Genomic DNA, 57,671 nt, shown 5'->3' with positions numbered 1-57,671 from the left:
GAATTACCATTATTAGCAATAATGGATTCGTTTACAATTACGGTTATTCTCTTAATATGAATTTTACAAAAGATAACTTTAATAAGCTTTCATGGTTAAAAGAGATTAAGAAAAATAACCTGAATCCGCTCATTACAAATCTCCATACAAGGGAGTATTCAAACATGGATAAAGGTCAAAAGGTCTATTCCTATGTTCAAAAGGTTTGGGATAAAAAACTTAGGAGCTACGGATATATTGTTATCGATTTTAAACCCGAATTACTCCAAAACATATTAAATAATGAACTTGATTCCGCCCACTCTTCTGGAACATTTATTTATAACGCTCATAGTTTTGTATTATCACCAGACAGGTCATCGCATATTTCGTTTGATTCTGTTCAAAATCAAAAGACCGGCACGACAATTTATACAAATGCTAATATGAAATACCTGCTATTTAAACAATATAATGCAAAGACCAAGTGGTATGTAGCAGAATATTTTGAAGTGGATGAGTTTTATAAGCCCGTTAATGAGATAAAATTAATTGCATGGTTAATTACCATTACTAGTGTAATAGTTTGTATATTAGCAGCAATGGTTATTTCACACAGAATATCCCGTCCGATAAAGAAATTGCAGCAAGTAATGATAAATGTAAAGAATGGTAACCTCGACCAAAAATTCAATTTTAAATCCAAGGATGAAATTGGCGAACTTGGACGAGGTTTTAATGAAATGATAGTGCAGATAAATAAATTAATTAAATCTGTATCCAAAGAGGAGAAGTTAAAAAAAGCGGCGGAAATTACGGCACTACAGCTCCAAATTAATCCACATTTCCTATACAATACACTTGAATCAATTAACTCATTGGCACGTATAAAAAAGGAATATGAAATCAGCAATTTAATCGTATTATTAGGCCGATTATTACGATTAAGCATCAGCTCTTTTGAGGAAAAAATCCCAATTAATCAAGAGGTTATGTACATAGAAAGTTATTTAGAAATCCAAAAAGTCAGAATGAGAGATCCACTTGAATATTCAATTTTACTTGATGATGGAGTTAAGGATTGCCTAACAGTAAAGTTAATCCTCCAACCAATTGTCGAGAATGCTATAATACATGGAATTGACCCTCTAAGGACTGCTGGACAGGTAAATATTGAAGGGAAACTTGTAGATGAATTCATAGTCTTTACCGTTGAGGATAATGGGAAAGGAATAAATCCGGAGGAACTCGAACAAATTCGGGATCGTTTGAAAAATAAATCGGAGGATTTATCTAAGTATAGGAAAAAAGTTGGGTTATACAATGTTCAAACTAGGATTCTATCACATTACGGAGAAACATTTGGTATTAGTATAGACAGCAAAATAAACAAAGGCACAACTGTCACCATTAAAATCCCAAAAGAGGTGTGTGATGACAATGAAAAAAATGCTAATTGTTGATGATGATTGGTTAATTTCCAGTAGTTTAATGTCAATGGATGAATGGAATGAACGAAATATTGATGTTATCGGAACTGCGGAGAACGGTAATGAAGCATTGTATTGGATGGAAAACGAAAAAATAGACATTATCCTTACTGATATTCGAATGCCGCATATGGACGGAATAGAATTAACTAAACATATCTACGAACAATCACCCCAGATTCAGGTAATAATTATGAGTGGGTATGAAGAATTCGCTTATGCCCATAATGCTCTAAAATATAATGCAAAAGGTTACATCTTAAAACCTTTAGATACAAATGAGCTTTTTGGCGTTATCGATAAAATTCTGAAAGAATCAGAAATGTCGCTACCTGTTTTATCGCAAACTGATGAAAAGTCGGCTACCTACCATGAAAGATTAGTGCTAAGTGGCAAATCCTTCATAAATGCCAATTATATGAACCCAATAACATTAAAAGATGTATCTAAGCGTGTCCATCTTACTGAGCATTACTTTGGGCAGATCTTTAAATCGACCACTGGTGAATCATTTTTAAATTTTCTTACTCGTATAAGAATGGAAAAAGCATGTCAATTACTAAAAAAACCTAACTTAAAATTCTACGAAATTAGTCAGAAAGTTGGCTATAATGACCCCAAATACTTCACTAAAATGTTTCAGAAAAATTATGGATTAACCCCAAAGGAATTTAGAAAGCAATTTTTTAATTAATAACTTAAACCGACATAGTTACAAGGTTATCCCTAAGGCTATTCCAAACTAACCTTAAGGTCTTGTTTAGTTAATAGTTTGTTACACGAGCTTTGATGATCCTAATTAAACAGAGTGATCCCCTTGAGGTTTTTTTAAAAAAATAAGACTTTCTACCAACTGATAGAAAGCCAATATTACTATCCATTATTATTTGTAAACCAACCTGTTTTATATTTTGTTGCACGACTCCCTTTCGCTGTAAATTGAAAAGTAATCCCCTTTTGTCTAAGTTCATTAATTAGTGGTCTTAGTTCTGCCCCGCCTACTAACCAAAGACTCCCGCCCTTAGGTCGATTGTCAATAACTTCATAGTTATTTGAGGTTAGATAACTATATAGACTGTCAGGGGTTTCTTCAATCAAGTCAATTAAATCCATTTGTTCATGAAACCCTTTTATTTCTTGAGAGATAAGCGCAATTTGTTCTGAACTAGTTTTTTTCCTATTAGTATCAAAGTTGATCACACTATTTCCCTTTGAAGTTGGGTTGATTGCTGACGATTTCTCTTGTAATGGCACTCTTTTTGCCTTCTTCAGATTGATTTCCTTTTTTCCAACTCGTGATGGAATTTCTTCGGGTGCTGCCTTTTGTTGATTAATTGGGCTGATTCCCATTGCTTCTAGCTTAATCCAGAGCTGTTCCATTGTTTTTTCAGGGTTGGAATAATATACACTGCCACGGATACGAAAGAATGTCCAGCCAACCCTTTCAAGTACACGCTGCCGCTCAATTTCCTCTCGCCAATTTTCATGGCCTTGCCATTCGACGTCACCTTCACATTCGATGGCTAATCGTGTCCGCTCTCCTTCCACCACTAAATCAATGGCTTTACCTAAAGAGCCAACCTTTACTTGCGGAACAACACGATATCCCTTTGCAGTAATATGATAGTAAATGTCCCTTTCTAGATCAGACACAAATTTTTTTTCATTCTCAATTATTTCTTCATGTGCCTTACCAAGGGAAAGACAATGCTGTAATAGCTGATATCGAACATCATTTGGATTTAAATCGCTTGCCTCAACGGAGTGGAACAAGATCATTTGATCTCTGGCACGGCTTGCTGCAACATTAAATCTTTGCAGTGCATCCCTCTTCCCAAGTGATGTGAATCCCCTATTATTCGCAATAACTAAGGAGAGGAAAAGCACATCGCGCTCGTCGCCTTGAAATGCGTACGCATCGCCAACAACTAACCTTCTGTTTATGATTTCTTCCTCATCGAGTTTTCCGTGGATTAGGCCCTCGATTACCTTTTGTTGATCACTCCCTAGTAATGAAATCACGCCAAATGACTTGTCATGATATTTAGGATCCTTAGTACATTGCAAAATATAATCCACAAGGGCTTCCGCCTCCGGTATGTTAATTACTTTCGTGGTATTTTCCAATCGATAACCATTCTCCACTTTTATTGCCTTCACAGGTGGAGAAAACAAATCCTTTGCCAACGGTAGACGTAACGGGTCAATCATTCCTCCATACATGAGCTCATTGCTAAATTTAATAATCTCCGGAACGCATCGAAAATGCTCTTTTAAGACAATTTTAGAATCAAATACCCGATTGGCAGTGTCGTATAAACTGGTTCTGATATCAAATTGCATTTTATTCGGGATATCATAAAGATATCGATTAATTAATTCATGGATATTGCTTATTTCTGTAAAAGCATTCTCAGGACTAATTTGATTTTCATCTCCGACAATAACTGCTTTTTTTCCGCGTAACAAAGCACTTAGCGCAAACAAATTGCTTTGGCTGCTTTCATCAATAATAACCACATCAAACAAATCTTCCGTTAAATCGAAATTCTCAATCACTCGCTGAATCGGCATAATCCAAACAGGAATAGCGCCTCTTGCCACCTTCATTTCTTTACTGGCCTCTTTACGGAAGGTGCTAGTATATTTTCCAGTAGCTTTCCCAATTCGCTGAACAGCCTTCATCCATGCGAATAGACTCATTTTTTGTGAACGTGTTGTCCGAGTTAATTGTTCTTTCCAGGTAGATTCTGCAATTAATTCCTTAATGACTTGCTGTTCTTTAAGTTTGGCCATTTTTCTTTGTTCTTCCAAGGTTTCAATTTGTGGTTTCAACTGTAATTCCTTGATCCACGCATCGACTTGACGCCATAACCAGGCATTATTTAGGTCTGTGGGTGGAATCAATGGCTTCCCATCCCCACCGGTTTCTTGTAACTCTAACGTCCAGTTTGGAGCAGCATCATTTAGAAGGGCTTTTAATTCTAAAAATTGTTGATAATCACCTTCCAAATCTTCCAATCTGGCGACTTCAGCTAAGCAGCTATCCCAGGATGTCTTCTGGCGTTTCCGTAGTGAGGCTAATAGTTTATTCCATAATAGATGTGAAAGTTGTTGATTCGTTCCTGCAATCAAAGCGGCTTGCATTTTTTCAAAAAATTCATGGGCTTCCTGCCAAACTTTTTTATACTGTAAGGTTTGCAGACCATCATTAAGTTCCTTCAGCCACTGCTCATCATGAAATCGGGGTTCTCCAGGCATTCCAATAACAGCCAATAAGTCTTTAAACTTCTTTTCAGAATGGTTCATCCAGTTCACTGCATTAAGGATTTGCTTGCAATTTTCCGTTAAGATGAAAACAAATCTTTTTTGAGTTTCTTCCATTTTGACGCCGTTAATTTCATCCAAGACACGGTTCCATTTAATTGAAAGTTTTTGCTTCATGGTCAGTAATTCCATGTGTTTTAAAACAAGAATGACATCCTCCAATTTTCGAATCGGATAGTTATCTACCTTTATTTCTTCAAGCAGATATTTCAGCTTTCTTCCTGTAATGTTTTTATACATCCAACCTATCTTGGGATTAGCAGCTAACTTTTCTTTCAAAACAAGTAGATCATCCTTTATCTCAGGAAGAATCTTATTCGTTGTCAGGACAATCTTATGTTCAATGATTTCCTTCTCCAGAGTTTGAATCTCATGTAATCGATCCTCAATTTCTTTAATAAATTGATTCCAAAAAGATACTTGGCTTGGATCTCTTACGCAATCATTGATAATGGTAAAGAGCCACTTGGGATTGTGCATTTGCTTCAGCTTCTCAATGGCTGCCGCCGTTCGGGAGTTCCACTTTTCAAAATCAAGGCTGATAAAACTTGTTATTTCCCACAATATATTCCAGATGGGCCTCAGAGAGGGAATATTTCACATTTCCTCAGGAAATAGTTTCCAACATCCTTTCTTCAAGTGCCTTAAGACGACAATTTCCCATTCCAATCCTACTAAATCCAATATTAAAGGCATCATCCATGCAGGCTAGATGGTGCCCCACTAATTACATTAAATATTCTTATTCACTTCTTCAACAACTGGAGTATTTTTATTTTGAACTAAAGTACCAATTCCCATCACTATAGCGCAGGCAACTACGCCCCAGATAATGGCGTTTAGGGATGAGACTCCTTCTATTATTAAATCGGCAATGACTACGATTGCACTAATAACCATTGATGAAAGGGCAACCTTAGCTGAAACCCTTTTCCAAAACAAGGCAGCAATTACCGGGATAAATATACTGCCAGAAAGGATGGCATAAGCAACATCTAGTGCCACAATAATATCTTGAAGAACAAGGGAAATTAAAATGGCAATACATCCAACAATCAATGTAACAATCCGGGTTAATTTTATTTTCTCTTTTTCTGTTCGATTTTTTGTACTTTTAAATAGGATAAAGTCATTTACGATAATAGTTGACGAAGCCATGATGGTACCAGATGCTGTGGACATAACAGCAGAAGATACAGCGGCAACTAAAATTCCAATTAAGCCTGTTGGAAGGATTTTTATGACCAGTTGTGGAAGGGCTTGTTGCGGATCAGCAAGACCAGGAACGACTACACTCGCTACCATTCCAATTACTGCGCCAGCAATTCCATAAATAATACAAAGAACTCCTGCATAAATGGTTCCTTTTCTAAGAATTTTTTCATCTTTGGCAGTAAACGCCCGCTGCCATATATCTTGGCCAATCATCATACCAAAGAAAAATAAGAGGAAATATGCAAAAATAGCTTTGCCACCGATATTCGTCAGACTTAGAAATTCTGGGCTAACTTGATTCACAAGTCCTGATGTCCCGCCAGCATGATAGATTCCCACTGGAATTAAGATACCTATTAAACCAATAAACATAATCCAAAACTGAATCACGTCAGTTAACGTTACAGCCCACATTCCTCCTAACATAGTATAAAAAACTACGATAAGACCGCCCACTAAGATTGCTGTTGCACTACTCCAGCCAAATAAGGCAGAAAACATAACACCTATTGCGACAACAGCGGTAACAGCTACCATGATGTCATAAACAGCCATGACCAATCCACTTATATAACGGCTGCTATTTCCAAATCTGTTTCCAAGTAGTTCGCTCACGCTGAAGATGGAAAGTTTACTAAGCTTTTTAGTGAAAAATATCCCCATGCCTAAAATACCTAAGCCAATCATTCCAACTAGCCATAAGCCGGATATACCATATTGATATCCTAATTTGGTGCTTCCAAACGTTGATGCCCCTCCTAAAACAACAGCGGTCATTGCAGGCACATACAAACCATACCCAAGCCTTCTCCCCGCCACTAAATAATCGCTTTCATTTCCGATCTTTTTTGAACTATAAACCCCGACCCCTATTAGCATAGCAAAATAGAAAAGGACAATAATTAAATCGAGAGATGTCAATCTACATTCCCCTTCCTTTTATTCAAAATTCCCCAATACTTTTAAAAAAGAAATTGTAAGCGATTTCATTCATTACCGCGGTTCTCCATTTTTAGCAGTTTCCGAATAAACTGATTTTAGGTCCTCTCTTTTATTCCAAGCGACAATGGAAATAAATTCATAACAAATATTGGCGGCAGCCAGGCTGGTGACTCTTGCTGGATCGCGATCTGGAAGAACCTCGACAACATCAAATCCTTTGATATTTACTCCCTTTAACTGCCTGACAAATTGCTGGGCCTCAAATGTACTAAAACCGCCAATCTCAGGTGTCCCTGTTCCTGGGGCAAATACAGGATCAAGGAAATCTACATCAAATGTAACAAAAGTTGGATTGTTCCCAACTCGCCGCCTAACAATTTCACCTAATTCACTAGCTGTCATCGTTTTCAAGGTTTGAGTGGTTATGACCTGATATCCAAGTTCTTCAGCATCCTTGATATCATCTGGGGCGTATAAGCTTCCTCTCATTCCAATTTGAATGGATTGAGATGGATCAACGATATTCTCTTCAACCGCCCGGCGGAACATAGTGCCATGAGAATATTTTTTCCCGAAGTAAGAATCCCATGTATCCCCATGGGAATCAAAATGGACAAGACTCACTTTTCCATAGCGGTTGGCCATCGCCCGTAAATGAGGAAGTGACACAGAATGATCACCGCCAATTAAGATTGGCACCACATCTTTACTGAGCAATGGTTCTAATTGGGACTCAATCATTTGGTAAGAATCTTCAATGTAACCGGGGTTAACAGCAAGGTCACCATAATCAACCCCTGAACAAAATTTGAAAATATCAATCTCTAAATCAGGATTATAGGGTCTAAGAAGTGAGGACATGGAGCGAACTGATTCCGGACCAAATCTGGTTCCGACTGCAAAACTGCCACCCGTATCAAAAGGCACACCAAGGATGGCAAAATCAATATCATCTTCTGTTACAACATGCGGTAACCTCATAAATGTTTTCACACCACAAAATCGGGGTGAATCTTGTGAATTAATCGGTTCATATTTCTTAGCCATAAATACCTCCTAAAAGTTTGTCTACACTTTTCTGATGCAAGTACTATGCCAAACTGAAAAAAGGATTAGAATCAGTCTTTATAAAGATAAATTTAGTCAAAAGTGACTAACAAGGTTTTTAATATATTTTTGAATTTTTCTGTTTGCTGATGATTGACTAATTTGTAATGCTTTTGCTAGAGCAATGCTGTTTGGATACTTTTTATACTTGCGCTTGATGTATTCCTTTTCGATTGATTCCATATAAGCCGTTAAGGAAGGTTCTTCATTCATTCCTCGAGGAACTTGATGGGGAGGAGTGAAGTGTATGATATCCTCATTTGAGGTTACCATGGTTTTCTCGATGTAATTTTGCAATTCCCTTACGTTCCCGGGCCATTCCTTATGACAGAGCCAATCAATCATTTCTGGGGAAAATTCCTTGGTTAAATGATATTTTTTATTAAATACTTCCACGAAATCGTGAATCAGAGTAGGAATCTCATCTATTCTTTCCCTAAGTGTTGGAATCACCAGTTTAACCACATCAATTCTGTAATAAAGATCCTCCCGAAACTTTCTATCCTCAACGAGCCTTCTAAGACTTTGATTGGTAGCACAAACAATCCGGCAATTGATATCAATCACATTGCTCCCGCCGATTCTGGTTATCCTTCGGTTTTGAAGAACGGATAAAAGCTTTACTTGTAAGTTAAGAGGAATTTCACCAATTTCATCTAGAAAAATTGTTCCCGAGCCGGCTAATTCAAAATACCCCTTTTTCCCTCCTCGTTTTGCACCCGTAAATGCGCCCTCTTCATATCCAAAAAGTTCAGACTCAAATAATGTTTCAGGAATTGCACCACAATTCACCTCAATAAAAGGTTCAATAGCTCTTACAGATTGCTTATGAAGTAAATGGGCAATTCTGCTTTTACCCACCCCGGATTTACCTTCGATTAGAACTGTCACATTGAGATTGGCAACCTTTGACACTACACTTATGATTTCTGTCATTTTAGGATTTTCGTAGAGGAAGGATTCTAACCTTTTAATGTTTTCTATTTCCTTTTTATAGATTGCAAGTGTATCAGCAACTTGTTCATTTCTTTCCTTTAGTTTTTCAAATTCTGTAATATCCCTAGAAAAACTTAATGTTCGAACCAATTTTCCATTTTCAAAAATGGGATAGGCAGAAACCAAAACCTTCTTTCTAGCCTTCGTCTCTTGGATTATGGTAATAGGCTGCTGTGATTTAAGAACAAGGGCTGTCACAGATGGATTCAAAAAGCCTTTCTTTTCAAGAACCACCACATTTCCCCCAATTAATTGATCGGGGTCCACTCCATATAATTCATAGCAGGAGGGGCTTACCTCTAACACATTTCCCTCACAATCTGTAATAAAAATCTCATCAAAGGAGTGCGTGATAATTTCTTTTAATAAAATATCATCGATACGTTCCGTTGCCAAATTTGTCACTCCAGTCCGCTAGTTATTATTGGGTACCTATTTAGTCACAAATGACTATCAAAGGGAAAAAAATAGTCATTAATAACATTAGATGATAGTACAGATACAAATTTCTCTACACAGTGCTCAATTTCCTTTTTTGTTATTGGTAATCGGCAAAGGATATTAAATTCAGAGGAATTTGGATAATTTTCTCTTGTCTGTACGTTAAAGATTAATCAGAACTCATTTAATTTTCATTCCCGACAATAACTGCTTTTTTTCCTCGAAGTAAAGCACTTACAGCGAACAAATTGCTTTGGCTGACCAGACCACATCAAACAATTCCTCAAAAAATGAGGTCATTCCCCCTGCACGTTTAAGCTTTAGTTCATCGGTTGAATGACTCCAAAGCTTGAAAATGACAAAGATCCCAATCAATGGAATCTATGTTCATTCCAGTTCCATATTTTTTCTTACTTATTTTTCACGAGTACATCACATCACGATAAAGTACATGTTTAACGGCACCAACATATTCGGCTAGTGCACGCTGACTAATGGCTGCGGTTGGCACTTCGCCTTCAAATACATGATAACAGCACGGAAGCTTGGTGCCTGACCCCCTGTACATTAAGGCATTACCGCATCGGGGGGTCAGGCACAGCATAAAGTTGCAAAAAACGCATGACATTTTTTCGTGTCAAGCGTTTTTTGATCAGGCGTAATGTTTTATTTCCTCCAAAAATTGGTATATTCTGCGTTATCATGAATATTAAATTCAATCTTTTTCTCAAGCAATTCGTAATTTACCGGCTTATTCCACGGAATTCGAAACAAGCCTTTGGTAGCCAGCTTGTGCAATTTTATCGACAAAGTGCGCAATGCCTACTTCTTAGGGTGACGCTCAAATGATGCTTCGTAGTGGAAAAGCCGATGATATATGTGCCTTGATTGGAAAATTTTGTCATATTCCGTTTAATTTGCGGTTCCAAGTTTGGGAATTTATTAGCAACCCAAGCCAAAATTTCCTCTGTTCGGTCGCGGTGGTCGGGGTTATCGATATCTGCTAAGGATAAAAACTGCGGAAGATGAGGACTTCCGATTTCTTCTTCTCCTTCGATGCAAAATTTTACGTTAACCGGCAACTTTCCATCGGATGCCAACAAGGTTTCCACTGCCTTGATATGTAAGAACGTCTGCCCTTTGTCATCTGTTGCCCCTCTGGCAAAAATCTTTTCATCTCGGATGTCTGGTTCAAACGGAGGGGTTTCCCATAAATCAATCGGGTCAACGGGCTGTACGTCATAATGACCGTATACTAAGACAGTCGGCGCGTTTTCCTGATGAAGCCAGTCCGCATAAATGATGACCTATTGTCTGTACGATTTCAACATGTTCCATTCCGATGGTTTTTAACTTATTGGCGATCCAGGAAGCTGCTTTTTGAATGTCCTATTTATGCTCAGATAAGGAGCTTATGCTGGGAATGCGGAGTAATTCTTTTAATTCCTCAATATTTTGATGATGATGCTTGGATACAAATTCGGATATTTGACTCATGTTCTCACCTATTCTGTTTAATTTTCTATTCTTTTTTATACATAAAATAAGGAGAAAATATACCACCAGCTCTGAAAAAGGTCAGTTTTCAGCATTGGTGATTCAAATTTTATCTTTTTCTTGGTTTCCCTATCCAAAACCTTCTTCTATCCTTTCCCACATGCGTTCACGATGATAAAGCATGCTTGGCTTGTAATTGGTGTTCATTTTTTCATTGTTGCAGTGAATGACCTCGGGTCCGCTAAGTTCTCCACTTTTTTAAAATCAATTGTATACCACTTGGTGTGGTTCCTTTTAAACGTATATGATTCGCCGAGATTTCTTCCTGTGATTTTTGATGGAACTGTTTTGGGGTTTATTGGGGAAATAAAACCAAAACTTGATTTTGATCTCATCCAAGAAGTAGCACAAAAAAACAGGAGTGGCTGTTTCTATTTGTCGGACCAGATGGGACAAATGATCATCCTAAATTTAAAAGTTTATTAAATGAATGGAATGTCCTATGGACTGGAAGTGTTGCTCCTTCCGAGGTCCCGAAATAGGTGTAGATTCTGATTGACTGAAGAAAAAAATGGATAAAATCGGAGAAGAAACAGATGAATAATGCGTGTTTAGTGATAATTATGTCTTCTCGCTTTTGATCTGAAGAATGAGCAAAAAAAATTCTGATAATGGAAGCCGTGATTAATGCTAAAAACATAAAATTCAAAAAATTGTTCATAGAATTACCCCCAAATCGACAAATTGTAAATGAAAAGAATTGCTACAGTTTTATTTTATGCTAAAAACACTAAAAAAACGCCCTTGCCTACAGTAGTAGATAAGGGCGTTCTATTAATACTATTGATCTTGAAGCCATTTCCAGGAATCAGCTAAATTCCGTTCTGCTTTCCAGCCCAATTAGGAAAAATAGTGCCTGGCACCTTGTACTCCGTATATTTTCCAACTCAATAGAAGGTAAATGTTTGATTATAGGACTTTACTTAAGAACTCCTTGGTTCGTTTATGCTGAGGGTTACTGAACATCTCATTTGGTTCATTTTCTTCCACAATATAGCCGCCGTCCATGAATATGACCCGGTCCCCCACTTCACGTGCAAAGCCCATTTCATGGGTAACCACCACCATTGTCATCCCTTCTTTAGCAAGCTGTTTCATTACTTCTAATACATCTCCGACCATTTCAGGGTCAAGTGCAGATGTCGGCTCGTCAAAAAGCATGATTTTAGGATTCATTGCCAGCGCCCTTGCGATGGCAACACGTTGTTTTTGCCCTCCGGAAAGTTCGCCCGGAAAACTATTAGCTTTTTCTCTTAACCCTACTTTATCAAGCAGCTCAAATGCTAATTTATCCGCAGCTGATTTGTCGGTAGTGCGAATTTTAATGGGTCCCATCGTGATGTTTTCTAAGACGGTTTTATGAGGGAATAGATTGAATTGCTGAAAAACCATTCCCACTTCTTGTCTAACTTTGTTGATATTGATCTTATTGTCTGTGATATCTTGTCCGTTAATGACTACTTCGCCACCTGAAATTTCCTCTAGGCGATTTAAGCAGCGAAGGAACGTACTCTTTCCTGAACCAGATGGACCAATTACACAAACTACCTCTTGTTCTTGTACCTCTGCATTGATATCCTTTAAAACCTCTATCTTACCAAACGATTTTCTTAGATTTTTAACTTTGATCATGCTCATCGAAGCTGAATCCTCCTTTCGATGAAATTCGCTAAGATGGTTAATAAATAAATAATGATAAAGTAAATAACACCTACAGCCAGCCAAATTTTGAAAGCCTCGAAGGTTGCCGAAGCTTGGATTTGCCCTTGCTGTGTTAAGTCGGCTATCCCAATAACGGATAATAGAGAAGTATCTTTTAAACTAATAATGGACTGGTTGGTAATGGTAGGAAGCATTCTTCTAAATGCCTGTGGGAGCACCACATATCGCATCGTTTGTGCACCCGTAAAACCAATCGATCTTGCCGCTTCTGTTTGTCCCTTATCAATCGATTGAATTCCCGCTCTGATAATCTCAGCAAAATATGCCCCCGCATTAATAGCAACAGTGACAATCCCAGCTGTTGTGTTGTTTAAGGACACCAAGTGTAAAGAATTCACGCCGAAATAGATAAAAAACAATTGTACAATAAATGGCGTACCTCGAATCGCATCCACATAAACCTTTGCAATCCAGTTTAAAATCTTACTCGGAGCCAATCTTAATAATGCGATTACTAAACCAATTAAAAAACCAAGAATAATAGCTATTACAAAAATATATAGAGTAACTTGAAGTCCTTTTAATAACATTGGAATAGCTGCAGAAATAATATCCATCTTATCATCCCCTTTCAAAAAGAAAGCGCGCTATAAGCGCGCCTATTGCTCACAAATCTATTATTCACCTAGATAAGTTTTTATAATTTGATCATAAGTTCCGCCTTTTTTAAGCTCTTCAAGTCCTTTGTTAATTTTTTTCAAAAGATCTTGGTTTTGTCCTTTTAATACTGCAATTCCATATTGATCTCCGTTCAATCGATCACCCACGATTGTTAAGCCAAGGTCTTTTTGAGCAATTGCATAGGAGATAACCGGATAATCTTCAATAAGTGCTTCTGCATTTCCGTTCGACACTTCCTGGAACATGGCAGGACTGTCATTAAATTGAACAACAGTAATTCCTAGTTTGGCAGCATTGTCTTGTGCATATTTCGCACCTGTAGTTCCTTTTTTAACTGCTACCTTTTTTCCTTTAAGATCATTTACAGATTTAATGCTTGAATCATCTTTTTTAACAACTACTGTTAATCCTGCATCAAAATATGGTGTTGAGAAATCTACTATTTTTTTTCTATCTTCTGTAATACTCATTCCTGCAATCGCCACATCCAGCTGATTAGCTTGCATTGCTGGGATGATTCCACCAAAATCCATTGGAGAAAGTTCAATTTTGAATCCTTGATTCTTTGCTATTGCATTGATTAAATCAATATCGATACCCTTATAGTCGTTACCTTCTTTAAATTCAAATGGAGGATAAGTAGTATCCACACCAACTTTATACACCTTACTCTTTTGTTCTTTCCCGCTTGTTGCGTCACTACTACCACAAGCTGCGATAAAAATTGTTAGAATTAAAAATAAACTAAATAAACCAAACTTCTTCATTTCAATCTCCCCTTAGTTATCAGATTATTCCTATTTACAGAATAGAATGAATTTACTTTTTATAATATAGCATAATTGATAAGCAGAAAAAAAGCAAAGTTATTGGAATATAAATTATTTCTATAAAATTAATATAATAAGATAATTTAAACAGTGGAGTATAACGAGATAATTAGCAATAAAATGCAAATAAAAAGAGCACATTTTTGTGCTCTTTTTAGCATTTCAATTAGAAACTAATAGTAGATCCTGAAGAAGTTAAAGAAAAAAACGCTATGTACCCCAGTACCGCAAAAAGTTGCAAAATGATCCCGACAATACTACAAATTAAACCTGCGGTTGCTAAGCCCCTGCCATTTTCATTTGTTTTATTAATTTCTTTTACGGCTTTTCTTGAAAATACTATTCCGATAATGCCTAATATTAAACCAATAATAGGTATTAACAATGACAGAATTCCAACGGTTAAAGAAATTACTGAACTATTGTTTGTTTGACTATTTTCAGACATTCGATATCCTCTCCCTTTTGATAATTTTACCATTATTTATTTATCTTAGATATAAAATATCCCCTATTTTAAACCTTTTGTCTGTAATCGCCATTCGTTATCTTCAAAGGGCTTTATATAAATAAAAAATCGACCCCTCCGATTATGCGGATAGGTCTGCGATTTTATCTGTTATTTTACTACTTTGTCCCCCTAAAGAGAACCCGTTAATAGAATAGAATTAAACTTTCCATTATACTGATGATTAGGATACAAATGATCCAGTATGAAAGTAGGACTATATATGCTATTTTATGTGTTTGCAATTCTTGTTATGGTGATGGACCAGCTTTCTAAATATCTAATTCGGACCTATATTGACATCAATGAAACATTTACATTGTGGGGAATTCAACTCACGCATATCGAAAATAGCGGGATGGCAGGAGGTTTATTTCAAGGCAATGCTCGGCTCTTCGGAGTTGTGGCTGTGCTGTTCGTGATAGGTGTTTATTATTTTCGCAGAACCGGAGAAATGAAGGGTGCTCTCATTAATAGTAGTTTAGGATTCCTTGTCGGAGGAGCAATTGGAAATGGCATTGATCGACTTTTGTTTGGGCAGGTGACAGATTTTATCATTCGCTCTGGCGGAATACTTAACTTGGCCGATCATGCTATTGAGATGGGGGTGTTACTGCTTCTTATTTACGGATTCGTTAGCTGGTTGAAAAGTAAGAGCTAGATTCTCTAGAAATGCATATGGGAAAATGCTCGTTACCGCATGCGCCAGATAACTTTACGGAATACTTCAAGCTGGTTTATGTTTATCGTTAGTTTCTTGCTGACCGTGTGATCATCTTAGTGATTTCTTTTATGTGATGTTTGGTCAATTCATCTGATACCTTTTGAATCCCTTCATAAATCCCGAAAACATATATGGAGTATGATTACCATTTTTCCTAAATTTTTCTATTTATTTTCTTGTGCTGAGCACTAACGGACAGTCTTCAATGTTGATGGTCCACACTGTATATAAAGGCAAAAACTCCGCTACTGAACTGTTCAGCTGTTTAGGAATTATCTCATTGATTTCACATCGGGAGTCAGTCTCTCAATGAATTAACGCTAAACCCATTGCGAGACTGAACCCACTTCCGCTTTTACAAATTTACGTCTATCTGCTTTGCTATATAGATTTCCCCTCTTTGTTTGTACTTTAGAATAAATCCTCCTGGTACGCAGTTGGAAGTTATGGTCAGGCCCACATCCGCTACCAAATTATTGCCCTCCACCTTCCAATTCACGGATTGAGAAAGAGGGAATCGGTTACGAAAATACGTGCTGCCGCAAGGATTGGCGGCTTTCCATAAATGTTTCCGCCCCTTTACCTGTATCGTTTTGGCAGTAGCGCTAATTTTGAAATCTCGCTCAATTGTGTGAACTGGATTGTCGATGTCCATTTCCTCGTAGGCTTTCCCATCGGATGTTTCTACTTGCTGGAGGATATGTGCTTCTTTCTGTACTACCCATGTACCAGTACCTAGTGTTAAGATGACCACAATTTCCTTCTTACCATCATTATTGAGATCTATCACGTGTAATTCGGGTTGCCGCTCTTCTCTCATTTGAACTTCCCAGCCATACGTATCCACTACTTTTTTCCCAATCTTGACACGAAAATTAGTATACAAATCAGCTTTTGGATTCGGAGTCGCGTAAAGGTAGACCCCTTCTTTCTCATTCCCTACCACAAGTGTTTGTTTCGGCAGGTTTGGTATCTCAGCAGATACAACAATGGATGTACAGAAAAAGATCAAACAAAAGATAGCCAGTATATCCTTCATCCCTTTCCCTTCTTTCAATTCGTGTTATTTTAGTATGTGGCATACTCAAATAATTGATGCTGACCCTTCGTAGGAAGCATTAAAGCCACAAGAGGCACAACGAAAAAAGGGGAAGTAGTTTGACGGGCGTTCGCATACGGCTTCTATTGAGCTGTTGACGCCTTAATTGAGTTTCAAAAACGCATGACACTTTTTCGTGTCATGCGCTTTTTGATAAGGAGTGATGTATTATTTCCGCCAAAAATTCATATATTCTGCTTTATCCTGAATATTAAATTCAATCATTTTCTCAAGCAATTCGTAATTTACCGGCATATTCCAGGGAATTCGAATCAAGCCTTTGGTAGCGCTGTAGCCAGCTTGTGCAATGTCATCGGCAAAGTGCGCAATGCCTACTTCTTCGGGTGAAACGCTCAAATGATGCTTCGCTGTGGAAAAGCCGATGATAAATGTGCCGTGATCGGAAAACATTGGCGTATTCCACTTGAATTGCGGCTCCAAATTTGGGAATTTATTAGCAATCCAATCCAAAATTTCCTCTGTTCGGTCGCGGTGGTCAGGATTATCGATACCAACTAAATATTTCGCAAAAACTTCCATGTCTTCCTCCTTCGATATTATGCTAATGCCGCCAAAAATTCGTCGGCCTTATCCTTGATATTAATTCAATTATCTTCTCTTGCAATTCGTAATTAACTGGTTCCGTCCATTAGAACATAGGTCTGTGCTTATGCATCATGATTGATTCTCATTTGTTAGTGGTACTATATTGCCATTAGAAAATTCTTTAACCAATTTGCCGTTCTTTTCGTACTCGATATATGTATTATTAACTTTTACATTAATTCTTGCAAATTCACCAGTCATCTTCATCCATCTATCGGCCCAAGCAAATTTTCTTTTTTATCCATTGCATTGTTCCTCTAACATAGGATAAACACTACCTTTTTAGAAATAATAGCAGATAATAGCTGCAACTTACCTCAGGGGAAAAAATATTCCTGTAACAAGTTAATATAGCATATGTTATAAGGTTGATTTCACCAAAATGTATTCATTCAAACAACTCCTTTGTTGGATCATAAAAAAATCACCTCGATATTTTTAAATCGAAGTGACCAATACGGAAAATTTTTTTAGATTTTGTTATAGAATTCCTTTAATTTTAACTAAAAAAAATATCTCACCACTCCCTCTCAAAACGCCCCGCTATAGCTGGAAAACTCATGAATTCCTTCCTCATGTCCCGAAACGAAATCCCACCATTTCCTCTACAAAGCTCGAAATCTAACGGATATTCGTGACAGTTTAATGGGGTTTGATGAAATGTGCTGCGATAAAATTTAATTGCCTCTTGCTCGCTGGCTGCAAAGATAAAGATAAAATCCTTTTGGTTCATTTTCAACGAGTAGATGCAAATCTTATGAAACCCTAATACATTGTTATGAATCATTTCCGCTACTTTCTGGTGATCTGCTTGATCAAAGTCCAATTTGGAAATGTCGTCATCTAATGAAATTTTCTGCTCCGCCAGTAAATGGTGGATGCAATGAGCCAATGAGGACTCTTCAAAACGGATAGAATCCATGTAAAGATCTTTCACAAACATGTGATAACACCTCTATATATAAGATTTTTAAATCATCCGTAGGCTTCGTTCACAATGTGCGAATCGAAGTTATCCAACGGTAAGACTCTGTTCCCTTTGGTCCTCTAGTCTTCCTGTATGCTCGTTGTAATTCACAGCGATGGTTCCAACTGGACCATTTCGGTTTTTCGAGACAATGATTTCAAGAGAATGATCCTCGGAGTCCTTGTCATAATATGCTTCACGATACAAGAATAATATGACATCGGCATCCTGTTCCACACTGCCCGATTCCCGAATATCAGACATCATTGGTCGTTTATTGGCACGTGATTCCACTGAACGATTGAGCTGCGCCAAACAAATGACGGGACAATTAAAATCCTTCGCCATCGTTTTAAGTGATTGGGATATTTCCGTCACTTGTAAATGGGAATTCCCCCCGTAAAATTGACCTGAACGGATTAGTGTTAAGTAATCGATAAAAAGGATCGGCTTCTTGCATGGAAATTGATTCATCAGCTTTCTCGTTTTCGCTCTTATTTCGGCAATCGTTTGTCCAGCACCATCAAAAATTTGCATATGGGTTTCAGAGAGGTCACCAATTACACCCGGCCATCTATTCTTTTGACTTTGATTGAGCATTCTTTTTGGATCCCGCATTTTTGCACGGTTAAAGCCTCCTGTCGATGCCATTAATCGGGAAGTTATCAGCTTTTCAGGCATTTCTAAAGAAAATACAAGTGGCAGAAACCCAGCCCAACCCGTCGTTTTAGCAAAATGAAGCATCACGTCTGTTTTTCCCATCGATGGTCTTGCCGCTAGAATTGTCACTTCCCCGCTCTGAAAGCCTCCCGTCATGTCGTCGAGCTTTTTGATACCGGTTGTTGCACTTTTCAGGCGTATTTGATCTTCCCAGGGCGCCTCATAGATATCTACCAAGGCATTTTGTAAGGAGGTGTGATCATCCATCTTCATTTGATTAATTTTATCCAATTCGGCAATTACTTTCGCAATCTCCCAATCATTCATGGCTGCAACCGTTAAGACGTTTCTCTTTTCCCGTTCCTTCCACAAATCAAGAATGAGCTTTTCCATTCCATCAAATTTCTCAACATCCGCAAACGATAACAATTCAGAAAGGTATGACATTCCACCTAATGATTCGAGGTTTTGTAAGGTTGACATTGTAATCAAATCGATATTCTTACCAGCTTGTTTTAACTCCACCATTCTTCTTAAAATAGTGCCTGGCACTCCGATTTTTAGGATCCGGCATTTAATCGGATCCATTTTATTTATAAGAAAGGCTGAATCAAAAGTTGTTAAGATAAACAACTTTAAATTCAGCCTTTTGTGTTAGGTAATAATGGAGATTAGGGTCAGTCCCCCGGTGCGTTAAAGCTTTAGCTTGCCGGGGGACTGAGCCCGAATTTGGACCTAAAATTTATAACACCTTAATTCTGTTGAAATAGTTAGGAGATTTTTCTTTATACGTTTATATAGGACAAAAAGAGGATAGTTATATAGAAAAATATTAGCAGCAACTTAACTTCCTGTATTTTCATAAATATTTTCTTATAGGGTGGATGATATGTGGATCAAGAGACCTTTTTTTAAATATGCAACAGCTATCCTGTTAATTTTATTAATCATTTTCTTTTTGGGGAAAATAGATTACTTTGTTTGGCCCTTTAAAAAATTCATTGCTACTATATTTTTTCCGATTCTCATATCCGGAGTCATTTATTATTTAATGAGACCATTTGTAACCTTTTTCTCCAAATATATCAGTACAAATTGGAGTATATTGATTGTTTATTTACTATTCATCGGTGCTGGATATCTTTTTGTTCTTTTTACTGGTACACCCATTGCACAACAAGTCCAGCAGCTTTCAGACCAATTTCCAAATAAGGTTGAAAAAATAACAAATGTGTCCCATAACATGGTTAAGCATAATAGCTTTGGAAACAGTTCATTAAGAATGATTGAAGAAAAAGCAAGTTCCCTCTCAAACTCCTTTTTTCATCATGTTGAACAAAATATAACGAATATCCTATCAACTATCACTAGTATTGCAACGGTGCTTGCAGTTGTCCCGTTTATTGTTTTTTATTTTTTACGAGATGGCGAGAAACTGAAGCCCGCTCTCTTAAAAATTCTCCCCGTTGAACACGCGGAAGCAGGAAATTTGATTCTTGTTGATATAGATAAGACTTTATCCGCCTATATAATCGGACAATGTATCATCGCATTATCCGATGGAATCTTGCTGTATATCGGTTTTTGCATTATTGGCCTGAATAATAGTCTATTGCTTGCCATTTTCGCCATGTGTATGACGATTGTACCCTTTATTGGCCCTGTGATTGGAATGGTCCCGGCCGTCCTTGTCGCACTTTTACAAAGTCCATTTATGGTTTTGAAAGTCGTTTTAGTTGTTATCGTTGCACAGCAAATAGATGGTAATCTTGTAACACCAAGAGTTATGGGGAAAAAACTGGATATTCATCCTTTAACAGTCATTTTCATTTTGTTAATTTCAGGGGCTATTTATGGATTTGTAGGAATCATTATCGCCATTCCACTCTACTCGGTTGTTAAAGTAACCCTTAAAAATGTGATTCGTTTTTATAAGTTGAGGAGAATTGAAAATATGTAGACAAAAAACAGAGTTATAGAAGTACATAAATTTAACGTTATCTTAATATTGTCTCTATTTAAAAACACTGCTTAAACGTGATACAATACTATCAATTTTCGAAATTGGAAACAGATAATGAAGGAGGGACTAAATGGATAAGGGATTACATAATAATCTTAAAAAGAAAAAAGGTAAACTTTCATTATTACTTGAAGTGTTACTGATTTCTATGAAGTTAGGGCTGACTTCTTTTGGAGGGCCAATTGCTCATTTAGGATATTTCCGAGAGGAATATGTAAACCGACGCAAGTGGTTAGATGAGAAAACATATGCAGATTTGGTGGCATTATGTCAATTTTTACCCGGTCCAGCAAGCAGTCAGGTTGGTATGGGGATTGGGTTTATACGAGCTGGTTTTTTGGGTGCTATTTCCTCTTGGCTAGGATTTACACTTCCTTCCGTCATTGCCCTTGTCTTGTTTGCCTATTTTTTAAAAGGAACCTCTCTTAGCGAGACAGGTTGGATCCATGGATTACTGGTTGTGGCGGTAGCTGTAGTAGTCCAGGCGGTGTGGGGCATGGCAAAAAACTTAGCATCTGATCGCCCTCGTGCCACTATCGTAATAGTTGCCGCTATTCTAACTTTGATTATTCCTAGTGTTTTTAGTCAGGTTGGTATTATCATTGTAGCTGGAATAATAGGATGTTTTTTGTTTCGAAGTACCACAGATTCTAATTCAGTTCTAATCCCTATATCTTTTAACAAAAAGATAGCTAGTATCTTATTGGTTTTGTTTTTTGTTTTGTTAGGGTTCCTTCCTCTAGTTAGACAGTTCACTCATTCCAATCTGATTGCCTTATTTGATGGTTTCTACCGATCAGGTGCCTTAGTATTTGGGGGAGGACATGTTGTACTTCCATTATTACAAGCAGAAGTTGTTCCTCAGGGCTGGTTAACAGCAGATCAATTCTTAGCTGGATACGGAGCAGCACAAGCAGTTCCAGGACCGCTATTTACCTTTGCATCGTATTTAGGAATGGCTAGCTTTGGATGGAAAGGGGCTATTGTAGCGACTTTTGCTATCTTTCTTCCTTCTTTTCTATTAATTATAGGAGCTCTTCCTTTTTGGAATTGGCTTCGTCACAGCCCCCGTTTTCAAGCAGCACTTCATGGTATTAATGCAGCAGTTGTCGGGATCTTACTAGCGGCTTTATACAACCCTGTATGGACAAAAGCAATTAAGAGTCCATTCGATTTTTGTCTAGCTTTAGCTGCTTTCGGTTTACTAACGGTCTGGAAATGTCCGCCTTGGATTGTAGTTGTATTTTCCGCCGTCACAGGGGCTCTTCTTTCCTTTATTTCGTAAGATATCCACCAACAAAGTCGAGTTCTCTTTTAGTGGAACTCGGCTTTTATTTATTACTTATCGACTAAACTTACACTGGCAGGTTTTTTGGGGTGATTGTGGTATGAAGATATAATCAATCGCCGCCACCTGAAAAGCAGGTTGGTTTTTATGGGATTGACCTCTATAGTCTTTGGGAGTCGATGGACGAAATCCTCATGTTTTTGAAAAATAACAAAGTCACCCGAACTTGAGGCAGCCCGAGATGCGTTTGCCTGTTTCGAGCAGTTTAACCAGCAGCCTGAGAAATCTGGAGTCTCCGCTGCTTTTACAATGAGGATTGTCGAAATGACGTGATAAAGCTTTTAACCGATATATCTGCTTAAAGAGAAATATCTAAATTTTTGTCATATTTATTTTTCTTCTCTCTTAACAAATCACTAATAGCCTCTTTATCCTGTCTCAGGCTTTCCTCTGTATATTCTGACCAGGGAATATTTTTATCGAGTGTGTTTAGTTAACCATTCAACAGAACGAAAAGTACCCTCTTTTATTAACGGGTTCCGTTTCCTATCGCAAACAAAGAAAATGTAATATAAAATGTCTATCGAATTGAGAGCTAATTTGATAGGCATTTTTTGTTGGTATAAAGGGATTTATCCCCGATTTATTTGTTTATTTGTATAGCAATTTGTAGTTGAAAATGTTGATATATACTGGCTAGTATATAACAGCATTATTATTTACATATTGCTATACAAATTAGGTATTATAAATTCGCTAACATATTCTTGTTATTTAATTAGGGTTAGTGTAAAATTACACTAAATATAACAATTGGTTAACTTAAAAGGGCGGGGTTTTTATGAAGAAAAAATATACGATTTTAGCTGTGGTTGTCCTAATACCAATAATTTTAGTGGCAAGTTTTATGTTCTATATCAAAGAAAATGCGAAAAAGTCTATATATGAGTATATCGCTAAACAAGGGATAAAAGAAAATCAATTAAAATATACGGCATTTCATAGAGATTACACGATGGGTGGCTATTTTCTTGCCACTTATGTAGAAGGGGAAAAGCACGATATTTACTATTTATATTCTTATAGAGAAAATAAGGTCTTTTTCGAAGCGTACTACGAAGGAGCCGAACATATAAAAGCACAACAATGGGGTGGAAGTGGACTTAGTGAAGAAGAAAGGAAAAAATTAAAATATCCACCTCTTGATTGAGCTATTTTTATGGTCAAAATACAAAAGGCGATGCAATTGCTAACGGGTTCCGTTCCCTGTCACAAAACGTTAATTTACAGTTAAAAATGTTAAGTAAAATGTGTATCAAATTGCACCGCAATTTGCAGTGTTTTTTGTTTGTTTTCAACAAAAAAATAGCCCATTCCGATATGATACGAACTGAGGTATTATCTGTATTTATTTTTACATAGTTTTTCTACTAAAGCCCCCGTTAGTTTAAGTGTAATTTTTCACAAACTTTATTTGTATTGTTGAAACTATGAATACATATGTCACGATATTGAGAAACAATGAGAAATTTTCCAACAAAACTTTCTGAGGTGTTTTTTACTCAATAATTTCTAAATCTTTAATTTTAATTTTATTGCATTCCCAAACGTCATTATTATTTTTGGGTACAGAAAACCATACCTTTACCTTCTGTCCTAGTTTATAAACACTAATGTCATCGACTTTTTTCTGTACACATTCTACCGTTATCATTGCTTCTTTTTTATCAATTTTTTCAATTTCACTCTCTCTTACAACGGTTCTTGGGCTATAAGCGTCTTTAAAAAATAACAACCAAGCTAGAAAAACTGCCACTATTACAATTAATAAATAGATGGACATAAATAACAATTCTTGCTTTAGATGATTATTCATCTTCTCCTCCATTGATAAAAATTCTAAATTTCCCTTTCACTAATAGTTATTCTATTTTCTAATTAAACTATCCTGCCACGTTAGAATTCCTGTAGATAGCTAATTATCAACTTTGAAAAAAATTAGGTCCCTCAGTAAGATATGAGTATAGACACCACTCTAACTCAAAACCTTAAGGAGGAACCCTAATATGAAGTTTAAGATGCAAGACAAACAAAATCAACTAATTGAGAGAATTTCAGATAAACACCTTGTTGTTGGTGTGGATATCGCCCAAGAATTACACGTAGCTAGAGCTGTAAATTTCCGTGGAATAATCGTCGGTGATCCTCTTACATTTGAAAATAATGAAGAGGGCTTTGCTAGATTACTACAATGGATTAACCAGTTAAAAACCTTAAAGGGATTTGCTTCTACAATAATCGGTATGGAACCTACAGGACATTACTGGATTAATCTATCAAAATGGCTATATGACCAAGATATTGAGGCTGTAACTGTTAACCCACACCTCGTAAAAAAGAATAAGGAAAACCGTGATAATAGCCGTTCGAAAAGTGATAAAAAAGATGCTCTTGTTATCGCTGATATGGTCAAGAATGGTTACTATTCCTTTATTCGTCCCACTTCAGAGGCCTTTGAAAAACTAAGAGTTTTAATGTCTAACCGTGACATGACGGTTAAACGACTTGTCAGTGCGGTCAATCAAATCAACCGTTGGGTCGATATTGTATTCCCAGAACTTCTGCAGGTATTCAAAGATGTTAAAGGCAAAGGGGCAATGGCAACTGTACGATTATTCCCTACACCACTTGAACTACGTTCTATGAAAAGCAGCAGATATCGTTGTAGGTTGGAAAAAACAAATGAAGAGACAACCTGGGTTAAGAAAAGCACAATTATTAATTGACTTAGCTATGCATTCAATCGGAACTCGACAAGCACTTGATGCCTATAAACTACACCTGGAACAATTGATTGAAGAGTTTGATTTAGCAACCACTCAACTCGAGCGAGTTGAAATGGAAGTCACGGAAGCCCTTAAACGAATACCTTTCGCAAGAAAGTTACTTGCAATTAAAGGGATTAGCGAAATTGCCCTTGCAGGCATTCTAGGAGAATCAGGAGATCTAAGTGGATTTGCACACGGCAATTCATTATTGCGTCATGCTGGGCTGCACCTTGCAGAGGCTAGTTCAGGTAAATGGAAAGGTCAAATTGTCCTCTCCAAACGTGGAAGATCACGTTTACGGCGCTTCTTGTATCTAGCGACAATGAGTCTTGTCATGAACAACGCTGATTTTAAAGGGCTACACGCTAATAATGTTAAAGTTAAAAAGATGAAGAAAATGAAATCAATTATGAAACTAATTCATAAACTCGCAAGAGTTCTAGTAGGAATGGCCAGAAAGAATGATTCCTATCGTCCTGAGATGGTACAGCCTATAATGTCAATAGCTGCCTAATATTATATTGATAATAAAATAATTACTTTAAGTTTAATACCTTTCGAATATTGGCTTATTCTTAGGATTTCAAAGAAAGTACGAGTACCGGATTTATTGTGCAAAAGGGCTCAGACCCGTTCCGTTAGAAAGACCGGCCTCTACCACTTGGATAGGTGTAACGAAGGAATGAGAGGGCATTGACCCGTTGAGACATGGGAGTGAAAACCTCCAGGGGTAGCGTGGAGAATACGTACATTATATGGAAATTATTGGAGTTAATACTGCCTCCTTAATTTAAGTACGCCTTCATGTGCCAAAATGATTTAAACTCATTCAATCAATCCCCTACTATTCTTTCAAGTGATTTGAAATCCTGCGAATAAGTGAGTATTCGAGAGATAATCGTATCTAACTGAGGGAGCTCAATAACTTTACACAAGCCCTTACTTGATAAATTCAGACTTAAGCAGATAAACAACATCGAATTTTTTTATGTACTCTTATGACCATCCACATCTTTAAAAAAATCGGAGGAAAGTGAACTCATACTACTTTTATCATTTGAATAACAAATATATGCTAATACTGTTTCTCCTTCAATCGAGGTATTTCCTTCTGGAATGTTTCCCCACACACTTGACATTTTATCTAACCCATTAGAATTTGAATCAAATCCACTTATTGAACCACCCGCGCTACCGTTACTGTTAATACCAATATTAAAAGTAAGTTGCTTTGTACTTTCATTTGGTTTTGCGATTGCAAAGATAATGGAGCCATTTTGCTCTATCTGTGACGTTATATTACTTATTTTACCATCAACCAATTTACCTGATTCATATTTTTCAATCCATAGGGATACCTCTTTATAGTCACTATCTACGTTGAAATCAAATACAAATGATTTATCTGAGGTGGTTGAAAGTATCGAAATTTCTCTCTTTGTTAATTCAGCAATGGAAACAGTGTTTGATTTGGAATTGTTATTATTACAAGCACTTAAGGTAAATGCTAGTAGTGCAGATATTATTATTATGGATAACTTCTTCATTTTATTTTCCCCTTTTATGGCTGTTTTCCAATTCTAACCTTTCAAAGAAAACTGATTCTTTACATCAAGAAAATTGGGCGATTTCCTTTTTGTAGTATTGCACCGTTAGCGAAAGAAGACGGAATATATTATAACCCCTAATATTATTACAAGAATAAGAATTCCAGTACCTTTCCATCCCAAACTACCTACCAAATCGACAAGACTACCATTGTTTGCTCTGTTAAAAGCATCGTTCAAATTGCCCGTTGGATTTTTCTTTAATTCTTCTTGCCTCAACCTCTCTCTTTGTCGCTCTGGAGTTTCTTTCTCGCTCATCAAATCCCCCCTTTAAAACATACCTGCTACTTTACTTCTATAAGGAAAAGAGCAATCCCTTTTCTTGAAGAAAAGCACCCGTTAATTTAAATACAACCATTCACAATGTCGTGGCAAAAATTATGTTTCCAAAATCTTTAGGTTTTTTTGATGTAATTCTTATTTCTATAGCCGCTCCTGCTTGTATAGAAATGAATGATTCTTCGAGTTCTAAAATAATCGATGTTAAGAATCGACTGCCATCATTATTAAATCCATATCCACTAACTTTTTTAATAACATTATGTTGAACAAAAAAACTTGAACCCGTTATGATATGTTTTTGATAAGGGGCATCTATCGATTCATATTGAAGTGGTTCAGGAGTATCCTGCTCCTTAACTATTAGTAAATCGTCTCCTGCCGTGGTTTCGGTCCAACTTAACTTCCAATACTTTATTTCAAATGATTTTGGATTTCTAATCTCTAAAATTGTCTCGACTGGGTGAAGAATAAGCTCATTCTTGAATTGGTGCATACTAAGTGCTTTTGCATAAATTCCCATTAACATACAACCTTTAATGGATTTAAAACTTTCCCATTCTTTTTCCAAATAACTCCACCCTCATTCTATTAATTGAACAACCCTGCTTCTTGTGTTCAATAAGCAAATTATCAAAAAAGTGCCTTAATCCTTCTTAGATTAAAGCACCCGTTAGGCTCCAGGGGTAGTCAAATAATAAATTCCAATAAGGATAATCCATATCACCAAAATACCTAAGACAAGACGTTTCAATATAACCCCCCCAATATTTATTGCTGATTTATCACTTAATGGTGTATATTCTTCATCCGAACTTTATATTCCTTCTTCTACTAACCTGCCCCGTTAGCGGAACAAGAAATAGGATCGCCGCAGCGATCCTATTTCTTCAGCTCTAGCCCCCGTTTGGTGAATAAGAACTCAGGCTAAATTAAAAAGCAAAAGTTCTGTTCAGGAATAATTTCCATTTGTAAACAAAGAATATAATTAATTTTTCTATAAACAGGGGGAAATTATTATGATTACCGATGAGCAAATACTTAAAAAAGCCCAACAATTATATGATTTAGTTGAAAAGAAATGGATTAATGAAATTTTTCTATCTCCAAGTTGGATTTTCATCGTAATTTTAATAATTTGTACTTATGCTTTATTTCTTTATCTTGTAGACAAAAAACGAATTACAGTAATCCTTCTTTACGGTTCTTTACTTGCTGTAGCATTTCAAGTTTACGACTCAATTGGCGAACAATTAGGTTACTGGGCAACCCTAAAAGATACATTACCAATCAAGACAAACTACTTTTTAGGCAACTTTACTCTAATTCCTTTATCAGGCATGTTAGTTTACCAATACACTTCTTCTTGGAAAAGTTATTTATTTTGGATTACAGTTTGGGGTGGACTATTAGCTTTTGTTTTTTACAAGTTGGTATTACAGTATATAAAATTTTTTGTCTACATAAAGCCATTTTCTACTACAATTGATTTCCTTCTTTTTCTAACCGTAGGTATTATTGTTCGGTGGATTGTAGTTTCCCTTTTAAAATTGGAGGAAAAGAGGAAACTTAGATAATACGACACCATTAAAGCGATTTTTTATAACTATACGAAAAGTATTGACCATTTTCCTTAGCCATCCATTTTCTTGGATGGTTTTGTTATGAACTCAATTTTTCAAGGTTCAAGAAAATATTATTGAACACTAATTAACAAATGTAGGATTTATAAATAAAGGTTTTTTCATTCATCTTCTTTCACTAAACTGCCCCGTTAGTGGAACAAGACTACCTATATTGGAATGGGTCCTTTTCCCTTTTAATAGGTCCTTTATAAGCAAAACTGCATTCAATAATTCGATCTGTTATCCTATCATATAAATCATCTTCAAGATAAGGTTCTTCAAAATTATACAATGTACTTATCTAATTTAATTTCCTCTAAAGCAATGATGTCGAAGACAGTTTCATCATTTAAAATACCCCAAATATACTGACAAAATCTTCCGAATCCTCCATCCCAATTACCATTTCCATTGTATTGTGCTTCATAACGAAGTTTTTCAACTGCCCTAATTAATTCACCTTCAACTGTATCTGATTGTCCATTCTTTGGCACTTGACTTTTCCAAATTTGATTAGCTTCTTTAAAGTATTTCAAAATTTCATAATACCTCCAGCGATAGTTTTATAAAATTGTTTTTCTATTGCATCGTTAGTTAATAAAAAAAGCAGCCAAAAAAGCAGGATCTTCAATTCTTACACCAGTTAGTGAAAAAATTATTTCTCCAACATATTAATCAATTTTTCATATCCCCTCCTTTTAGCCAATTCTATTGGAGTCAGACCGGTATTGGTTTCTAGTGTTGTATCGGGATTATACTGCATAAAAAGTTCTACCAAATCATAATATCTTCCTTTACATTCATCAATAGCTGTTATTAACGCACTATTTCCATATTTGTTCCTAATATTAATATCTCCGCCTCTATTAAGAATCTCTTTAGCTACAGTCAGATTAGGATATATTGCAATGTAGTGTAACGGAGTAAAACCATCTTTATCCGTCATATTTATATCGATGCCATTTTCTATTAAGAACAACGATATCTCGAATTGCCGACCTGCTATTGATTTGTGTAATAAGCTGTAACCATATTCTTTTTTATGGACATCTTCTAAATTGAAATGGCTTTTAAATGTTTCAAAATCTCCAAACATTGCTAATACAAAAATATCTGCTTTTTCAGTTGGCACTGGTACATTCTTCCTTCCAAAATTAGATAAATAATAATTTCTACATACTCATCCTCTTTTCCTTCATCCACTAACCAGCCCTTAAAGTTGAACAACAAAAAAGCCACCATTTATGGTAGCTGGATCTTCAGCACCCGTTACTTGAATAATCTATGCAACTTTTTTCGTAGAGGAACGTTCTTTTAGAAGTGTTGAGATAATGCTTAGTTCTTGATATATTAAAAATAATAGTCCGAAACCAACAGCTACTAAAAATCCCCAATTGCCGACCAACATTCGTCCAATAAAACCAAAGACAAAGGATACAATAGTGACTGGTAAATACTTTTTCATCATTTTCCCCCTTAAAAACGAATATATATTTTCTCAAATTATACCATAAATCACCCTATGATATTGGAATTTTTTCCATAATTTTTCTTCAACTAACCTGCTCCGTACAATAAGAAAAGGTGCTGCAACAACTTTTTTCTTAACCATTAATTGAATTATTCATCTTTATTTGGGGCTGACAATAACTCGAAATCTCCATTAAAATCTCCTGTACATTGGCTAAGTATATATTTTTTAACATCTTCTTCAGTTTTAACTATAAAGTCATTGCAGTTAAATTCCTCAATAAAATCACCATCGACACTATGAGAAACATTGATTTTTTCTCCATTAAACGTTAATGTCCTTACTCCCCGTTGTCCTTCAATCCCATATTGTACATAGTTAATTTCAGCTTGATTTTGATTATTTACATTTTCAACAAATTTTTTTAAACCTTCCAAATTTTGAATGTCATTGTGGTTGTTTATCACTTCTTCAATATTATTATTTGATTGACATCCTGTGATTACAAAAACAAGAAGTGTTATGCCGATAAAAACGTTTCTCATTTTATCGTCCTCCCTCTCTATTTTTAGACGATTATAATTTTAAAAAGTTTCGAATGCATTGTTCGGCTAACCTGCCCAATAGTTCAATAAGAAAAGGCTGACGTATTGACAGCCCGATCTTTTATTCTTGCACCCTTTAGTTTAAGAAGAAAAAAATAAACACTCCACTCGACATTATGTCTGCCTAATTAACGACCTTCACTCCGACAACATTGTCGAACGCCACTTTCTCGAATTTGCTAGACTCTACTTCAATCCGCAGTTCATTTGTAATAGGATCGACGTAATGAACACGACCAGTTATATCCGAAGTAAATCCTTCATCCCATATCTTCAGCGTTACAGCATGACCGTATTCCATTGAGTAAATTATGCGAAGGTCAAACTCTTCTGCCTCATTTTCATCAATTATCGGTTTACTTATCCGCTCAGTACCCCATCAAAAGTTACGTTGTGTTTTTGCCAATTCAGGCAATTGAAATGCAGCCTGCCATTTAACCATCCCACGATCACGTATTGCCATATAATCGCCTCCTTTGGGTATATCATATACGAACTAACGTTCTGTATGCGAATAAAAATTAAAGACCACTTTTACAGTAGTCCTTGGCTTCTTATTCGATTAAAGCACCCGTTAGCCATCCATGTAGCGCAAAAACGGCGCTGCACCACAGAGAATGAAAATGGAACAGGCAGTCTATACTGTTTTAATGCTGGCGAAGAAGGTCTTTGAACTATGGTGCCTTTGAGCCCATCCGTTAGTCTGACTCCAACGACCACGGTGTACCACCGACTGTCGCACCCTTTAAGGGTAGCACTTATGGGAGATTAATCCTTTTTCTGGTTGTTGCGCCAGCTTTACCTATTTCATTTTAGGTAGAAGGGGATGACAATTCGATACATCTGCTAACTCTATATTCGATCCTTCAAGAGGCTCAGCCTTTTTTAAAAACTGGTTTTTCTGGGTCTATTTTCGTATGCACTTTTTCAGTTTTTATTTTCATGGGAGTTGAAGAAGGTTCGTTTATTTTACAAAGAAATTAATATCATCTAATGCCAAATTCGAATGACCTTGGACATAACTACTTTTGTCCTCAAGTCCTTTATTTACGATTGGTAAAACGAGAGTCTTGTCAATTTCCCATATCTCCTTGCAAGATGTCCGAAGCAAAGAATGGCTATGCCACGAATATTTTCATTTTCACTGTTACTAAATTTCACTAATATATCCTGAATTAATCGAAATCCCTCACCGTAATGTGCTTGACCAAGCAATCCTCGAATCACGTTTTCTATTACTCCAGTATCAATTAATTGAAAATATTCCTCATTCTTTTTAATTTCAATTTCTTCGTAATTCATTTTTCTTCTCCTAAGATACGTTTATTTAACACAGTCAAATTCAATCCCAACGTAAGTCTATGTTCAACTATTGCACCCTATAGTTTAAGTACAAATGTTCACAAACTTACATTTACTTCTTAGTTAGTATGGTTCTGGAAACTCTGTTGACACCAACGAAGCATTATAAACGACTATTTATGCGCAACCGGAATTTCCTAAATCTAAAAGATTATTAATCAACTTCATAATCACGCAGAAACGCCGCTGAAAAGCGGCGTTAATTGCTTCAGTGGAAGCGAAACAGTTTGATAAGAAAGTAATTACATATTAAGTTTACTAACTGCTTATTACTCGCTCGTGTAGCTTGTTCACTGGCTCAAACAAGACCTTGTGTTTGGAGGAGCTTAGATTTACATAGACTTTCAGGACCAGGAACTTTCTATTTAGTCGAATTCATCGAGTTTATCTCTTCTAAAATATGATTAGAATAAGTTTGGCAAAAGTGCATTACGGCATCAACAACTACTTTTGAGGAATATTCCAAGTAACTCTCCATATGCTCCCTATTATTCGTTTCCAGGAATATCCCGATAAATCCAATCAATAAATCGTTTACTAGCTTGGTATGGAAATAAACACTTTCTGCATTGGCTACTTGCTCTTCAATGGTTGAGCCTTTATATACTAGCTCCTTTAACCTAGGCATGTTTTCGGCTATGAAATTAGAATCTTTCACTTGTTGAGGAACATTTGCCATGATTGATTGGAAGCTTTCATACAAGAGAAACTTCTCTTCTTCAATACACTGCATTAAGAAAGATATGGCAGTATTGGTATAGGCATATTGAAGGGTAACATTTACCAAAAGTGACTCTAAGTACGCTTCAGGAGAATCCACACTGTCTCTTGCTTGTAATAAAATCTTTTTAATCCCTTCTAACAGCTCCATTTTATCCCAATTGGGCTCCCTAATAATAGCACTAAAAACTTCCACTGTGTTTTTCGATAACGTTTCTATTGACAATAATTTCATCTCCTCTAATTGGTGTATTTTCGTTAATATGTATAATCCCAAGGTTAGGCAAATCTTTTACAACTATGTTTTTAGCTTAAAGAACATTTCTGACAATCTTACAAAAATTATGACAACATACTTTAATTATAACGCAGACATTAAACAACATAAACTTAATATTTCTGGAACCATATAACCGATAACAATAAAAAAACATTGCCACCACTAGCAGCCATGAAAGTGTAAGAATTAAGGTCAGATCAACAGCCTGTTAAGAATATAATTATTCTATAACCCGGTCCAATCTGTCCATTAACAAATTTCATTAAATCGGCATAGACTTTCCAATAGGAATAAAGCATAAGCATCCTTTTGAGGGTGCTTTTTAATTTTACACACTATCTTATAAGTAATTGTCTATAGATGCTCGTTGTGTATCAGTTATATTAAGGACTTTACTATCTAATTTCTGCATCATGTAAGATTCATCCTAAAAGTAATCCAAAATACCCCAAATACCTAGCACCTCATAGTAAGTGTAACTGGAATTAATTTCGGAATAATGGAGTTATATTCATTAGATTGGGGGTGATGTAAATGAGCAAAGATTTATTGTTAACCAGGGTTGGGAGTGAATCTAGGTCCGCTAGTCCCTTGTAATTTGATATTGAGTAAGTTTCCACCTGAAACGCACCTTTCTCTAAACCATTTTGTAAAAAAACATTGCACCTTTATCCCTTTGTTGTTCAACTAACCTGCCCCATTAGCGTGAGTACATTTTTTCACAAACTTTATTTAATCTTAACATATATATATCCAATTATAACGTGCCTTCTAAGCATTTTCTGTAAGACTATTTGTATATCAAATTGAAGGTAAAATTGTAGGGGTACAATGGCTGTTGTACCCCTACAATTTAGGGTGCATTTTCCCATAAAAATTTTAATGTGAATTCCGTACTGATGGCTCTACACCAGTAAAAAATTAGTGACAATTTCATATGCAAATTGGCACTCAATTTAACTTACATTTTTAATGTTTGTGATAGGAAACGGAACCCGTTATGCAATTGCGGTGCTTTTTGATGTGCACTTTACCTTACATTTTGGGTTGCAAATTTACATTTTGCGATAGGGAACGGGACCTGTTACTCTTTTATTGGGTACTTTTTAATTGTCTCTATGTTTATTAATCCTTTGAGATTGATATTACTGCAGGCTTTAAGAGCTTGCAGTGAAAAAGAAACTTATTACTGATGGATATCATCAATCTCAAGTCTTTGAATATTTCGTTGCTCCATAACAGCATTACGAATAATGTCTTTCACTTCAACTGATTTTTTAATATTTTTAAGCAGAATAACGCTATTCATATGATCAGTGGACAAAACCGTAATATCCCCGAATCCAAAGATTCTCTCTACCAAATTTCGTTTCACTTGAATATCACGAACCCGGAATAATTCAATTTCATTGGTAATTTTGGTGAAAACTCCTTTTTCAATAATAAGCCTTTGATTTGTTATCCGATATTTCGTAAAAGACGGAAAACCAAAGAAAAATGGCTTCCCCATCCAAAGATCTTTTTCTTCCAAAGAAACCGCCTCCCAGTTTACATATTTTTTAATAATTCTAGTTCAGAATTAATATGACCTCTCTACCAAGAAATTTATTCCCTTAACTTATTCTACATCCACCCTCCACTCCCCTTTTTAATACTCTTCTTTTGTGGTCCGATTTATATCCCTAGAAAGTTGGTGCCTGACCCCCGGTGCAATCCCTTTTTCTTACTCTTTGCCCAACGAACAGGGTGCCTCCAAGGATTAAGACGATTATTCCATAATCTCTGATAATGCAATACTCAAAAGTTTGGTGCCTGACCCCTGATGCTAGGCAATGGCCATTTTCTGTCCCCGCGTTTTAAATTTCGAAAGTTTTGTTACACTTTTTCAATTTAACCGCCAAATGAATGCAATTATAATTTACATCACACCTTAGCCTGTCTATTGGAGGTACAATTTTAAAGAATTCAGTCTATATAAGTGGCGGAGGTGATTGTCCTAGTTTAGTAGAAGTTATCGAATTTGCTGTCATACATAATTATCTGTTTGAATTTTAACTAATAAAGGAGGTCGTGTTTTTTATGTTCCAATTGTTAATTTTTGTTTTAATCGCGATTACTTTGGTCTTGTTGAGCATGTTTATTACCGGGCTCATGGATCAATATAAAACGGAGAAGGAAGAGAAAAAATCAATTGTCAGAGATGGAATACTGGGATATTTGGATCGAACGTTTGGTTTTGGAACGGTCAAAATATTTAAGTCATTCCTTGACGCTGAGGGCAATGATGGATACTTGGTCTATTTGTCAATGCACGAGTGGTTTAAATCGCCTACATATCAATGGTATGAAGTCTATGCCGTCGGGAACGACTTTCGTCATGCTGAAACGGAAAGATAAATAGCAAGTTTGGTGCTGATCCCCGGTGCATTAAAGCATTACCGCACCGGGGGTCAGGCACCAATATTCTGTCTCAGATAAACTTCATTATATACTCTGTCCTGAATGCTTCTTTTGGTTCAATCTTATTGATTCCAAATTTCTCTTTCAAGTTTCCATTTGTATTGTATGTATCAGCAATACCGTACCACGGTTCGATGCAAACAAACGGAGCCATTTTACCATCTGTGTATTTCGACCAAATTCCAACAAACGGAAATCCATCGAACCTTACTTCTACACCGTGATTCGACTTATTCGATGACAGTGTAACTTGATCAATATTGCTATAAATAAGTGCATCATGCGCAAATAGGGAGTCATTGAGTGGAATCGATGATAAGTCATTGACTACTCCTTTCTCGCGAATCAGAGAATTCTCTATCTCATATTCCCTCACATTCTTGTTTGCAGCCGGAATAAAGTGCAAATTATAGTTCTCCTCAGTTTCATTTTCTAATAGTGGAATTCTAAATGCGGGATGGGCACCAATGGAAAAAAACATCTCTTCCTTGGTTTCATTTTCGATTTCCCAACCAACAATAAGATTGTCCTCCATTAGGGTATAACGAATAATCGCTTTAAACTCGTAAGGATAAACATGAAGGTAACTGCTGCCAGACCTGAAACGAAAGGAAACCTCGGTTGAATTCTGCGCAGCCACCTCAAATTCCACATCACGTAAAAATCCATGTTGTGACATTTCGTAGGTCTTACCCTCTAGTTGATAGCCGTCTTCCTTTAAACGTCCTACAATCGGAAATAACACTGGTGAGACACGTCCCCAATAGGCAGTATCTCCCGTCCACATATAGTCCAATCCATTTTTCTTATGCTGCACTTTGCGAACTTCCGCCCCATTGGGACTAATTTCCACCTTCAACCAATCATTTTCAATAACAATCATCATCTGATTACCCTCATCTCTGGTCTTGTTTCCTTTTATTATACCGAAAGTGCTATTTTTTCAAAAACAAAGGCAAACTTTATCATCAATGACATTGGAGTCAGTCCACCGGTGCCTTAAAGCTTTAGTTTACCGGGGGACTGACCCAAAAGGTTTGATAAAAAGGTTGAACATACCATTACAAGATTGACTTCAAAAAGCCTTGATTTTTATGGTTAATTGGCAGGATGGCTTCGATCTGGCTTGCAAATGCAATCGTAATCATGAGTGTTTCAAAAACTGTCATTCAGCATCACCCCCTTTCTGCTGGGAATGTGCCGACCACCCTTGAGAAATCCTATTCTATTGCTCATATATAAAACATTAAAAGGAATACCTAAGAGTATCACCTTAAATAAAATGAAGAACCATCAATGATTTCAACATCTTCCCTTGATCGAATCTGTTCCATCAATTTAAAAAGTGCTTCATCTTTTCTTTTCGCCTCAATCATACAATCAATTTGCGGGATGCTGCCATTAATCACTTGTAGAAATTTGAAAAACATATCACTGTCCACATAGTCTGAATGATGGCGAAAAGCCTTTTCACTTTTAGGGCTTGAAATATGCATTTTTATAGGGAGTTGGGAGTGCCTCCACGTTTCAAGCACTCGATTCCAGTTACTTTCCCAATCGATATTTTGATGATGGGCAAGGTGATGATGGTAATCAAATACGAGCGGAATATCTAATTTTTCACATAAATAGAGTGTTTCCTCCATGGTAAACGAAGTATCATCATTTTCAAGCATAATCATGTTTTGGAGCGACCTCGGAACGACCATCCAGTTATCAACAAAACGCTCCAGTGATTTCTCCGTCTCCTTATAATTGCCGCCTACATGCATAACACATCGATGAGCTGGGTCAATCCCCATCCCCTTCAGTAATAAATAATGAAGTTTTAACGTTTGGATGGAATTTTTTAAAATATCTTTCTTTGGGGAATTAATCAGGACAAAATGATCTGGGTGAAAATCAACTCTCATCTTGTTTTTATGGACAAAATCGCCAATCTCACATAGGTGGGAGTGGAGCGGCTCGATATACTTCCAATCAAGAAGTTCTTCATGATTCGCTAACGGGATAAGACGGGAAGTTAATCGATAAAAATGGATGTCGGATGCAGCATTGTGCTTTAAAATCCTTAGTGTATTATGGAGATTTGATTGCGCTATACGTTCAAGTTTGCGAATGGCGGCTTCCCGGTCATCAATTTTTTGAAATTGAGCAAAAGTCATGGTTTGTGAGGGAGACGCATTCTTTAATTCCATGCTCATCGCCACATAACCGAGACGTACAATCGTCATCTGTTACACCCCATCCATTAAATACGTTCTATTTAGTTTTCCAATTCGCTGGCAAAATAAACGAGAAAAAGTGCCAGGTACCATCCGGTATATGGATGGTGCCTGGCACTCCGATTCTTGTGAAGGAAATCCCCCGCTGCATTAGAGTATTACCTCACCAGTGGGCAGGCAAGATTCAAGAGCCAGCCTTTTTTATCGGTCTTGATCCTTCCTAAACTTCCAAGCCAGCTATTCCGAAGCCGCCAGGTCCAGCGTGTGTAGATATCATAGCCCCAGCCTGCATCCATTTTACATTTTTGAAACCAGCTTCTTTTGCCATTTCATCCATCCGTTGCTTAATCCTTTCATCAAGTCCGATTGAGTATAGGAGGTATAGTTGTTCTCTATCAATATTGTATTGATTTAAATAATCTCGCATTAGTTTTTCTGAAATTCCATCCATTTTTCCACGATATTTTTTGGTTGAAACAAGATTTCCTTCGATTAATTCAATGCGCGGCTTTATTTTTAACAATGCCCCTCCGAGATAAGCTAGATTACTTACTCGGCCCCCTGCTCTTAAAAATTCTAAGCTTCCGGGAACAAAAGCCAGTCTTGATTTAGGAACGATAGATTCAATCTTCTCTACTAAACTTGCAGGTGCAATCGTTGGCTCTTTCTCTAACAAGGTAACTGCATACATCACAATAGCAGTTAAACCCCCTGTCACGTTTAAAGCGTCAATTAAAAAAATATCGTCCATTTCTTCCGATGCGATGATCGCATTTTGGAAGGAAGAAGATGCCTTTGACGTATAACCAATATGTATAATGATACAATCAGGGTAATCCTTTTTTATTTTCGTGAAAAATTCATGATATTCATGGGAATTTGTGGACGTTGTAGACGGTATTTTTTTAGTCCGCTCATAATAGTCATAAATATCCGTTACGGGTAACGAACCATCTAAAAAATCCTGGCCATCCATGATGACGTGCATCGGGACCACTTGAACATTATGTTTGTCCGCTAAATCTTTTGGTAAATCTGCACCACTCTCTGTCGACAAAATCATTCTTCTCATCGATATCCTCCACTCCCATAATAAAAGCCGTTACTATTCGATCTGCCTTTTTCTTTTCTACCTTAACTATACATGAAAAGAACAGAAATGTTAGCGCAGAATCCTACAATGAGACTTTATTTATGGAAATGATTTCAAATGGGAAGTTCGGTGCCTGACCCCCGGTACATTAAAGCATTACCGTACCGGGTGTCAGGCACCAGCATTTCATTTTGCAGTTTTAACGGACTCCATTAACAAGCTGCTTCATCGCGTTTAACTCCGAAGAAAGCGCCAAAAACCATTCCTTATCCCCTGTTGCTAATGCCAAGTCCAGGAGAAATTCAATTTGTGTCTTGTTGGTTACATTGGAAACAGGCAGCTTTTTCACCCGTTTACTTAAAATAGGTATGGTTTTGCCAATCGTTTGATTATTGTCACTTGTAACAACAGTAACCTTCACTACTCCTTCAATACTAGAAAGTGATTCAATATAACCGATTATTAATTCGCCATTCCGTGATTCTGCCTTAATCCAATCACCTGTTTTTAAAATCGTATGTTCGTTGGAGAACATCGTTTTTTCACCTTCTTCATTTTTTTGTTTCATCTTAGAATATGCCAGCTCTCATTAATCTGTAATTTTTTTTATTACATTTTATTTAAAGAAGTCTGCAGTCCTATATCCGGTCACTGCCGCTTATTAACAAGATCAACAACTTCTTTGATGGTATAATCCTTTAAATATTCTCCCATATGTTCTTCCACACCTAAAAAAATGCTGCATAGGACTCTTTGCATATTTGCCCCGACAATACACTTTTCATTGGATTCAGGACACTTGGGCTGCAGTGCACCTTCTGAGGTTATCTTATATATATCCCAAAGATTCACTTCACATAGATCTAGCGCAAAAATAAATCCGCCGCCAGTTCCCTCTTTTGATTTAATAAATCCATGTTTTTTTAACAAACTTAGCACTTTTCGAATGCGTACCGGATGGACGCCAGCACTTTCCGAAATTGCATCGCTAGTTGACATGCGGTCCGGCTGTAGCGCAAGAAAAGTTAAACTATGAATGGCAAGGGTAAAATCACTATTCATGCGATTGCCTCCTAAGCAATAAACTTCTCATTTTTTTTACTATTACGTTTATTGTCTGCTTCTTTTTTAAAATTAATAACGTACTGTAATACTAATCATTACAGATTAGCTAGTCAAGCACTTAGCTTTTCTAAGTCCGTAGCAAAGCCGCTTTATTTAAATTTCCCATTGTTTTTTGACTTGCTTTTCTGCTATCCGTTTAATTTTTTCCCATGTCATCTCTTTTTTCACGATCACATTGGTATGGTAATTTCGATCTTTATAATTCACTGTCACAAATACTTCAATCATCAGGTTTCCCTCCTTTTAAATATCATAAATAAATTAAATATATTAAGGTTTTAGTTTTAACTGTATAGACTAATTATTTTGCCCTTATTTTTTCATTTTAATTGGCCGCTTTTTGCAATTCGGTGTACAAATAGTTTCGAATTTTACGGGGCAGAAAACTACGAATTTCGTCCTCGTTATATCCAACTTGTAATCTTTTTTCGTCCAGGATAATTGGCCGGCGCATCATTTTGGGATGCTCCATTATTAATTTATACAATTCATTAAGCGGTAGAGATTCAATATTTACGTTTAATTCTTGGAACGCCTTTGAATTTGATGAAATAATTTCGCTGGTCCCCTCTTCTGTCAAGCGAAGAATCGATTTAATCTCATCGACTGTAAGGGGATGAGATACTATGTTTCTTTCCATAAAGTCAATTTGATGCTCTTCAAGCCAAGCTTTTGCTTTTCGGCATGAAGCACAACTCGATGTCGTATACACAGTCACCATACTTTTACACACTCCTTAGTGTATTTTTGCCAAGTATATTTAAATGTAATAAAAAATATTACAGTTGCCATACTGTAATATTAATCGTTACAGTTAATTTTGTCAATTGCAAAGTTTTGGTTTGATTATCATATGTATATAGGAGAAAACGCGCCAGGAAAGAATGGGTTCCGTTACTCCGGCAAACAAGGTAACGGTCGTTCCAATTCGTAAACTAATATACTGTCCAAATTTCTGTTCACTGAGTGATTATAAAAAAGACGATTCGGAGTCCGAATCGTCTTTTTTTACTACAATTTAAGCCACTACTTTATTTTCCCTATTATTGGTCTTAGCCGTTTTGCGGATGAAAGGAACCACCCAGCGGTCTAGGCCGATTCTGCCTGCGTTATATCCAGCAGTGAGGATGATGAAGCCTAAGAAAATATCTGTTGGGTTGTGAGAGACGGTACCGGCCATGAAGAATGAAAAGTTCATTACTAAGCCAAAGAACATCGCTGCTGTAGTTAGGCATCCTAGTAGAAGTCCTAGGCCAATTAACGTTTCGCCCCAAGGGACGATAAAGTTGAACACATCCACGTTTGGTAAAGCAAAGCTATTTAAGAATTCAACATACCAGCCATAAACTAAAGCACCATCTGGTCCTTTAACGGGATTTGCGGTTACTCCTTTTAGAAACCCTGCAGCATCAAAACCGCCAGTTAATTTATGAAGACCTGCAGTAAACCAAGAATAGCCAAGATATAAACGAATGATTGTTAAGATAGCAGCAGAGCTTTTCTTTTCTCTTAAAAATTTGTTAAACATATTGTTTTCCGCCCTTCAAATTTATTTGTTCTTTATAGTTACACTATATTCCATTCTTCACTTTACTAACATGGCTATAGTGATAAGTTCACAGTTTGTTTGAAATGTTTTGACGGAAAATTGAACAAGACTAATTTGACCAATTCACGGCAAAGAAAATTGCCCATTTTGAACTTTTTACTTTCCACTTCGCAAAATTCACCCATCGGGGAAAGCCATGGGACAGGCCACTTGTCCCGTAATCATTTGATAGTAATTGGGACAAGTGTTCAGTCCCTGCATCCCTCCTTTTAAAGCTTCGCAGATATAATGCTATGAATCACAGATATATAACTCAGTATCGCAGATAAACGTTAATTTTCCGCAGATAAATCGTATGAAATTGCTACCAATGTGTAATTTTACCCATAAGTACCTCTTTTTTTGTGAGAAACAACAAAAGTTACGAAAACAGCCATTAAAAAAGACCGCTGATGCTAGTAACACCACACGGTCCATGCAATAGCAGGTTCTATTCAAGGGAATCTGTATGAAGAAGAAATGCCGGGCACTTTATTTTCTATTTCCCGCAGCATTTCTTATATTTCTTACCGCTTCCGCACGGGCAGGGGTCATTTCGGCCCACTTTATTCTCGTTTCGAACGGGGAGGCTTTGGAGAAGGCTTCCTTGCTCACTTGCCTTGCGAGAGTGCATCTTCCGCTGAAATGCTTCTCTCTTCCAGCTCTCCATGTCCAGGTGGTGCTCACCTAGAATGGAATAGCATCCATAAGCAGTCTGTTCTAGATCAACAATTTGTGACACATGACCCTTTTTCATATGGTCGGATATTTCCGGCAATGCTTCGCTTGAAAGCTGATAACAGAGTGCTTCGACAATAATGTCCTGATCGTCTATATCTTCTGTAGCATGGTAGGCCTCTCGTAAATACTTAACAGCTAGGTCAGATTTAATGTTTTCGGCAACAGAAGTAGCAAAAATCACAGAATCTCGTTTCTTTAAATAAGGTGCTACCGCCTCAACAACATCATCATTTTGAAAAGCAATTAGCGCCGCGGCTGCCTCTTCCAATAAAATATCCTCATCTCGTACCAACAAGCTAGCCAAAGTAGGGATATAGTTATCCATTTTTAATAAACCAATCATGTAAATCGCCAGAATACCCCGATAGGAAAACCATTGATCTTTTAATTCGTCTTGAATGATTTTGTCAATTTCATTAGCAGAAATCCATCCATTTTTGACGATACTCTTGGCTAGTTTCTTCGCTTTTGAGTATGGAGCATACTCGTAATATTGAAGGCTTTCAAGTTGGTTTAGGTATTTTTCATATTCCCCTTTTACGGCTTCTTCCGTTCCGTTTACGATCAGCTCATATAACTCCCAGGTTTCCTCGCGAATAAAACCTTCAAGGGATTCTTTAAATTGCCACGCAAGTTCCGGATCTACATTGTTAACTAGTCTAAATAGGAGATGTACCTTTGTTGGATCCAGCTTTGGAGTATTTTCGATTAGCATTTCTAGTGCTTCTTGATTCATGGTTTCGTTGTCTATGTAAATGAATATGGATGATGATTGCTCTTCTTTGTCGTCAAACGCTTTCTTCAACAATTGGATAGTCCATTCTTCCGGAAGGTTTGGATAATCGTGGATTGCACGAAGAACAGTTTCTTGGATAAAAATATCATCGCTAAGTAAGTGTGGCTTAATTTTTTCTAAAAATGACATGCGTATTGTCCTTTCTTGTTTGGTTTCTATTAATTTTACCAGAATTAATAGGAAAACCTCGCATTAAAATGGCAGCGAGCAATATTTCGGTTTATTTCGAATTTTGTCATGCTTTGATATATGATGTACTTGAAAAAAATAAAAACAAATTAAAGGCAGTCTGGTTTCATTCTTTGCTCTGTTCCTTCTGATAAGCCTTTAATTGTTCAATCATGACGAGAATTTCTGGTTCTGTAAGAGATGGATAATCATCAATCTTATCCCTTACGTATTTCAATTGATCAGGCAGGTCCCCTTTTTTATTAGAAAAAATCGAAGCTACCGTTCCGGTTACAACCCCGATTAACCCAATCCCAACGAACATAAGTACACTCGCAATTATTCGCCCGACAGCTGTTTCAGGAAATAAATCTCCATAGCCAACGGTAGTTGTCGTTACCACTGTCCACCATAAAGCATCTCCATAGCTATGAAAATTGGGTTCAATCCAAGTCATAGGAATCGCAGTTATAAATAATAAAGCAATAACTGTAACAAATAATTTATCTAAGCGATATTTTTCAATTAATAGATCTAAAATTGAATTATTTCTTTTTACCACAAGGATAAGCCTAACTAAGCGAATTAATCGGATTAAACGGATGGTTCTAAATAGATGATCGAAAGGGATAAGTGCAAGGAGCTCGATTGGATGACTTTTGACAAATTCCCATTTTTGCTTGCTTAAGAAAAGCCGAATCACATAATCAGCGGCAAAAAGCCCCCACACAATCCAGCCTAAAACAAAATCTTCTCGTTTGGGTAAATCAATCATTAAAGAAAAAATAATTATTCCTGCTAAAATTAATTCATATATAAAACCAATCTTTCTTTGCAATTCTTTCACCTTCTTACTCTTGTTTCCCTGACTTCCTCATCTATTTTAAGGGAAAAAGTTTGCAGATAACAAGGATTTTAACCTGACATCTATCTCCTTGCCAAAAAGGAAATAGGGACCAATGGCTTTTACTTGTAAGGAAGGTCACTTCTATGAATATTAATCTAAAGTATATAATTGTTCCCATGAAAACAGAATTCATTGTACAATAACATTAATGAAGTGGAGGTAATTAAATGAAAAAAGTGATTATTTATTCTCAAGAGACGTGTCCGCCTTGTCATGCGGAAAAACTTTGGTTAAAAGAAAATGGGATTGAGTTTGAAGAAAGAGACATACGTAAAGACGATCAATATTTGCAAGAACTTATTGAACTAGGGGCGGCTGCTACGCCGGCAACCATTATCAAAGACGAAGATAGTGAAGAAATTATCCTAGGATTTGATCAAGCGAAATTAGCCCAGATCTTAGAGGTATAAAAAGTGGGAGAAAATATGGACCTAGGTGCTTTTTCTGTAAGTTTAAACGTAAAAGACATTCAACTATCCAAGTCATTCTACGAAAAACTAGGATTTAAGGCTTTTGGTGGTGACATTAGTCAAAATTGGCTTATTATGAAGAATGAAAGTTCCATCATTGGGCTATTCCAAGGAATGTTTGAAAAGAACATTCTGACCTTTAATCCAGGATGGAATGAAAATGCCGAGAATCTTGAATCGTTTACGGACATTCGAGACATTCAAAAACAACTTATGGCTGAAGGAATAAACATGCTGACTGCAGCAGCTGAAACAAATGAGGGACCAGCACATTTTGTCATTGAAGATCCAGACGGGAATCAAATTCTTGTCGATCAGCATCGATGAAAAAAAGGAAATAACGGCTAAGCTGAACACGGTTATATAAAAAGGTGCAATTATCCGTTTCTGGATGAATGCACTTTTTTTGTTCAACTATATAATATTGAAAGTCTATTGTTTCAAAAACAAAGGTACACTTTGTTACATTTTCTATCGACCTTTTTTTCCTAAAATATTATCCTTTGTTTCAAAACAACACGAACTGTTTTATAATACAAAATAATAATTTTTATAAGGGTGATAAACATGAGACACGTAACATTGATTCAAATTTTCAATCATCGTATAGCGGAAAAATATCTGAGTCGTTCTGGAATTGCTCATGCCATCGCATGTGCCTACCACGCTTTCAAATTAGCAAAAAAAGACAACGTATCTGTTGACTTGGCAACAAAAGCCGCCCTGCTGCACGATATGGGTCATTATACTTGGTATCGAAATGGAAAATGGGATTATGATTTATATAAAAAGAATGATATTCATGCGATAAAAGGTGCTGAAAGAGCTCATAAATTGTTGATTAGACTAGGAGAAAATCCAATAATCGCTAAAGAAATTGCGCTAGCCATTTTATTTCATACCGATTCTTATATGCCAAAAGGGTATATCAAAAGAACACCGTTACAAGAAATTGTCAAATTAGCAGATGAGTTTGACGAGGAACAAGGGGGCAAACATCATTATCGTAAAATAGAGAAAGAGAAGGCTATAAAAATGATTGAACGACTAGACCAAATGGTTGAAGAGGAATTTGAGAAAAACTTGTAAAATGTGGCCGGAATGCTGACAAAAAAAACCACATTCATGTGGTTTTTTCCCGATTTGGATTTTTTTACCTTCTAATCAATAAATCGCAAATCCATAAAAAAGTGGCAGATACCAATGAATTTATCCATTTACGATGGTTCCGCCATTAACATGCAGAATTTGTCCAGTTACATAGGAGGAATCTATATTGGATGCGAGATACACATAAGCAGGCGCGAGTTCTTCCGGCTGTCCTGGCCGCTTCATTGGGGAATTTTGCCCAAATTCACTTACTTCTTCTTCCGAAAAAGTAGAGGGAATAAGTGGTGTCCAAATAGGTCCAGGAGCGACTCCATTAACCCTGATTCCCTTCTCTACCAATTGAATTGCAAGCGAGCGGGTAAAGGACGTGATGGCACCTTTTGTGGAAGAATAGTCGATTAACTTTGGATTACCTTTATAGGCTGTAATCGATGATGTATTAATGATGGACTGCCTTCCTTAAGATGCGGTAAAGCGGCTTTTGTTAGATGGAACATCGAGAAAATATTAGTTCGGAAGGTTTGCTCCAGCTGCTCCGTGGAAATGTCAAGGATGCTTTCTTGAGGGTGTTGTTCACCAGCATTATTCACCAGTATATCAAGCCCGCCAAATTCATCGACAGTTTGTTGAATAGCTTCCTGACAAAACGTTTCATCACCAATATCACCAGTCAATAACAGGCATTTCACACATTCTTCCTCGACCAAGTGTTTCGTTTCTTCCGCATCACCACTTTCATTTAAGTAAACAATCGCTATATTGGCTCCTTCTTTGGCAAATGCAATTGATACAGCTCGTCCTATTCCACTATCACCGCCGGTTATAATCACGTTCTTGCCCTTTAGTTTGCCGCTCCCTTTGTATTCTGCATTTATTGTCTCAGGTGCTGGCGTCATTTCCTTCTCGGTTCTAGGTTGTTGCTTTTGTCTTTGTGCAGGTAGTTTAGTAGGGTATTTTTCACTGTCCATGCTTGGGGAACCTCCTATCGATGTGTGATAGCAATGGTAATACCCTTTGTGTAGGTAAATAAACCAATTGCAATTTCTCATCTCAAGGTGCCGCAAGTTTAAAATCTGTCCTCTCGATTGTTTACATTATCTTCATTTAAGATTCCCATTTCTCTAATATGTGCACGGGTTTTTTCATCACCTAGGTAAAATAGCATGGTATAGATCAGCTGCATTTGCCGGTCATATTCCATATTTTGAGGCTGATGATGGTATTCAAGAAAAGGAAATTGTGCACGAAAAAAGCTTTCCCAGTCCGTTTCGTCGTTTTGATCAAAAAGTCGTTCAAGAACAGCTAGTTGGGATTCTGTTGCTTCAATTTTAACATCCCATTCTCCTTCGAAAGGGTCTCTGAGAATAGCGTGAGATTGAATATTAACATAATAACTTTGTTTTTGTTCACCCATTCGATTCATCTCCTATCTTTTTGGATGTTTACCACAACTTTGATGGTTTTAACCATTTTCATGATTATAACTACACATACCTATTTCATAATAAAATGGAAATGAAAAATATGTAGAATAATAAAGGAAAAAAGAGAAGAATAATAGGTTTATGAATTTGAAATAATTGGGTAAACGAATAGTAGGAAAATAAAAATTTAATGGCTCTCTTTAAACGCTTAAAAAGTTAATGGAGGGATGGATTATGAAAATTAATAAACCTGAATGGCTGTCTTTAAGTAAAGAAATAAAAGTTAAGCTAATTCGATTAGCGATATTGGAAAACCGAAACAAATATTCAGGAATCTCATAAATTCTTTTCTACTAAGTAAGGCCAGTCCCCCACCACTTTGCAAAGTAAAAGCACTGGGGGACTGGGACCTTATTTCCGTTTTCTGCCATGCCTATTCGTTTATGAAATAGTTAAAAGGATGTCTGACACTTTACCAAAATGTTAGATGGAGCACTTACACCTTTTTTGTCTCCCACAAAAACATGTCCAACCCTTTTCATTTCCTCAGCTCACTATACTCATATCTCGATTATTTAACATAGATAATTAAATACGATAAAATAGAGTCGAAATAGAAATTGAAAGAAGGTTGAATCAATTATGGAAAAATTAATGTTTATTGAAACCGGGATGGGGATAGATGTGCATGGTCAAGATATTACGTCTGCTGCAATTCGTGCTGTAAAAAATGCGATTCACTATAATTCGATGCCAGGTATTCGTTCGGTGCTCCCTGAAAACAGTTTAGATAATATGAGGGTGAACGTGAAGCTTGCTGTTCCTTGTGATAAAGAAAAACTTGATATTAACGCTGTAAAAGAAGCTTTGCCATATGGGAAAGTTACAGTGGAAGTAATGGATGGTGGAATGATGACAACCAGCGGGATTGTCCTCGAGGATAAGGGTGACAAAAATGATCTGATGTACATAGTTGTTGCATCGGTCGAAGTTGGTTATTAATTTTGAGAAATATTTAAGCATTAAAGGTTTCGTCACCGGGGGTCAGGCACCAGCATACACTGATTGACTATAAAAAAGACGATTCGGAGTCCGAATCGTCTTTTTTTAACTACAAGTCAAGCCACTAGTTTATTTTCCCTATTATGGGTCTTAGCTGTTTTGCGGATGAAAGGAACCACCCAGCGGTCTAAGCCGATTCTGCCTGCGTTATATCCAGCTGTGAGGATGATGAAGCCTAAGAAAATATCTGTCGGGTTGTGAGATACGGTACCAGCCATGAAGAATGAAAAGTTCATTACTAACCCAAAGAACATCGCAGCTGTGGTTAGGCATCCTAGTAGAAGTCCAAGGCCAATTAACGTTTCGCCCCAAGGGACGATAAAGTTGAACACATCCACATTTGGTAAAGCAAAGCTATTTAAGAATTCAACATACCAGCCATAAACTAGTGCACCATCTGGTCCTTTAACGGGATTTGCGGTTACTCCTTTTAGAAATCCTGCAGCATCGAAGCCGCCAGTTAATTTATGAAGACCTGCAGTAAACCAAGAGTAGCCAAGATATAAACGAATGATTGTTAAGATAGCAGCAGAACTTTTCTTTTCTCTTAAAAATTTGTTAAACATATTGTTTTCCGCCCTTCAAATTTATTTGTTCTTTATAGTTACACTATATTCCATTCTTCACTTTACTAACATGGCTATAGTGATAAGTTCACAGTTTGTTTGAAATGTTTTGACGGAAAATTGAACAGGTAGGTTGTGGTGATAATTCCTCCAAACAAAGAAAAAGGACCAACCCCGGCAGGTTAGTCCTTGACTTAGTAACTCAAATTCCATTGCGAATTGTCTCACTTTATACTTGCGATTACCGTTGCTTCATTTACTCAGTCGTTTTTACAATTCCACTTCGCTATCCCCTTCCCATCTGGATATTTCTTCTCTAACGATTGGAGCAACCTCTTTTCCTAACAATTCAATCGCTCTCATTACATCATCATGAGGCATGGTACCCACCGGTACATGGAGCATAAAGCGTGTAATCCCCACATGTTTGCGCAAATGAATGATTTTCTCAGCAACCGTTTTCGGGTCACCTACATACAATGCACCTTCAAAGCCGCGCGCAGCATCGAAGCTTGAGCGGTCATACTTTCCCCATCCACGCTCGCGTCCTAATTTATTCATGGCCTGCTGGGTTGATGGAAAAAACATTTCAGCTGCTGCTTCGGTACTCTCTGCGATGAATCCATGTGAATGCGAAGCAACCGGCAACTTCGATAGATCATGACCCGCGTGAGCGGCTGCCTTCTTATAAAGTTGGACAAGCGGCTCAAAATACAATGGACTGCCTCCAATAATCGCCAAAACGAGCGGTAGTCCAAGGAGACCTGCGCGGATAACGGAATCCTGGTTCCCACCGCTGCCAATCCAGACAGGTAAAGGATTCTGAACCGGTCTTGGGTACACACCGAGATTGTCAATGGCTGGCCGATGCCCGCCTTTCCAGGTTACTTTCTCGGACTCCCGTATTTTTAACAGCAGCTCAAGCTTCTCGTCGAATAACTGATCATAGTCCTTTAAATCATAGCCAAACAGCGGAAAGGATTCAATAAACGAACCCCGGCCAGCCATGATTTCTGCACGTCCATTTGAGATGGCATCAAGTGTAGCAAAATCCTGAAACACCCGTACCGGATCGGCAGAAGAAAGCACCGTAACGGCACTTGTTAGCCGAATCCTGTTTGTCTGTGATGCCGCGGCAGCAAGCACAATGGCAGGAGAAGATGCCGCATAATCTGCGCGATGGTGCTCACCCACACCAAAAATATCCAGACCTACTTGATCTGCTAATACAATTTCCTTGACAACCTCCCGTATTCGTTGGGCATGGCTGATTACCTCACCGGTTTTAACATCCGGTGTTGTCTCTACAAATGTGCTAATACCTATTTCCACTAAGAGTCCCTCCACTTATGTATCTTCTGGTTTGCTGCCCGAGGCAAAATTAATTCAACATGATTAACTATTGCTCCGTTCAACCCTCACCTAAAATCCTATCATTATCTTAACTAACTATCTTTAATTGTACAAACAAACGAATTGCTTACGGCATCATGAAAAAAAAGGAGGCTATTGCCTCCCCCTCTTCAAAACTGATTTATTCTGATGAATAATAAATCTGATTTCATTTTACCAAACAAGCTATTTACTCTTATTACGATTGGGCTGTTGAATAGTTACATGTTTAGGGCGTTCTGGAAATGACGCCTTACCTGAATCGTCAGGTCCCGTAAGGTTATTTCTTTGATCAAGAACTTTCCCTGTAAACTCAATTGGATTTCTGTCTGACATTGATTTCACCTCAAATTAATAGAATGGATGGCCTGAGCCTAGCTTTTCTTTCCTTGAAATTTCATCTTCATTTCTGCTTCACTCATGTTTGGGTTGCTTTTAGGATGACTTTTTCTAAGTGCCTTCTTCAATTCCACTGTGGCATCATCGCCAGTACTATACTTTTGATCCATACGCCAGCCTCCTTTTCGTTATTTATTATGGGCTGAATCAAATGGTTCATTCTTTTATGTCAGACATTTGTTTTTTTCAAGACGGGTTGTTGTTTGTTTTACCATGCTCGCAATATTAAGAATAAATAAACGATGTTTTGAGGGGAAAAAGTGGAGAAAGATAGAGGAATAAATTGGGGATGTGGTTTGATGTATTTAAGAATAAGTAATTCACAAGGAAAATCGGTGCTTGGCTCCCACCAATTGGTCAGTCCCCTGGTGCGTCAGAGCTTTGGTTCACCCGGGGCTGACCCCCTAGCCCTCTTCATTACCTTTTTATTCAAGAGGTTATGCGATTATTATAATGAACAAGTAGGTTTAGGTCAGCAACCATTCTGCGACACATATTATAATCCTTTTCACGGCTCTTTTCGACTCTCATTCTTACTGAATGATGTCTCATATACTCTTCATAACCTACACCATGAGCACTATGCATAGCTTTTTCCATTTCGCTAGTATAACTTAATTGTAAATGATCGATAACAAATCATTCCTTTCAGTTCTTTTCATATGGCGAATTGTTCTTTTACGTAGGTTTCATCTTACCATTGATTTATAGGTCCCACAAAGCCGAAAAAACAGTGTATTTTGCTATATAAAGGAATGTCATCCCAACTCGAGAACATATCACTGATATGCGTACCTTTTCCGCCATATCCTTCCATATACTGCAAAACCTAAACCCCACGATCATAACCAGAAGCAATGAACATTATAGGAAAAGGGCTCAGTCCCCATGCAAAACCGAGAGACTGACCCCTTTTAAGTTTTGAAAAAATAAAACCATCTTTCTATGTAGCTTGCCAAAAAAGATAGTTTCACATGTTGACGATATTTTCTGTTATTGTTTTTTGACAGGAGTAACTACCGCAAACAAACTTTCGGTTGGATCGGATACATTAAATTCAATGATTTTAAATCCACTTTCTCCCTCTTTGTACTCATTTTTCCCAGTGATATTGATTTGAATGTTATTCATATTCATCCTTCTTTCCTAAGATTTCTCACACAGAAGTTAATATATGATGGACGTTAAAATATGTGAATGGATTATAATAAATTTTTTCAAACTTCTCAACAAATTGCTTGTCAATCAGCGCCGTATAAAACCGTTACACGCTCACTGAAAAAATATTGAAATAAATGTTGATATTTATATCAGCAGCCGATATAATATACCTGTAAACGATATATCGTTAGACGTAATAGTTTAGGGGTGATGAAATGGCTGAAAATATGGAACACAGTGCACTGACAGAAGCAGTTTATTATATTCTTTTGTCCCTTTATAGGCCGATGCATGGGTATGGTATCATGCAGAACATTAAAGAAATAAGCAATGGACGTGTCACACTGGGAGCTGGCACTATGTATGGGGCGATTAATACCTTACTGGAAAAAGACTGGATACAACCAATAGTCACGAATGAAGAAAAATCGCGTAAAAAGGAATATCTAATTACTGAAGTAGGAAAAGAGGCTATTAAGCTCGAGATTTTGCGGCTAAATGAACTTCTGAAAAATGGCAATGACATTACTGGAGGTGGATTGTTATGAAGCGTGTGATGAGAAAAATCTTTGTAGATTTTGAAAGGGAAGAAAAATTTTTAAATGAAATGGCAGCAAACGGACTAGCTTTAACACAATATTCCTTTTGTAAATATGTTTTTGAGGATGCTCCCAAGGGTGAGTACATTTACAGGCTTGAATTGCTTGAACACCCAATCAATCATCAAGAAAGTCAGGATTATATTCAATTTATGGAGGAAACGGGCGCTGAGCTTGTTACCTCTTATCATCGGTGGGTTTATTTCAGAAAAAAAGCGGCTGATGGTGAATTTACTATCTACTCAGACAATGATTCAAAATTAAGGCACTATAAACGAATCATGTTATTGTTCTGGTTTGTAATCGGATTAAACATGTTTGCGGGACTGCTCAATTTGTTTTTGGGCAATTTGGGCTCTTCTATTGGCCGTCCACCAATTAATACCTATCTATCTATTGTGTCATTTTCAATCGCCGTATTGCTTCTCCTATTTTTGGTCATACCTTTACGAAAAAAAATTGCTAGATTGGATAAAGAAAAGAAAATTAGAGAATGAGAAATTAAGTGCCAGGCACCTCACAATTTCTGTTGGTCCCTGGCACGATTTGGCGTTTTTTCTTATTAAATTTTTTTACATCCCAAAATAATGTTTTGCCAGTTCTTTAAATTTCACTTCATCAATTGTCTCCTTTGAGACCATTCCATCAGCCCATTGTGTAAATGTGGAATTTGTTAAGGTGATATTTCCGTTCTCGGTCAGCCGGGTCATTAATGGATTTTTGTTAAATGAAGATTCTGGGTGTTCTTTGATAATCGTTTGGATTTCATTCAAATTCACTTCATCTTTAATAGGATTCTTGGAATCAAAAGCATAGCCGATTTTCCAATCTGTATCTTTGTGCTTCAATTTCATTTCCAAGATATAATCACCATGTTCATTATTTACTTTCCTAATTCTAAATTCTCCATTATTAGATACAATGGTTTCACCGGATAAAGGAACAGGCTTTAACGGCAAATTACTTCCGAAGCCGGTATCAATTAAATACGTTTGATCCTGGTGATTCATAAGAATCGTTACATGCGTTCTTCCAAGTTTAGAATAGTCTTGAGCAGCATGATTGAAAACAACCCCGGTTACTAAGTCAGCGTCAAAACCATTTTCTATTAGGTAGAAATAGAACAGCGGATTTAATTCGTAACAAAGTCCACCCTTCATTTTTTTCCAATATTTTGTTTGTTAAGTTTTCTTTTGTGATATCACGTGTTTTGTTTTCAATAATCGTTAAATTTTCGAATGGAATCGTTTGTGCGGTCTTTTCAAGAATATCAGCTATTTTTTCAAAAGTAATTTTTTCGTTTTCTGGGATGCCAATCCTTTTATGAAAAAGTGAATGCAGCTTTTGCATTGCTATACCTCCAAATCCTTTTCACCTTTCGGACACTTTTATCGCTTTTTTTATCTTCTTATCCAGCAGTTTAAACACTTCGATTAATTGTTCATGCGGAAGATTCGCATACAAATCACCAACGCTAACTTCGAAAAAACTGGTTGAATTGGTTACTTCTCTTACATTGCTGGATAAACCAATGCCCGATTCTTGGCAGATTTCTGCCAAAATCTTTTCCATTTCCTCTTTTGGTGCATCAAAATGGACATGAAACATATTTGAGACTGGTACCTGTGGCTTGGTTGAAACAGCCTGACATTGATTATAAAATTGTGCGAGTTCTTTGGCTCCTTCATAATACTGTTTCATTTTGCCAATCCGTTTTTCAAAGTAATAGTCTGCGCTTAGGAAATAGGGATAAAGACTGATTAAGTCTCCCCCATGACGTCGTTTCCATACTTTCGACTTCTCAGTAAAGGCTTGATCACCCGCAAGAATGGCCCCAGCAATCCCGCCGATTCCTTTGTAAAAAGAAATATAAACACTATCAAACAGGCTGCAAACTTCCGCAGCCGACTTTTCATAATACGGCAGAATTTCAAAGAGCCGTGCACCGTCCAAATGCAATTTGATACCTTTGTCCTTGCAATAAGCGGCAATATCTTCAAGCGTTTTATATTCTGGGAGCTGTCCGCCAATCTCCCGTTGCGGTAATTCCAGCAAAAGGCAGGCTACTTCTTCCTCCATCCCCGCCACGTCCTCGTATTCAATCACTCTGTTTTTATCTGCCAATAAAATGGATTCAATCTGATGCAATTCTTTTAACCCATCTTCCTCATAGATCTCCAAATGGCTCAACGGGTGATAAGCTACCTTTCTTATCCCTTTTTGGTCACACCAAATGCGCAGGGCGATTTGCTGGGCCATCGTCCCGCTCGGAAAAAACTCTGCCGACTCTTTCCCTAAAAACGCGGCCATTTTTTCCTCAAAGTCTTCGATGATTTTCCCCTTCCCATACATCTCGCTTTCCAAATGTCCATCCAAGTCATTGAATACCTCTTTTAGAACCTGAACATTTCTAGCGCCATGGCCATTCACTTGATATTTTGTTTGTTTATACGCATCTAGTAAGCTAGTTTTACCGCTCATAATTCCCGCTCCCTTCGAATCTGCATCCTTTTGATCATTATTCTAATTCTACTATACCAGCTTGAATATTTTTAAGGTTTTTATTCTAGTGTTCCCATTAGGCCCTTAGTGCTCCAGCCACATCATAGCTGCTTAAATCAATTTCTGTTTCTCTTCCTAACACTAGCTTGGCTAGTTCCGCACCGAGATAAGGTCCACTTGTTAATCCTGATGCTCCTAATCCATTTGCTAAGAAAATCCCTTCATAATGGGGCAAAGCTCCTGCCACTGGAAGAAAGCCCGGGGCAACCGGCCGGAAACCTACCCGTGTTTCAACAAAGGTACTATTGGCTAAACCGGGAGCTGTTTCTAATCCTCTGCTTAAAATGTCATTTACTCCGCCTGCGGTCACGCGGTGATCAAATCCAGCCTCGTTTTCGTGTGTGGAGCCAACGATTACACGGCCATTGTCAAGTGCGAGCAAATACTGGTTATTGGGCGGCATGACAACTGGCCAAGCGCCCGTATCTGTTTCAGGCAAATGAAGATGGACAATTTGTGCTTTTTGCGGTTTTATAAAAAAATCAACACCTAAGGGCTGGAGAAGTTCATGTGCCCATGCCCCTGCGGCAACAATCACCTGATCAGCAAATATCGTTTTATCGTCAAGTTTAATTCCAATCACACGATTTTCTTTAAAAACAAGGGACGCACTCCCCTTCAGAAAAGTAACCCCAAGCTTTATGGAAGACCGAATCAATGCCTTACACAATGCCCTTCCATTTACGCGTGCACCGCCGCTAATGTAAACCGAACCAAATTCCTCAGATAACGGAGGGAATAGTCCTTTTGTTTCCATAGGAGTTAAAATCTTAATCTCACCAATTTCAGGTGCATCCTCCCGACGTTTTCGCGCTCGCTCCGCCATTTGTTCTAGTTTATCAATATCAGTATGAAGGCTTATCGCCCCTACCTGCTTATAACCTGTATCTTGTTCTCCGTTTGCTTCTAATTGAGCGATTAATTCCGGATAGTAACGTGCCCCGCCTTTCGCTAACCTGTACCATGCTTGATTGCGCCGTTGCGAAAGCCAAGGGCAAACAATCCCGGCTGCTGCATCTGTTGCCTGTCCTAGTTCCTCACGATCCACTAAGATAACCTCTGCATTTTGTTTGGCAAGATGGTAGGCCGCAGATGCACCAAGAATTCCTGCTCCAATAATGAGTATTTTTTGCATAGTACACCTAATTCCTTGTATAATAAACTCCTCTTTTCACCTTCATCATATAATAAACCACTTTTCTTCGCGAAAAATATGATTCCATCGGTTCATTTTCAAATCATCATAAGCATATTGCTTATACATTTTTACTTGATTGGTTACAATTCTAATAGAAATGGAGGAAACGGTTATGATGCGTTTTTTTTCAATCCTAGCATTATTATTAATACTATATGTTTCTGGACCTTATATTAAACAAAAGTTAGAAAACTCCGATTATGGATCGGCAATTGGTCAAGTTGAATCTAAAATAAATGATGTCAAAGATAACCCAGAGGTTCTAGCAGCCTTCAATACTTTATCCGAAAAAATTCAACAATTGTGGGGACAGCTTGATCTTCGGTTAAAAGATTTTCCGCAACCACTACAAAAGGAAAAAACGGAAGATAGAGAAAAATTAGCGTTAAAAACCCCAGTCGGGCAAGTCTTTTCTGTTCATAATGTTGAACTTGGTGAGAATAAAGAAAATATTGAACACAATTTAGGACAGGCAAACCGGGCTTCTCTAAATGAATATGGGGCTAAATGGTATGCCTACCACGACAACTACCGAGATTTTTTTATGGTAATGTATGATGAAAAAAATAAAGCAGCAGGCCTTTACACAAACCAGGATTTAATTGCATCTGCCAATAGGATCAAGTTAGGAAGCTCGAAAGAAAGTGTTCGCGCAGCACTGGGGGAACCACTTACTAAAATTCAAAAAGGGTTGATGATCTATCAATTACAGTCAAATAGCGACTATGATGTGTTCTTGCTTGATGGCGTTTATGTAACTATTTTTTACGATAAACACGAGAACAATACGGTTACAGCGATGCAATTAATCAACAAAGACACGGAACAAAAGAAACATGAACTTTACACCGAGTCAAGTCCGGTTTTGAAAGAAGGATTTGAATACCAGTTATTCGATTTAACGAATGCTTCTCGAGTTGAACACCAGCTTCCAATCCTGACATGGGATAACCATGTCAAAGAAACAGCCCGAAAACATAGCACGGATATGGCAGTCAATGATTATTTTGATCACACAAACCGTAAAGGACAATCACCATTTGATCGCATGAAAGAGGATCATATTATCTTTCATTTGGCTGGGGAAAACCTGGCTTATGGACAATTTAGCAGCATCTTTGCCCATGAAGGGTTAATGAACTCACTTGGCCACCGGGAAAATATATTGCGGGATGGCTATAAATATTTAGGAGTAGGGGTTGCCTTTAATGAACAATCACAACCCTATTATACAGAAAACTTTTATGCAAAATAAAAAAGTGCTAGGAACATCCGAAAGCTGGATAGTTCCTGGCACTATTTTTTAACATAATTTCTGCCATATTCTTGTGTGGTCGGGAATTGAACTTAGTTCGACAATGGAATAGGCAGCATTCGTAATCGCTTGTGCCAACGTCTCTCCAGTAGAACATATGTCATTAAAGCAAACCTTGGAAAACCCTTTTATTGTATACGTAAATCCTAATTGTTCCAATCGATCAACAATTAACATTGCATGGTCAAGGTTTTGCTCTGGCTGAAATTCAGACTCATGAATGAAAACCCCCTTTTCATAATCATACCAACGATCCCATCTATTTAACTTCCAACCAAGTATTCTACGTGCAATCGAGTCGATTTTTATCATGCTCTCTTCTCCTTTACCTTTTTATTTTGTATTTATTTTGTTATACAACAGTTTTATTATATTACGGCAATTATATAACAGAATAAAATCAATTTCCATTATTTTTTTGAAATTTTTAT

General features: G+C 37.1%; 61 protein-coding genes and 7 pseudogenes (1 of these 68 running past the window's edge). 18 read left to right on the top strand and 50 right to left on the bottom strand.

Going from position 1 to position 57,671, the window contains the following annotated elements; all coding sequences use genetic code 11:
• A protein-coding gene (locus tag BANVL01_RS16545; RefSeq protein WP_169803192.1) for a sensor histidine kinase crosses the window boundary here: on the top strand, positions 1-1,442 show its 3' portion. The gene continues 175 nt to the left of window position 1, outside the view; 1,442 of the gene's 1,617 nt are visible here — the last part of the coding sequence; the start codon falls outside the window, past its left edge; its stop codon occupies positions 1,440-1,442.
• Complete coding sequence (locus tag BANVL01_RS16540) at positions 1,420-2,163, top strand: response regulator transcription factor (RefSeq protein WP_066096606.1); 744 nt, start codon at positions 1,420-1,422, stop codon at positions 2,161-2,163. Before BANVL01_RS16545 ends, BANVL01_RS16540 begins: the two co-directional genes overlap by 23 nt.
• Positions 2,164-2,342: 179 nt before the next feature.
• Here BANVL01_RS16540 and BANVL01_RS28055 read toward each other — a convergent pair whose 3' ends face one another.
• From BANVL01_RS28055 to BANVL01_RS27995, 8 genes and pseudogenes are all read right to left on the bottom strand, one after another.
• On the bottom strand, positions 2,343-5,360 hold the full coding sequence (locus tag BANVL01_RS28055) for a PDDEXK-like endonuclease domain-containing protein (RefSeq protein WP_066088119.1): 3,018 nt from the start codon (positions 5,358-5,360) through the stop codon (positions 2,343-2,345).
• Between the two features lie 168 nt (positions 5,361-5,528).
• The gene (locus tag BANVL01_RS16530; RefSeq protein ID WP_066088122.1) at positions 5,529-6,932 is read right to left on the bottom strand and encodes a sodium:solute symporter family protein; all 1,404 of its coding nucleotides are present in this window, start codon (positions 6,930-6,932) and stop codon (positions 5,529-5,531) included.
• A gap of 72 nt (positions 6,933-7,004) precedes the next feature.
• Entirely contained in the window at positions 7,005-8,000 is a 996-nt protein-coding gene (gene speB / locus BANVL01_RS16525; protein WP_066088125.1) for an agmatinase, read from the bottom strand.
• A gap of 96 nt (positions 8,001-8,096) precedes the next feature.
• A complete protein-coding gene (locus BANVL01_RS16520) occupies positions 8,097-9,452 on the bottom strand; it encodes a sigma-54 interaction domain-containing protein (RefSeq protein ID WP_066088127.1) in 1,356 nt (451 codons plus the stop codon).
• Positions 9,453-9,731: 279 nt separating this feature from the next.
• Positions 9,732-9,872 carry a hypothetical protein gene (locus BANVL01_RS27835; RefSeq protein ID WP_156487445.1) on the bottom strand — a complete coding sequence of 47 codons (141 nt, stop codon included), beginning with the start codon at positions 9,870-9,872 and terminating at the stop codon, positions 9,732-9,734.
• A 46-nt stretch (positions 9,873-9,918) separates the two neighbouring features.
• Positions 9,919-10,065 carry a hypothetical protein gene (locus BANVL01_RS27350; protein ID WP_174524280.1) on the bottom strand — a complete coding sequence of 49 codons (147 nt, stop codon included), beginning with the start codon at positions 10,063-10,065 and terminating at the stop codon, positions 9,919-9,921.
• Between the two features lie 98 nt (positions 10,066-10,163).
• A pseudogene (locus BANVL01_RS28305) lies at positions 10,164-10,495 on the bottom strand (iron chaperone).
• Between the two features lie 12 nt (positions 10,496-10,507).
• Positions 10,508-10,994: pseudogene (locus tag BANVL01_RS27995) on the bottom strand (M20/M25/M40 family metallo-hydrolase); the annotation flags it as partial.
• 336 nt (positions 10,995-11,330) lie between these two features.
• On the opposite strand from BANVL01_RS27995, the pseudogene BANVL01_RS28780 reads away from it, so the two are divergent.
• Positions 11,331-11,530 (top strand): annotated as a pseudogene (locus BANVL01_RS28780) (teichuronic acid biosynthesis protein TuaH); the annotation flags it as partial.
• 433 nt (positions 11,531-11,963) lie between these two features.
• On the opposite strand, the gene BANVL01_RS16500 reads toward BANVL01_RS28780, so the two are convergent.
• The 4 genes from BANVL01_RS16500 to BANVL01_RS16485 all read right to left on the bottom strand — a co-directional run bounded on the left by BANVL01_RS16500 (position 11,964) and on the right by BANVL01_RS16485 (position 14,675).
• Entirely contained in the window at positions 11,964-12,692 is a 729-nt protein-coding gene (locus BANVL01_RS16500) for an amino acid ABC transporter ATP-binding protein (protein WP_066088135.1), read from the bottom strand.
• A complete protein-coding gene (locus tag BANVL01_RS16495; RefSeq protein WP_066088142.1) occupies positions 12,689-13,333 on the bottom strand; it encodes an amino acid ABC transporter permease in 645 nt (214 codons plus the stop codon). The genes BANVL01_RS16500 and BANVL01_RS16495 overlap by 4 nt, the downstream gene beginning before the upstream one ends.
• A 60-nt stretch (positions 13,334-13,393) precedes the next feature.
• Positions 13,394-14,164, bottom strand: a complete 771-nt coding sequence (locus BANVL01_RS16490) for a transporter substrate-binding domain-containing protein (protein ID WP_066088146.1) — start codon at positions 14,162-14,164, stop codon at positions 13,394-13,396.
• A 229-nt stretch (positions 14,165-14,393) separates the two neighbouring features.
• Positions 14,394-14,675, bottom strand: a complete 282-nt coding sequence (locus tag BANVL01_RS16485; RefSeq protein ID WP_066088149.1) for a DUF4190 domain-containing protein — start codon at positions 14,673-14,675, stop codon at positions 14,394-14,396.
• 265 nt (positions 14,676-14,940) lie between these two features.
• On the opposite strand from BANVL01_RS16485, the gene lspA reads away from it, so the two are divergent.
• Complete coding sequence (gene lspA, locus BANVL01_RS16480) at positions 14,941-15,396, top strand: signal peptidase II (protein ID WP_235845614.1); 456 nt, start codon at positions 14,941-14,943, stop codon at positions 15,394-15,396.
• Between the two features lie 418 nt (positions 15,397-15,814).
• Here the strand turns inward: lspA and BANVL01_RS16475 are convergent, their stop codons facing one another.
• The 4 genes from BANVL01_RS16475 to BANVL01_RS16455 all read right to left on the bottom strand — a co-directional run bounded on the left by BANVL01_RS16475 (position 15,815) and on the right by BANVL01_RS16455 (position 19,316).
• A complete protein-coding gene (locus tag BANVL01_RS16475) occupies positions 15,815-16,498 on the bottom strand; it encodes a hypothetical protein (protein WP_066088158.1) in 684 nt (227 codons plus the stop codon).
• Between the two features lie 228 nt (positions 16,499-16,726).
• Positions 16,727-17,098, bottom strand: a complete 372-nt coding sequence (locus tag BANVL01_RS16470) for an iron chaperone (RefSeq protein WP_066088161.1) — start codon at positions 17,096-17,098, stop codon at positions 16,727-16,729.
• A 583-nt stretch (positions 17,099-17,681) separates the two neighbouring features.
• On the bottom strand, positions 17,682-18,107 hold the full coding sequence (locus BANVL01_RS16460; RefSeq protein WP_066088162.1) for a hypothetical protein: 426 nt from the start codon (positions 18,105-18,107) through the stop codon (positions 17,682-17,684).
• Between the two features lie 69 nt (positions 18,108-18,176).
• Positions 18,177-19,316, bottom strand: coding sequence for a DnaB-like helicase C-terminal domain-containing protein (locus BANVL01_RS16455; RefSeq protein ID WP_235845612.1), 1,140 nt, complete (start codon positions 19,314-19,316; stop codon positions 18,177-18,179).
• Positions 19,317-19,680: 364 nt separating this feature from the next.
• Here BANVL01_RS16455 and BANVL01_RS16450 point away from each other — a divergent pair, with 364 nt between their 5' ends.
• From BANVL01_RS16450 to BANVL01_RS16440, 4 genes and pseudogenes are all read left to right on the top strand, one after another.
• Positions 19,681-20,751 (top strand): AI-2E family transporter, encoded by a 1,071-nt coding sequence (locus BANVL01_RS16450; RefSeq protein WP_066088171.1) that lies wholly within the window; start codon positions 19,681-19,683, stop codon positions 20,749-20,751.
• A 133-nt stretch (positions 20,752-20,884) separates the two neighbouring features.
• A complete protein-coding gene (locus BANVL01_RS16445; RefSeq protein WP_082805023.1) occupies positions 20,885-22,099 on the top strand; it encodes a chromate transporter in 1,215 nt (404 codons plus the stop codon).
• A gap of 122 nt (positions 22,100-22,221) precedes the next feature.
• Positions 22,222-22,332 (top strand): annotated as a pseudogene (locus BANVL01_RS28620) (erythromycin esterase family protein); the annotation flags it as partial.
• A gap of 611 nt (positions 22,333-22,943) precedes the next feature.
• Positions 22,944-23,312 (top strand): DUF3139 domain-containing protein, encoded by a 369-nt coding sequence (locus BANVL01_RS16440; RefSeq protein ID WP_066088174.1) that lies wholly within the window; start codon positions 22,944-22,946, stop codon positions 23,310-23,312.
• Between the two features lie 348 nt (positions 23,313-23,660).
• Here BANVL01_RS16440 and BANVL01_RS16435 read toward each other — a convergent pair whose 3' ends face one another.
• On the bottom strand, positions 23,661-23,990 hold the full coding sequence (locus BANVL01_RS16435; protein ID WP_169803191.1) for a hypothetical protein: 330 nt from the start codon (positions 23,988-23,990) through the stop codon (positions 23,661-23,663).
• A 178-nt stretch (positions 23,991-24,168) separates the two neighbouring features.
• Here BANVL01_RS16435 and BANVL01_RS16430 point away from each other — a divergent pair.
• A pseudogene (locus BANVL01_RS16430) lies at positions 24,169-25,444 on the top strand (IS110 family RNA-guided transposase).
• A 472-nt stretch (positions 25,445-25,916) separates the two neighbouring features.
• On the opposite strand, the gene BANVL01_RS16425 reads toward BANVL01_RS16430, so the two are convergent.
• The 3 genes from BANVL01_RS16425 to BANVL01_RS16415 all read right to left on the bottom strand — a co-directional run bounded on the left by BANVL01_RS16425 (position 25,917) and on the right by BANVL01_RS16415 (position 27,387).
• Complete coding sequence (locus BANVL01_RS16425; protein WP_066088182.1) at positions 25,917-26,477, bottom strand: YgaN family protein; 561 nt, start codon at positions 26,475-26,477, stop codon at positions 25,917-25,919.
• 105 nt (positions 26,478-26,582) lie between these two features.
• A complete protein-coding gene (locus tag BANVL01_RS16420; protein ID WP_066088183.1) occupies positions 26,583-26,795 on the bottom strand; it encodes a DUF6366 family protein in 213 nt (70 codons plus the stop codon).
• A gap of 100 nt (positions 26,796-26,895) precedes the next feature.
• Positions 26,896-27,387, bottom strand: coding sequence for a hypothetical protein (locus tag BANVL01_RS16415; protein ID WP_066088186.1), 492 nt, complete (start codon positions 27,385-27,387; stop codon positions 26,896-26,898).
• A gap of 448 nt (positions 27,388-27,835) precedes the next feature.
• On the opposite strand from BANVL01_RS16415, the gene BANVL01_RS16410 reads away from it, so the two are divergent.
• The gene (locus BANVL01_RS16410; protein WP_066088189.1) at positions 27,836-28,393 is read left to right on the top strand and encodes a hypothetical protein; all 558 of its coding nucleotides are present in this window, start codon (positions 27,836-27,838) and stop codon (positions 28,391-28,393) included.
• A gap of 332 nt (positions 28,394-28,725) precedes the next feature.
• Here BANVL01_RS16410 and BANVL01_RS16405 read toward each other — a convergent pair whose 3' ends face one another.
• The 8 genes from BANVL01_RS16405 to BANVL01_RS16370 all read right to left on the bottom strand — a co-directional run bounded on the left by BANVL01_RS16405 (position 28,726) and on the right by BANVL01_RS16370 (position 34,410).
• Positions 28,726-28,977 carry a hypothetical protein gene (locus BANVL01_RS16405; protein ID WP_235845611.1) on the bottom strand — a complete coding sequence of 84 codons (252 nt, stop codon included), beginning with the start codon at positions 28,975-28,977 and terminating at the stop codon, positions 28,726-28,728.
• A gap of 119 nt (positions 28,978-29,096) precedes the next feature.
• Entirely contained in the window at positions 29,097-29,573 is a 477-nt protein-coding gene (locus BANVL01_RS16400; protein ID WP_066088190.1) for an ankyrin repeat domain-containing protein, read from the bottom strand.
• A gap of 150 nt (positions 29,574-29,723) precedes the next feature.
• Positions 29,724-29,906 (bottom strand): hypothetical protein, encoded by a 183-nt coding sequence (locus tag BANVL01_RS16395; RefSeq protein ID WP_066088191.1) that lies wholly within the window; start codon positions 29,904-29,906, stop codon positions 29,724-29,726.
• Between the two features lie 155 nt (positions 29,907-30,061).
• A complete protein-coding gene (locus BANVL01_RS16390; RefSeq protein ID WP_066088196.1) occupies positions 30,062-30,457 on the bottom strand; it encodes a DUF4362 domain-containing protein in 396 nt (131 codons plus the stop codon).
• Between the two features lie 184 nt (positions 30,458-30,641).
• Positions 30,642-30,881 (bottom strand): YolD-like family protein, encoded by a 240-nt coding sequence (locus BANVL01_RS28300; protein ID WP_268874948.1) that lies wholly within the window; start codon positions 30,879-30,881, stop codon positions 30,642-30,644.
• A 683-nt stretch (positions 30,882-31,564) separates the two neighbouring features.
• Positions 31,565-31,819 (bottom strand): hypothetical protein, encoded by a 255-nt coding sequence (locus tag BANVL01_RS16380; RefSeq protein ID WP_066088199.1) that lies wholly within the window; start codon positions 31,817-31,819, stop codon positions 31,565-31,567.
• 421 nt (positions 31,820-32,240) lie between these two features.
• Complete coding sequence (locus BANVL01_RS16375; protein WP_066088207.1) at positions 32,241-32,825, bottom strand: hypothetical protein; 585 nt, start codon at positions 32,823-32,825, stop codon at positions 32,241-32,243.
• A 1,240-nt stretch (positions 32,826-34,065) separates the two neighbouring features.
• On the bottom strand, positions 34,066-34,410 hold the full coding sequence (locus BANVL01_RS16370; protein ID WP_066088210.1) for a PH domain-containing protein: 345 nt from the start codon (positions 34,408-34,410) through the stop codon (positions 34,066-34,068).
• 548 nt (positions 34,411-34,958) lie between these two features.
• On the opposite strand from BANVL01_RS16370, the gene BANVL01_RS16365 reads away from it, so the two are divergent.
• The gene (locus tag BANVL01_RS16365; RefSeq protein ID WP_066088215.1) at positions 34,959-35,276 is read left to right on the top strand and encodes a hypothetical protein; all 318 of its coding nucleotides are present in this window, start codon (positions 34,959-34,961) and stop codon (positions 35,274-35,276) included.
• Positions 35,277-35,349: 73 nt separating this feature from the next.
• On the opposite strand, the gene BANVL01_RS16360 is transcribed toward BANVL01_RS16365, so the two are convergent.
• The 10 genes from BANVL01_RS16360 to BANVL01_RS16315 form a co-directional block, all read right to left on the bottom strand.
• Positions 35,350-36,225: an aldose 1-epimerase family protein gene (locus BANVL01_RS16360; protein ID WP_066088216.1), complete on the bottom strand. Its 876-nt coding sequence runs from the start codon at positions 36,223-36,225 to the stop codon at positions 35,350-35,352.
• Between the two features lie 382 nt (positions 36,226-36,607).
• On the bottom strand, positions 36,608-37,573 hold the full coding sequence (gene uvsE, locus BANVL01_RS16355) for a UV DNA damage repair endonuclease UvsE (protein WP_066088219.1): 966 nt from the start codon (positions 37,571-37,573) through the stop codon (positions 36,608-36,610).
• A 211-nt stretch (positions 37,574-37,784) separates the two neighbouring features.
• Positions 37,785-38,636, bottom strand: coding sequence for a DegV family protein (locus BANVL01_RS16350; protein WP_066088220.1), 852 nt, complete (start codon positions 38,634-38,636; stop codon positions 37,785-37,787).
• A 220-nt stretch (positions 38,637-38,856) separates the two neighbouring features.
• Complete coding sequence (locus BANVL01_RS16345; RefSeq protein ID WP_425311817.1) at positions 38,857-39,225, bottom strand: IDEAL domain-containing protein; 369 nt, start codon at positions 39,223-39,225, stop codon at positions 38,857-38,859.
• Between the two features lie 80 nt (positions 39,226-39,305).
• On the bottom strand, positions 39,306-39,719 hold the full coding sequence (locus BANVL01_RS16340; RefSeq protein ID WP_066088221.1) for an RrF2 family transcriptional regulator: 414 nt from the start codon (positions 39,717-39,719) through the stop codon (positions 39,306-39,308).
• Between the two features lie 156 nt (positions 39,720-39,875).
• The gene (locus BANVL01_RS16335; RefSeq protein ID WP_066088222.1) at positions 39,876-40,010 is read right to left on the bottom strand and encodes a BA3454 family stress response protein; all 135 of its coding nucleotides are present in this window, start codon (positions 40,008-40,010) and stop codon (positions 39,876-39,878) included.
• 97 nt (positions 40,011-40,107) lie between these two features.
• Entirely contained in the window at positions 40,108-40,503 is a 396-nt protein-coding gene (spxA, locus tag BANVL01_RS16330; RefSeq protein ID WP_066088225.1) for a transcriptional regulator SpxA, read from the bottom strand.
• Positions 40,504-40,800: 297 nt separating this feature from the next.
• The gene (locus tag BANVL01_RS16325) at positions 40,801-41,310 is read right to left on the bottom strand and encodes a DoxX family membrane protein (protein WP_066088228.1); all 510 of its coding nucleotides are present in this window, start codon (positions 41,308-41,310) and stop codon (positions 40,801-40,803) included.
• A 559-nt stretch (positions 41,311-41,869) separates the two neighbouring features.
• Positions 41,870-43,036, bottom strand: coding sequence for a YecA family protein (locus tag BANVL01_RS28700; RefSeq protein WP_066088231.1), 1,167 nt, complete (start codon positions 43,034-43,036; stop codon positions 41,870-41,872).
• A gap of 166 nt (positions 43,037-43,202) precedes the next feature.
• Positions 43,203-43,922 (bottom strand): potassium channel family protein, encoded by a 720-nt coding sequence (locus tag BANVL01_RS16315; protein WP_066147974.1) that lies wholly within the window; start codon positions 43,920-43,922, stop codon positions 43,203-43,205.
• Positions 43,923-44,149: 227 nt separating this feature from the next.
• Here BANVL01_RS16315 and BANVL01_RS16310 point away from each other — a divergent pair, with 227 nt between their 5' ends.
• From BANVL01_RS16310 to BANVL01_RS16300, 3 genes are all read left to right on the top strand, one after another.
• A complete protein-coding gene (locus BANVL01_RS16310; RefSeq protein ID WP_066088234.1) occupies positions 44,150-44,392 on the top strand; it encodes a glutaredoxin family protein in 243 nt (80 codons plus the stop codon).
• A 15-nt stretch (positions 44,393-44,407) separates the two neighbouring features.
• Complete coding sequence (locus BANVL01_RS16305) at positions 44,408-44,779, top strand: VOC family protein (RefSeq protein WP_066096620.1); 372 nt, start codon at positions 44,408-44,410, stop codon at positions 44,777-44,779.
• A gap of 240 nt (positions 44,780-45,019) precedes the next feature.
• Positions 45,020-45,541, top strand: a complete 522-nt coding sequence (locus BANVL01_RS16300) for an HD domain-containing protein (RefSeq protein WP_066088237.1) — start codon at positions 45,020-45,022, stop codon at positions 45,539-45,541.
• 120 nt (positions 45,542-45,661) lie between these two features.
• Here BANVL01_RS16300 and BANVL01_RS16295 read toward each other — a convergent pair.
• Both BANVL01_RS16295 and BANVL01_RS16290 read right to left on the bottom strand, forming a co-directional pair.
• Positions 45,662-46,530: pseudogene (locus BANVL01_RS16295) on the bottom strand (SDR family oxidoreductase).
• Between the two features lie 98 nt (positions 46,531-46,628).
• Positions 46,629-46,976, bottom strand: coding sequence for a hydrolase (locus tag BANVL01_RS16290; RefSeq protein WP_066088240.1), 348 nt, complete (start codon positions 46,974-46,976; stop codon positions 46,629-46,631).
• Between the two features lie 652 nt (positions 46,977-47,628).
• Between BANVL01_RS16290 and BANVL01_RS16285 the strand changes: the two genes are divergently transcribed.
• Complete coding sequence (locus tag BANVL01_RS16285; RefSeq protein ID WP_066088243.1) at positions 47,629-47,988, top strand: Lin0512 family protein; 360 nt, start codon at positions 47,629-47,631, stop codon at positions 47,986-47,988.
• Positions 47,989-48,104: 116 nt separating this feature from the next.
• Here the strand turns inward: BANVL01_RS16285 and BANVL01_RS16280 are convergent, their stop codons facing one another.
• From BANVL01_RS16280 to BANVL01_RS27335, 6 genes are all read right to left on the bottom strand, one after another.
• On the bottom strand, positions 48,105-48,614 hold the full coding sequence (locus tag BANVL01_RS16280; RefSeq protein WP_066088246.1) for a DoxX family membrane protein: 510 nt from the start codon (positions 48,612-48,614) through the stop codon (positions 48,105-48,107).
• Between the two features lie 270 nt (positions 48,615-48,884).
• Positions 48,885-49,946 carry an LLM class flavin-dependent oxidoreductase gene (locus tag BANVL01_RS16275; RefSeq protein WP_066088250.1) on the bottom strand — a complete coding sequence of 354 codons (1,062 nt, stop codon included), beginning with the start codon at positions 49,944-49,946 and terminating at the stop codon, positions 48,885-48,887.
• Between the two features lie 246 nt (positions 49,947-50,192).
• On the bottom strand, positions 50,193-50,342 hold the full coding sequence (locus BANVL01_RS27340; protein ID WP_156482337.1) for a hypothetical protein: 150 nt from the start codon (positions 50,340-50,342) through the stop codon (positions 50,193-50,195).
• 38 nt (positions 50,343-50,380) lie between these two features.
• The gene (locus BANVL01_RS28615) at positions 50,381-50,515 is read right to left on the bottom strand and encodes a hypothetical protein (protein ID WP_268874946.1); all 135 of its coding nucleotides are present in this window, start codon (positions 50,513-50,515) and stop codon (positions 50,381-50,383) included.
• Positions 50,516-50,834: 319 nt separating this feature from the next.
• Complete coding sequence (locus tag BANVL01_RS28905) at positions 50,835-50,993, bottom strand: YuzK family famiily protein (protein WP_501193476.1); 159 nt, start codon at positions 50,991-50,993, stop codon at positions 50,835-50,837.
• 405 nt (positions 50,994-51,398) lie between these two features.
• Positions 51,399-51,536, bottom strand: coding sequence for a hypothetical protein (locus BANVL01_RS27335; protein ID WP_156482336.1), 138 nt, complete (start codon positions 51,534-51,536; stop codon positions 51,399-51,401).
• A gap of 245 nt (positions 51,537-51,781) precedes the next feature.
• Between BANVL01_RS27335 and BANVL01_RS16270 the strand changes: the two genes are divergently transcribed.
• Complete coding sequence (locus BANVL01_RS16270) at positions 51,782-52,114, top strand: PadR family transcriptional regulator (RefSeq protein WP_066088252.1); 333 nt, start codon at positions 51,782-51,784, stop codon at positions 52,112-52,114.
• Complete coding sequence (locus BANVL01_RS16265) at positions 52,111-52,662, top strand: DUF2812 domain-containing protein (RefSeq protein ID WP_066088253.1); 552 nt, start codon at positions 52,111-52,113, stop codon at positions 52,660-52,662. Before BANVL01_RS16270 ends, BANVL01_RS16265 begins: the two co-directional genes overlap by 4 nt.
• Before the next feature lie 75 nt (positions 52,663-52,737).
• Here the strand turns inward: BANVL01_RS16265 and BANVL01_RS16260 are convergent.
• From BANVL01_RS16260 to BANVL01_RS16250, 3 genes and pseudogenes are all read right to left on the bottom strand, one after another.
• Positions 52,738-53,515, bottom strand: a pseudogene (locus BANVL01_RS16260) (arylamine N-acetyltransferase family protein).
• Positions 53,516-53,536: 21 nt separating this feature from the next.
• The gene (locus BANVL01_RS16255; RefSeq protein ID WP_066088258.1) at positions 53,537-54,646 is read right to left on the bottom strand and encodes a threonine aldolase family protein; all 1,110 of its coding nucleotides are present in this window, start codon (positions 54,644-54,646) and stop codon (positions 53,537-53,539) included.
• A 97-nt stretch (positions 54,647-54,743) separates the two neighbouring features.
• Entirely contained in the window at positions 54,744-55,862 is a 1,119-nt protein-coding gene (locus BANVL01_RS16250; protein WP_066088262.1) for an NAD(P)/FAD-dependent oxidoreductase, read from the bottom strand.
• A 175-nt stretch (positions 55,863-56,037) separates the two neighbouring features.
• On the opposite strand from BANVL01_RS16250, the gene BANVL01_RS16245 reads away from it, so the two are divergent.
• On the top strand, positions 56,038-57,180 hold the full coding sequence (locus BANVL01_RS16245) for a CAP domain-containing protein (protein WP_156482335.1): 1,143 nt from the start codon (positions 56,038-56,040) through the stop codon (positions 57,178-57,180).
• 48 nt (positions 57,181-57,228) lie between these two features.
• Here the strand turns inward: BANVL01_RS16245 and BANVL01_RS16240 are convergent, their stop codons facing one another.
• The gene (locus tag BANVL01_RS16240; RefSeq protein WP_066088268.1) at positions 57,229-57,552 is read right to left on the bottom strand and encodes a BC1872 family protein; all 324 of its coding nucleotides are present in this window, start codon (positions 57,550-57,552) and stop codon (positions 57,229-57,231) included.
• Between the last annotated feature and the right edge of the window lie 119 nt (positions 57,553-57,671).

The sequence above is a fragment of the Neobacillus novalis NBRC 102450 genome (genome assembly GCF_001591805.1).
GTDB classification, from domain to species: domain Bacteria; phylum Bacillota; class Bacilli; order Bacillales; family Cytobacillaceae; genus Neobacillus; species Neobacillus novalis.
This window is presented reverse-complemented; position numbering and strand designations above follow the sequence as displayed.

Coding starts and splice junctions, on each gene's coding strand:
- BANVL01_RS16360 (WP_066088216.1), bottom strand. CDS start 36,225: ATGATGATTGTTATTGAAAATGATTGGTTGAAGGTGGAAATTAGTCCC.
- BANVL01_RS16300 (WP_066088237.1), top strand. CDS start 45,020: ATGAGACACGTAACATTGATTCAAATTTTCAATCATCGTATAGCGGAA.
- BANVL01_RS27350 (WP_174524280.1), bottom strand. CDS start 10,065: ATGTACAGGGGGTCAGGCACCAAGCTTCCGTGCTGTTATCATGTATTT.
- BANVL01_RS27340 (WP_156482337.1), bottom strand. CDS start 50,342: ATGTCAGACAGAAATCCAATTGAGTTTACAGGGAAAGTTCTTGATCAA.
- BANVL01_RS16500 (WP_066088135.1), bottom strand. CDS start 12,692: ATGAGCATGATCAAAGTTAAAAATCTAAGAAAATCGTTTGGTAAGATA.
- BANVL01_RS16470 (WP_066088161.1), bottom strand. CDS start 17,098: ATGGAAGTTTTTGCGAAATATTTAGTTGGTATCGATAATCCTGACCAC.
- BANVL01_RS16340 (WP_066088221.1), bottom strand. CDS start 39,719: ATGAATAGTGATTTTACCCTTGCCATTCATAGTTTAACTTTTCTTGCG.
- BANVL01_RS28905 (WP_501193476.1), bottom strand. CDS start 50,993: ATGCATAGTGCTCATGGTGTAGGTTATGAAGAGTATATGAGACATCAT.
- BANVL01_RS16280 (WP_066088246.1), bottom strand. CDS start 48,614: ATGTTTAACAAATTTTTAAGAGAAAAGAAAAGTTCTGCTGCTATCTTA.
- BANVL01_RS16250 (WP_066088262.1), bottom strand. CDS start 55,862: ATGCAAAAAATACTCATTATTGGAGCAGGAATTCTTGGTGCATCTGCG.
- BANVL01_RS16245 (WP_156482335.1), top strand. CDS start 56,038: ATGATGCGTTTTTTTTCAATCCTAGCATTATTATTAATACTATATGTT.
- uvsE (WP_066088219.1), bottom strand. CDS start 37,573: ATGACGATTGTACGTCTCGGTTATGTGGCGATGAGCATGGAATTAAAG.
- BANVL01_RS16495 (WP_066088142.1), bottom strand. CDS start 13,333: ATGGATATTATTTCTGCAGCTATTCCAATGTTATTAAAAGGACTTCAA.
- BANVL01_RS28700 (WP_066088231.1), bottom strand. CDS start 43,036: ATGTCATTTTTAGAAAAAATTAAGCCACACTTACTTAGCGATGATATT.
- BANVL01_RS16255 (WP_066088258.1), bottom strand. CDS start 54,646: ATGAGCGGTAAAACTAGCTTACTAGATGCGTATAAACAAACAAAATAT.
- BANVL01_RS16240 (WP_066088268.1), bottom strand. CDS start 57,552: ATGATAAAAATCGACTCGATTGCACGTAGAATACTTGGTTGGAAGTTA.
- BANVL01_RS16490 (WP_066088146.1), bottom strand. CDS start 14,164: ATGAAGAAGTTTGGTTTATTTAGTTTATTTTTAATTCTAACAATTTTT.
- BANVL01_RS16390 (WP_066088196.1), bottom strand. CDS start 30,457: ATGAGAAACGTTTTTATCGGCATAACACTTCTTGTTTTTGTAATCACA.
- BANVL01_RS16460 (WP_066088162.1), bottom strand. CDS start 18,107: ATGTTTGTGAAAGATCTTTACATGGATTCTATCCGTTTTGAAGAGTCC.
- BANVL01_RS16335 (WP_066088222.1), bottom strand. CDS start 40,010: ATGATTGAAGTATTTGTGACAGTGAATTATAAAGATCGAAATTACCAT.
- BANVL01_RS16440 (WP_066088174.1), top strand. CDS start 22,944: ATGAAGAAAAAATATACGATTTTAGCTGTGGTTGTCCTAATACCAATA.
- BANVL01_RS16485 (WP_066088149.1), bottom strand. CDS start 14,675: ATGTCTGAAAATAGTCAAACAAACAATAGTTCAGTAATTTCTTTAACC.
- lspA (WP_235845614.1), top strand. CDS start 14,941: ATGAAAGTAGGACTATATATGCTATTTTATGTGTTTGCAATTCTTGTT.
- BANVL01_RS16305 (WP_066096620.1), top strand. CDS start 44,408: ATGGACCTAGGTGCTTTTTCTGTAAGTTTAAACGTAAAAGACATTCAA.
- spxA (WP_066088225.1), bottom strand. CDS start 40,503: ATGGTGACTGTGTATACGACATCGAGTTGTGCTTCATGCCGAAAAGCA.
- BANVL01_RS16435 (WP_169803191.1), bottom strand. CDS start 23,990: ATGGAGGAGAAGATGAATAATCATCTAAAGCAAGAATTGTTATTTATG.
- BANVL01_RS16395 (WP_066088191.1), bottom strand. CDS start 29,906: ATGAAAAAGTATTTACCAGTCACTATTGTATCCTTTGTCTTTGGTTTT.
- BANVL01_RS16475 (WP_066088158.1), bottom strand. CDS start 16,498: ATGAAGGATATACTGGCTATCTTTTGTTTGATCTTTTTCTGTACATCC.
- speB (WP_066088125.1), bottom strand. CDS start 8,000: ATGGCTAAGAAATATGAACCGATTAATTCACAAGATTCACCCCGATTT.
- BANVL01_RS16265 (WP_066088253.1), top strand. CDS start 52,111: ATGAAGCGTGTGATGAGAAAAATCTTTGTAGATTTTGAAAGGGAAGAA.
- BANVL01_RS28615 (WP_268874946.1), bottom strand. CDS start 50,515: ATGGATCAAAAGTATAGTACTGGCGATGATGCCACAGTGGAATTGAAG.
- BANVL01_RS16410 (WP_066088189.1), top strand. CDS start 27,836: ATGATTACCGATGAGCAAATACTTAAAAAAGCCCAACAATTATATGAT.
- BANVL01_RS16325 (WP_066088228.1), bottom strand. CDS start 41,310: ATGTTTAACAAATTTTTAAGAGAAAAGAAAAGCTCTGCTGCTATCTTA.
- BANVL01_RS16290 (WP_066088240.1), bottom strand. CDS start 46,976: ATGGGTGAACAAAAACAAAGTTATTATGTTAATATTCAATCTCACGCT.
- BANVL01_RS16310 (WP_066088234.1), top strand. CDS start 44,150: ATGAAAAAAGTGATTATTTATTCTCAAGAGACGTGTCCGCCTTGTCAT.
- BANVL01_RS16450 (WP_066088171.1), top strand. CDS start 19,681: ATGTGGATCAAGAGACCTTTTTTTAAATATGCAACAGCTATCCTGTTA.
- BANVL01_RS16350 (WP_066088220.1), bottom strand. CDS start 38,636: ATGAGAAGAATGATTTTGTCGACAGAGAGTGGTGCAGATTTACCAAAA.
- BANVL01_RS16540 (WP_066096606.1), top strand. CDS start 1,420: ATGAAAAAAATGCTAATTGTTGATGATGATTGGTTAATTTCCAGTAGT.
- BANVL01_RS16270 (WP_066088252.1), top strand. CDS start 51,782: ATGGCTGAAAATATGGAACACAGTGCACTGACAGAAGCAGTTTATTAT.
- BANVL01_RS16445 (WP_082805023.1), top strand. CDS start 20,885: ATGGATAAGGGATTACATAATAATCTTAAAAAGAAAAAAGGTAAACTT.
- BANVL01_RS16345 (WP_425311817.1), bottom strand. CDS start 39,225: ATGAAACAAAAAAATGAAGAAGGTGAAAAAACGATGTTCTCCAACGAA.
- BANVL01_RS16425 (WP_066088182.1), bottom strand. CDS start 26,477: ATGAAGAAGTTATCCATAATAATAATATCTGCACTACTAGCATTTACC.
- BANVL01_RS16380 (WP_066088199.1), bottom strand. CDS start 31,819: ATGAATTACGAAGAAATTGAAATTAAAAAGAATGAGGAATATTTTCAA.
- BANVL01_RS16365 (WP_066088215.1), top strand. CDS start 34,959: ATGTTCCAATTGTTAATTTTTGTTTTAATCGCGATTACTTTGGTCTTG.
- BANVL01_RS16285 (WP_066088243.1), top strand. CDS start 47,629: ATGGAAAAATTAATGTTTATTGAAACCGGGATGGGGATAGATGTGCAT.
- BANVL01_RS16420 (WP_066088183.1), bottom strand. CDS start 26,795: ATGAGCGAGAAAGAAACTCCAGAGCGACAAAGAGAGAGGTTGAGGCAA.
- BANVL01_RS27335 (WP_156482336.1), bottom strand. CDS start 51,536: ATGAATAACATTCAAATCAATATCACTGGGAAAAATGAGTACAAAGAG.